This window comes from Duffyella sp. Ts4 (assembly GCF_051851875.1).
GTDB lineage: Bacteria > Pseudomonadota > Gammaproteobacteria > Enterobacterales > Enterobacteriaceae > Duffyella > Duffyella gerundensis.
The window spans coordinates 1-57,671 of sequence record NZ_JBLYPN010000012.1; the positions used below are offsets into that span (position 1 = coordinate 1).

The window sequence follows — 57,671 nt, forward strand, 5'->3', positions numbered from 1 at the left end:
TGGGGTTTGGGGTTTGGGGTTTGGGGTTTGGGGTTTGGGGTTTGGGGTTTGGGGTGACAGTTCTCTGTTGTGGTGCTCTATTTGCCAAACGAGAACTATCGAGAGCAAGGTCTTTCTTGTGAAAATGTTCATCAGCTGCTGAATTGACGATACAGGGAACGCCTCGTTTTGAGCCGTTTCGCATTGTTTTTTGACACCATTTCTTATCGGTAAGCTATTGGTTTAAAAACCAACAACCAGCATGACATTGCTGGATTGCCCTGCACAGATACATTATAATCCCGGCTCCGCTGGCCCCTTAGCTCAGTGGTTAGAGCAGGCGACTCATAATCGCTTGGTCGCTGGTTCAAGTCCAGCAGGGGCCACCAAATTTTAGCTGTTAAATCAGCAAATTAAGCCACTCCGAGAGGGTGGCTTTTTATTGCCTAAAATTTATAGCTGTGGGTTCATCGATGTATTAATTAATCCCCTGCGCCATGCGGATAAATTCTTTTACGCTATGCACTCGTGGAGCGCTGGTGATGTCTGGTTGCGGCCGTTGCGTTTGGAATAGTAGAGATTTTTGTCGGCGGTGGAGATCAGGCCGTTGATAGCGCTGATGCGATCTTTACCGGATAACCGATGCTGACAGGCGATACCAATACTTACGGTGATATTCACCGTATTACCCTGCAGCACAAACTTTTCCTGTTCTATCGCCTGCCGAATAGATTCTGCGTGATGCCAGAGCGCTTCACGATCGACATTGAAAAATACCGCCACAAACTCTTCGCCGCCAAACCGGCACAGCAGGCCGCGATCGCCCGCGACATTGCGTAATCGTTGCGCAAGCTCTTCCAACACCGCATCACCAGCATCATGGCCGAAGCTGTCATTGATCGATTTAAAATAGTCGATATCAATGATCATTACCCCAGCGCGCTGGCAGCTGGCAGTTTCCCGGCCGCGCAGCTGTTCATACAATCCGGATCGCGACAGTAGACGCGTGAGAAAGTCGTAGTCGGCACGCAGCGCCAACTGATGATTAAGCCGCCGAATGGCATCCATGCTGACAGAAACGATAAACGGTCCGATGGCCAGCGTGGCGACGCCCAGTCGGGCCGACATCAGATGACTAAGCGGCAGGCTACTGTCGCCGCCCTGAATGGTAATGATGCCATCAACCACCAGGATAATTTCTGTGATGCCGGTAATCAGCATCAGCAGCGTGGTCGCCACGATCGGCAACCTGATGGCACACCAAATCATTGCCGGTAGCGGAAAAGAAAGACTACCAGCGCCGCCAATCATCGCGCTGGCGCAAACAGAGAGGATCAAGGCGATAACCGGCAGCACCATTTTGGTCGAAATTACGGCGCGGGAGAGCGTGGTCTGTCGTTTGAGCGTCAGTAAAAAAGGCAGCAGCAGCACGCCGGTTGAAAACTGTTCGCTGAACCAGTCACTCCACGCGGTGATGAGTTTCTCATTCATGCCTTCCCCCTGCGCCAGTGCGCCCCAGCTAGCGCAGCTGATGGACGCTATCAGGCAGGCAGCAAAGATGCGCATCGCTTTGCCGACACGTAAGGCATTGCCGTCCTGAGCAGGCGGCGAAGCCAGCAGTACAGCGGCGGCTACAAAGACAAAAAGAATATTGGCGAAGTTGATGGTGAAAGCGCTGCCGGTCCAGCCGGAGAAAATAGTGTCGTTGAGCACCATCGCGGTGTAACAGACGAAATAGTTTCTGGTGCGATGCAGCCACGGGAAGCGCACGATAATGCCGGTCAAAAGCGCATTTACCGGCCAGAATAGCGAAAGTTCCTGCGGCATACGTAAGTGACTGCCAACAAAGCAGAATAGCGCGGTAGTGACAAATAATGTCATAGCCGAACTTATTTCACGTTTTTCATCCAGCCACTTTACGCACATACCCTACTCTCACCATCATTCACTTTTCGCCAGCAACTGCGGTAGCGGCCAGAAAATTTCATTATACGGTTCGCAAGGCGTGTTTTATCTACCGAATTGGTTACATGGCGCAACCAATAAGCATCAAATCCGGGCAGTTATGGGATTTATCCGAGCGAAGCGGCGGCATCATAGCACAGGCTTTTGGTGTGAGAGAGCAGGAACAATTGCTGAAAAAAAGAACAGGCGTTTATAGAGCAGTGAATGGGCATATCAGTGCGATATGCCCATTATAGGACTTATTTCACGGCAACCGGCCACTGGCTGAGACGGATGCCTCGCTGGCGCGCATTGTCGCCAAAATCTTCCAGTATGGCTTTAACGTCAGGATCGAGGTACTCGGCATTATCGTGATCGACGATAACCACGCTGTTCTCAGGAATCTCGGCTAATAATCCCTGCAGCTGTGGGTTATGCATGAAGGTCAAGTTTTGCTGGAAACGCAGCACATAGTGATCGTCATAGCGCGTCAATTGCAGCGCATTGCGATGGCTCTTATAAATGCTGCAAAGTATCTGCGTCGCCAGCCCAATACCGATACCCGCCAGCATGCCAAATACTAAAATACCGCCGATGGTCGCGAGGAACGGCACATACTGCTGTGCACCCATACGGAACTGCTCGACGAACAACCGTGGCGTCGCCAGCTTATAGCCGGTATAGAGCAGCACCGCGGCGAGACTGGCTAGCGGGATGACGTTCAGCAGATCGCTGAACCACAGGCCGCAAATCAGCAGCAACACGCCGTGCAGCAGGATAGAGACTTTACTCTGCGCGCCCACGCTGACGTTAACCGAACTCCGCACGATAACCGCCGTTACCGGCAAGCCGCCTAACAGGCCAGCGACCAGATTGCCGACACCCTGCGCGCGCATCTCTTTATTGGGTGATGGCGGCGGGTTTTGCGGACGCAGCTTTTTCAATGCTTCAGCACTGAGCAGGGTTTCCAGACTGGCAACCAACGCCAGCGTTACCGCCACGACATAGACCGCCGGATTTTGCCACGCCTGCCAGTCCGGCCGCTCCAGTTCAGCGATAAGTGCGCCCGGACTGTCAAAGGTGGGCAGCACAATGCGCGGCAGGTTGGCAGACATCTCGGCCCATATACGATCGCCAAATACCACGGCGAGGCCGCCAAACAGTACCGCAATCAACGGCCCTGGCACCCAATTCAGCCCTTTGATGTTTTTCACCAGCGGCGTGGTCCAGGCCCATAAAATCAACAGGCCAATGCCCGAGACAACAATAGCAGACGCCGAGAAGGCGAAATCGCCGCTGAACAGGCTACTCAGACTGGCATCACTGGCGGCGCCAAGCGCAACCGGAATCTGCTGCATGATCAGCAGAATACCAATTGCCGCCAGCATGCCTTTAATTACGCTACCCGGAACCAGCGTAATAAAGCGCCCTGCCCGCATGACGCCCAACAAAAATTGCAGCACGCCAGCCAAAATCAGCGCGAACAAAAAGGCGGAAAACGAACCCAGCGTTTCGATGGCACCGACCACGATGGTCACCAGACCGGCCGCCGGCCCACTCACGGCAAAGCGTGACGGGCTTAATGAGGTGACCAGCAGACCACCGATAACGCCGGTGAGCAGGCCGACAAATGGCGGCAAACCGCTGGCCTGAGCAATGCCCAGGCAGAGCGGTAACGCCACCAAAAAAACGACAAGGCCAGCAGGAATATCCTGCTTCAGAGTGCTGAGATTCATGGTAAAGGTTCCTCTGCTGACTGCTGGATTAACTCTTTCAGGTGACCTGACTGCAGATCGTACACGCAGCCAAAGACGTCTAATTCTCTGCCCTGCTGCCAGGCTTTTCTTACCGGATCTGTCGCGATGAGTTCAGCAAATTGGGCAAGGACATTGGCTTCAACCAGGCGGTTGAGTTTGTCGCTTTCGTTATCCTCTGAAGCGGTAAATTCACGTAATCCGCTGTGCAGCGCGTCACGTAGCTGACTGATACGACGCGATAAAGGTGAATCTTCATGGGCAAGAGGACTGTCGGGTAATGCCAGCGCGGCCTGTACGCCGCCGCAACCATAATGACCGCAAACCACAATGCGCTTTACCTCAAGCTGCTCAATGGCGTACTGCAGCACACTGAGCGTGTTGTCATCATTACTGACAACCATGTTGGCAATATTGCGATGGACAAAAAGCTCACCCGGATGCGATCCAGTTAATACTTCAGCCGGTACGCGACTATCAGAACACCCTATCCATAAAGAATGCGGTTTTTGTTGATGTAAAAACTTCTCAAAATATTTTGGATTACGTTGGCGGCGCTGTAAGGCCCAACTGCGATTCTTCGCTAACAAGGGTTTAAGTGTCGTCACGATAGGTCTCTCTCTGTTATCTGGCGGCGTGCTGCCCGGATGACGCAATTAATAAATGGTGCAATTTGTACAAAACTCGCTGCAGCCTGAAAAGTGTTACTCGTCACAGAAAAAGGTTATAGCCTTTAAAGCGTAATAACGCATCAATAAAATTTCCATAAATAAACGGAAAATTCATTTTGTAAATTTACATTTATTTAATGTATTGAGATTGTCAGCAGTGCAATATTAATTAGATGAAAGTCTCATTATATCTTTATTAAAAAAATGATATAAATCATGAATATAAATGATATAAATTAAAGAATAAGAAAAAATTATAATGACAAAATAATACAATTACTTTTCCGAGGGAATTAATATGATATTTTTTAATCTGAATTAAAAGTGCGAATTATCTTATTCCAAAACAGCAGGAATCGAGCGAATTAACTGTTCAGCCAGGGGTAATACCTGAAGAAATGATAACCGCCGTGATAAATCGATTCAGTAAAGTTAGCTAATAATAAGTCGTTTCGATGGAGTAATATCAACGGACTGTCCAACTGTTTGACGACAATTTATTCTCAACCTAAAGCCTAAAAGTCTCGTGGTCGTAAAGAAGAAAGAAACTTCATTCGGTTTATAGACAGTCGCCTGGAATTTCCTACAAAGAGTACAGCTTAGCGTGGCACAAAACTGACCGTAAAAGAGGATGTCCTGACCAGTGAAGCCGGAAGCGTAACGGTGGGCTAAACCGTATGTGCTGTGATCGGCCAACTACGGTAAATGCGGTTTTAATATAATCAGGGTTGCGTAATACTTGATGTATTAGCGGGCGATAACACGCTACGCCCCTTCATTTACCCTGACAAAGGAGAATCTGTGTCTGAGAAAAAACACGTTCCCATCTCGGTGCTGGATTTAGCTCCTATACCTCAAGGCTCGAACGCTCGCGATGCGTTTCATAACTCGCTGGCGCTGGCCCAGCAGGCAGAAGAACTCGGTTTTCATCGCTACTGGCTGGCTGAACATCACAATATGACCGGCATTGCCAGTGCAGCAACGTCAGTATTAATTGGCTATCTTGCTGCCAACACGCGTACGCTGCGCCTCGGCTCCGGTGGCGTGATGTTGCCAAACCACGCGCCGCTGGTGATTGCCGAGCAGTTCGGCACGCTGGAATCGCTCTATCCGGGCCGTATCGATTTGGGCCTTGGCCGTGCGCCGGGCTCCGATCAGCGCACAATGATGGCGTTGCGCCGTCACCATGCCAATCCGCACGTGGACAGCTTTCCCGATGATGTTGCCGAATTGATTAGCTGGTTCGACGCTAAAGAAGGCGAGCATCAGCCGGTGATACCGGTACCCGGTCTGGGACTGAAGATTCCGGTCTGGTTGCTGGGTTCCAGCCTGTACAGCGCTCAGCTGTCGGCGAAGATGGGGCTGCCTTTTGCCTTCGCTTCGCACTTCGCACCGGAACTGCTTTATCAGGCGTTACACCTTTACCGCGAGAACTTCCAGCCGTCGGAGCGTCTGGCGAAACCCTATGCTACCGTGTGCATCAATGTGGTCGCAGCCGACAGCGATCAGGAAGCGCGGTTGCTGTTTACCTCAATGCAGCAGCAGTTTATTAATCTGCGCCGCGGCCGACCAGGGCCACTGCCGGCACCGGTGGAGAATATGGATAATCTGTGGTCACCCGCTGAGCAGTATGGCGTTCAGCAGGCATTGAGCATGTCGGTTGTCGGTGACGTGGATAAAGTGCGTAACGGACTGGCCGCGCTGATTCGCGAAACCCAGGCGGATGAGCTGATGATCAATGGCCAGATCTTTGATACGCAGGCCCGACTGCGCTCGTTTGCTCTGGCGATGCAGGCTTCTAAATCATTGTAATGTTTTACGCCCGGGCCATCGCTTTACAGGCGGTGGCCCGTTTTCCCGCCTGAATCATCCCTGAATCTTTTCTTCCCCTGACGCCCTTTTTCACTATTTGCTTCATTATCTGCGGTGCTTATCGGTTAGGCAGACGAAAAAAAACCAGCCACGAGGGCTGGTTTTTTATTATGGACTGAAAATCAGCCCTTGCGATAGCAATCAGGCATCACGGCGACGTGTTGGTGCGCTGGTGCCTTCTTCGCGACGTGGACCACGTCCACCTTCACGATTGAACGTACCACGGTTACCTTCACGACCAGCCTGTGGACGATCGCTGCTGAAGCGACGGCCTGACTCACGAGCTGCACCGGCTTCACGTCCGCCACGCTCACCACCACGACCAGCGCCTGCAGGACGACGATCGCCACCACGTTCAGCTGAACGCTCGTGTGGTTGAGCATCACCTAACAGCTGCATATTCATCGGCTTGTTCAGAATACGCGTGCGGGTGAAGTGCTGCAGAATGTCGCCCGGCATGCCTTTTGGCAGCTCAATGGTTGAGTGCGCGGCAAACAGCTTGATGTTACCAATGTAACGGCTGCTGATATCACCTTCGTTAGCGATAGCACCAACGATGTGACGCACTTCAACGCCATCATCACGGCCCACTTCGATGCGGTAAAGCTGCATATCGCCAACTTCACGACGCTCACGACGTGGACGGTCGCCATCGCGTGCTTCACGAGCTTCGCGTGGTGCACGGTCCGGACGATCACCGCGGCGATCGTCACGACGGTCATCACGATCGCGGAACTCACGACGCTGTGGACGTGGCGCTTCTGGCACAACGATCAGCGGACGCTCGCCCTGTGCCATTTTCAGCAGTGCGGCAGCAAGTGTTTCCATATCCAGCTCATCCTGCGGAGAAAGCTTGCTCAGCAGTGCACGGTATTGATCCAGATCGCTGCTTTCCAGCTGCTGCTGAACTTTGCTGGCAAACTTAGCCAAACGGCGTTCGCCCAGCAGTTCTGCATTAGGCAATTCCACTTCTGGAATGGTCAGCTTCATGGTGCGTTCGATGTTACGCAGCAGACGACGCTCACGGTTCTCAACGAACAGTAAGGCGCGACCAGCACGGCCAGCACGACCGGTACGGCCGATGCGGTGAACATACGATTCTGCATCCATAGGGATATCGTAGTTAACAACCAGGCTGATACGCTCAACGTCCAGACCACGCGCTGCAACGTCGGTAGCGATCAGGATGTCCAGACGACCATCTTTCAGGCGCTCCAGGGTCTGCTCACGCAGTGCCTGGTTCATGTCGCCATTCAGTGCCGCGCTGTTGTAACCACTGCGCTCCAGCGCTTCGGCCACTTCCAGTGTCGCGTTTTTGGTACGTACGAAAATGATCGCCGCATCAAAATCTTCTGACTCAAGGAAACGCACCAGTGCGTCAGTTTTACGACCGTAAGCGGTCCAGTAGCTCTGGCTGATATCAGGACGCGTCGTCATGCTTGACTGAATGCGCACTTCCTGAGGATCTTTCATAAAGCGTTTGGTAATACGACGAATCGCTTCTGGCATAGTGGCAGAGAACAGAGCGGTCTGATGACCCTCAGGAATCTGCGCCATGATCGTTTCGACGTCTTCGATGAAGCCCATACGCAGCATTTCATCAGCTTCGTCCAGCACCAGGCCGCGCAGGTTAGAGAGATCTAACGTGCCGCGTTTCAGGTGGTCAAGCAGACGGCCAGGCGTACCCACAACAACCTGTGGTCCCTGACGTAAAGCGCGCAGCTGCACGTCATAACGTTGGCCGCCGTAAAGGGCAACCACGTTCAGACCGCGCATATGTTTAGAGAAATCGGTTACTGCTTCTGCTACCTGTACTGCCAACTCACGCGTTGGTGCTAACACCAGAATTTGTGGTGCCTTAACAGTAGGGTCAATGTTGTGTAGCAGTGGCAGCGAGAAAGCTGCAGTTTTACCGCTCCCGGTCTGCGCCATACCTAACACATCGCGGCCCGCCAGCAGGTGAGGAATACACTCAGCCTGGATTGGGGATGGCTTAACGTAGCCCATGCCGTTCAGTGATTCGAGAAGGTCGGCGTTCAGGCCAAGGTCAGCAAAAGTGGTTTGGATATCAGTCATGTAGTACACGTGCCTCTTAGATTGCGGCGGCCAGTCTACATAACTCGTCGTGAAAACTTTCAGTCATTTTCATCAAAAAGTGTGAACCGGCTCAAATTAGTGGTTTTGACGAACAAGAAAGCCCTCACCCCGTAAGATGATGACGTTTCGGAAATTCAGGCAATAAAAGTTCGTCAGCTATTGCTGGTCAGATTCTGATAAATCGTCTTGTGTCTGGCCGAGTAGCGCCAGTTCCAACAATGCGTATCGGTGCTCAACAAAGTTGTTTACGTTGTTAGCGACCGCCAGTTTGAACAACGCTTTCGCGTCGTCCTTCTCCCCCAGACTTAGGTAATGTTTACCTAAATAGAAGTTGGTTTCACTGAGATGTTCAGCGAGCGAGGTGTTATCCGTTGCGTCCGCCTTGAGACGTTCCATTAGCGTCTTCTCGCTAATGTCATCAAGGTAGAACTCGACAATATTCCATCCCCATTGATCTTTAGCCGCTTTGTCATAACGCTGTTGAAGCGCCACTTTGGCTTTGTCGGCATCCATCTCGCGTTCATCGAGGTAGAGCCACAAACTGCGGAAAGGATCGTTAGGATCGTCTTGATAAAACGCCAGCAGATCATCTTGCGCTAACTTGTATCGTCCGCCGTAATAGAGGGCGATACCACGATTTAAATGCGCATAGTTGTAAGTTGGATCAAGCTCAAGTACAGAATCAAACGCTTCATAGGCGGCATCAAAGCTCCCCGCCTGCGTTAAATATATGCCTAAGTAATTGAATACTTCAGGCATATCAGGTCTGATGGCCAGCGCTTGCGAAAAATCGTTACGCGCCAGTGCCCTCAAACCCAAACTATCATACAACACTCCGCGCTCATATAACAGCTGTGCGCGTTCATCATCGGTAATTGCCCGACTGGCAAGAATTTGTTCCATGCGCGCCAGGATGACTTCCTGTTGCAATGTGGGCTGTAGCGGAACAGCCAGGACTTCGTTCTTACGCCAATTTGAGTTGCTGCATCCTGCCAGCGTCAAAGCCGTCGCAACAACACACCAGCGCAAAAATGGCTTCATTTCCCACTCCTGAATACAAACATTGGGATGCGTATCCTGTCATCCGCCCGCTGTGCAAAAGGTTTCCCGCCCTCGCGATGAAACAAAACTCTCCCTGCGTGCAGGGAGAGCTCGCCAGACAAACGATTACTCGGCGTCAGGTGTTGTCACTACGTCGGCTTCCGCCTGCGGCTGCTCGACCGCTTCTTTGATGCTCAGGCGAACACGGCCCTGGCGATCAACTTCCAGAACTTTAACCGGAACTTCCTGGCCCATCTGCAGATAGTCAGCCACTTTCTCAACGCGCTTGTCAGCAATCTGAGAAATATGAACCAGACCTTCTTTACCGCCGCCGATAGCAACGAACGCACCAAAATCGACGATACGCGTTACTTTGCCGTTATAAACACGGCCAACTTCGATTTCAGCAGTGATTTCTTCGATGCGGCGAATAGCATGCTGTGCTTTATCGCCGTCGGTTGCAGCAATTTTCACTGTACCGTCATCTTCGATTTCAATCGTGGTGCCAGTTTCTTCGGTCAGAGCACGGATAACTGAACCGCCTTTACCGATGACATCTTTGATTTTGTCCGGGCTGATCTTAATAGTATGGATACGTGGAGCAAATTCAGAGATATCGCCACGCGGCGTGCTGATAGCCTGTTCCATCACGCTAAGGATGTGCAAACGCGCACCTTTGGCCTGGTTCAGAGCAACCTGCATAATTTCGCGGGTAATGCCTTCGATTTTGATATCCATCTGCAGCGCGGTGATACCTTCACGGCTACCGGCTACTTTAAAGTCCATGTCGCCGAGGTGATCTTCATCACCAAGGATGTCGGACAGCACAACATAACGATCGCCTTCTTTGACCAGGCCCATTGCGATACCGGCAACAGCAGCCTTGATCGGCACACCTGCATCCATCAGCGCCAGAGAAGCACCGCAAACAGAGGCCATTGAAGAAGAACCGTTAGATTCAGTGATTTCAGACACCACACGCACGGTGTACGGGAAATCTTCTGGCTTAGGCATCATCGCCAACACGCCGCGCTTAGCAAGACGGCCGTGGCCAATCTCACGACGCTTCGGCGAACCGACCATACCTGTCTCACCGACCGAGTACGGAGGGAAGTTGTAATGGAAGAGGAAGCTGTCAGTGCGCTCGCCCATTAGCTCATCAAGATTCTGCGCATCACGTGCAGTACCTAACGTTGCGGTAACCAGCGCCTGCGTTTCACCACGGGTGAACAGCGCAGAGCCGTGAGTACGTGGCAACACGCCAGTACGCACATCCAGACCACGGATCATGTCTTTCTCGCGGCCATCGATACGCAGTTCGCCGTTCAGAATACGCGAGCGGACAGCATCTTTTTCGATGGCGTGCAGAATATCGCTGATTTCACCTTCATCCAGTGTGGCATCTTCAGCCAGCAGCGCGGCGATAGTTTCTGACTTGATTACGCCAACCTGCGTATAACGCTCTTGCTTCTCAGTGATGCGGTAAGCATCGCTCAGACGGCTTTCAGCCAGCGCAGCGATACGGCTGTGCAGTGCATCGTTAGTCGCTTCTGGCTGCCAGTCCCAGCGTGGTTTGCCTGCTTCAGCAACCAGTGAGTTGATATTTTCGATCACAATCTGCTGCTGCTCATGGCCATAAACCACGGCACCCAGCATCTGATCTTCACTCAGCACGTCAGCTTCAGATTCAACCATCAATACAGCGCCCTGCGTACCAGCAACAACCAGGTCGAGGCTGCTCTGCTTGATCTCATCTACGGTTGGGTTCAGCACGTATTGATTGTTGATATAACCGACGCGCGCGGCACCGATCGGACCATTGAACGGCAGGCCAGACAGGCTCAGAGCGGCAGAAGCACCAATCATCGCTACGATATCCGGGTTAACCTGTGGGTTAACGGAAACGACAGTAGCGATAACCTGTACTTCATTAACAAAACCTTCCGGGAACAGTGGACGAACCGGACGGTCGATCAGGCGCGAAATCAGGGTTTCGCCTTCGCTTGGACGGCCTTCACGGCGGAAGAAGCTACCTGGAATACGGCCAGCAGCGTAGGTACGCTCCTGATAGTTAACGGTCAGCGGGAAAAAGTCCTGTCCCGGCTTAGCTTTTTTCTGTCCTACAACGGTAACGAATACCGCGGTGTCATCCATGCTTACCATTACGGCGGCCGTTGCCTGGCGCGCCATCATACCGGTTTCAAGCGTGACGGTATGCTGACCATATTGGAATTTACGTACGATCGGATTCAGCAAAATTGTATCCTTTAACTTCGACGCGGACGTTATGTAGTCCGCAATTGACCTCAATCTTTATTTGCATCCTCGCGACTAATGACAATCTTTAACTCCGCCCGGAGTAAAGTTTCTCATTAGCCGCGCGAACCTCTGCAAGCAAAGATCACTCTCAGCAACAATACATGAGTTTGGCGTGGATTGCTGCGCATTGCTTAAAAAAAGGGGCCATAAAGGCCCCCTTTTCGCGAAACTCGCACAAATCTGTTCACCAGACGTTGCTTTCTACAATTTAACGCTGTTGAACAAATTGTAGACTTAGCGACGCAGACCCAGGCTTTCGATCAGGCTGGTGTAACGTGCAACATCTTTACGCTTCAGGTAATCCAGCAGCTTACGACGCTGGGAAACCATACGCAGCAGACCGCGACGGCTGTGGTGGTCTTTTTTGTGCTCAGAGAAGTGACCCTGCAGGTGGTTAATCTGAGCAGTCAGCAGTGCAACCTGAACTTCGGTAGAACCGCTGTCGTTAGTACCACGACCGTATTTAGCAACGATCTCTGCTTTAGCTTCAACGCTTAGAGACATAATAAACTCCAATAAAAAAATGAATGTAAGGGTGCCGATCTCTAATTCAGCGACCCAATGAAAAGCGGGCTTATTCTACTCTTAGCCCATTGCGATCGCAAATGAGTCAGTCAGAATATTCAACAACCAGCCTTTTTGGCGCCACACGCCCATCTTCAGCTATTTCAGCCATACCGATGAATTTTCCCATTGCGCCTTCAGTGACCCGAACCAGACCGTTCTGCGGCGCGCCAGCTGCCTGTACCGGCATACCCTGCTTAAAGTAAGCCGCGCTGCTTTCCGGCAGGTTGACCTCGGGAAAGGCCGCGGCCGGGCTGTCCATCGGCATCAGTAACTGGTCGAGCGCATCACGATTTGCAGGATCGGATTCCAGCGCGGCTTTTTCCAGGGCCTGCAACTGTTCCAGCGTCACCATCTGGCTCACCGGATAGGTGGCCACTTCAAGGCGGCGCAGCATGGTCACATGCGCACCACATCCCAGTTTCTCACCGAGATCATCAATAATGGTGCGAATATAAGTGCCTTTGGAACAGTGGATTTCCAGCTCCAGCTCTTCGCCTTCCCAACGAATAAACAGTAGCTCGTATACTACAATTGGACGCGCTTCACGCGGCACGTCAATGCCCTGACGCGCATACTCATAAAGCGGGCGACCCTGATGCTTCAATGCTGAATACATTGAGGGCACCTGCTGGCTTTCGCCGCGAAAACTTTCCAGGGCCGTTTCAAGCTGCTCATTATTAAACGCAACCGGACGTTCCTCTACCACAATGCCATCTGCATCAGAGGTATCGGTTCGCTGACCGAGACGAGCAATAACGCGATAACGTTTGTCAGAATCGAGCAAATAGCGGGAAAACTTCGTGGCTTCGCCGAGACAGATTGGCAGCATACCGGTGGCAAGCGGATCAAGCGCGCCGGTATGGCCCGCTCGGTTGGCGTTAAAGATGCGCTTCACTTTTTGCAGCGCATCATTGGAGGAGAGTCCCTGCGGCTTATCCAGCAGCAAAACGCCGTGAATATCGCGGCCACGACGACGAGGACGACTCATCAGTCCTCCTTGTCTTTATCCGCTGCGTCTTCGTCCGTCACATCTTCGCCACGGCGTTCAGCATCATTTTTCACTACGCTGGTAACCAGGTTAGACATGCGCATGCCTTCAACCAGCGAATTGTCATAGAAAAAGGTCAGTTCAGGCACAATGCGCAGGCGCATAGCTTTGCCCAATAATGAGCGAATAAAGCCTGAAGCGTCCTGAAGCGCACGAATGCCTGATTTAACGGCATCTTCATCTTTGTCGTTTAGAAAGGTAACAAACACTTTGGCGTAGGCCAGATCGCGTGACACTTCCACGCCTGAAACCGTCACCATCATGCCAACACGCGGATCTTTAATCTCACGCTGGATAATCATCGCCAGCTCTTTTTGCAACTCTTGCGAGACGCGCTGTGGGCGACCAAATTCTTTCGCCATAATTTTATTCCTCTCAAATAATTCGGGAGGCGCACAGGCCTCCCAAATATAGCGTCACCGAAACGGGACTGTTACTCAATGGTACGTTTGATTTCGATGATTTCGAATACTTCGATCATGTCGCCTGGGCGCACATCGTTGTAGTTCTTAACACCGATACCACATTCCATACCGTTACGGACCTCGTTAACGTCATCCTTGAAGCGGCGCAGTGATTCCAGCTCGCCTTCATAGATAACCACGTTGTCACGCAGTACACGGATTGGATTGTGACGTTTGATCGTACCTTCAGTCACCATACAACCAGCAATGGCGCCAAATTTCGGTGATTTAAATACATCACGAACTTCAGCCAGGCCAATGATCTGCTGTTTGTATTCCGGTGCCAACATGCCGCTCATCGCTGCTTTAACTTCGTCGATCAGGTTATAGATCACGGAGTAGTAACGCAGGTCGAGGCTTTCGGTATCGACAACGCGACGCGCTGAGGCATCTGCACGAACGTTAAAACCAAGCAGAATCGCGTTTGAAGCAGCTGCCAGTGTGGCGTCGGTTTCGGTGATACCACCTACGCCAGAGCCAACAATCTTAACCTTCACTTCGTCAGTAGAAAGTTTCAGCAGTGAATCGGAGATCGCTTCCACAGAACCCTGAACGTCAGCTTTCAGCACGATGTTCAGTTCAGAAACTTCGCCTTCGCTCATGTTAGCAAACATGTTCTCCAGTTTAGATTTCTGCTGACGCGCCAGCTTAACTTCACGGAATTTGCCCTGACGATAAAGTGCAACTTCGCGCGCTTTCTTCTCATCACGAACAACAGTGGCTTCGTCACCCGCTGCCGGCACGCCGGACAGGCCAAGAATTTCTACCGGAATAGACGGGCCGGCTTCCATGACTTCACGACCGAGCTCATCGCGCATCGCACGCACGCGACCATACTCAAAGCCACACAGCACGATATCGCCTTTGTTCAGCGTACCTTCGCGAACCAGAACGGTTGCAACCGGACCACGACCTTTATCCAGGAAAGATTCGATTACGACGCCGCTTGCCATGCCTTCACGCACTGCTGACAGTTCAAGAACTTCAGCCTGCAGCAGAATAGCATTCAACAGATCGTCAATACCGGTACCCGCTTTTGCCGATACGTTAACGAACATGTTTTCGCCGCCCCACTCTTCCGGAATGATACCGTACTGGGTGAGTTCGTTTTTAACGCGATCCGGATCGGCATCAGGCTTATCAACTTTGTTGACGGCCACAACAACCGGTACACCGGCCGCTTTAGCATGCTGAATCGCTTCCACGGTTTGAGGCATCACGCCATCGTCCGCAGCAACAACCAGAATCACGATATCTGTTGCCTGAGCACCGCGGGCACGCATGGCGGTAAACGCGGCGTGGCCTGGGGTATCAAGGAAAGTTACCATGCCGTTGTCAGTTTCAACGTGGTAAGCACCGATATGCTGAGTAATGCCGCCCGCTTCGCCAGAGGCGATTTTGGTTGAGCGGATATAATCGAGCAGTGAGGTTTTACCATGGTCAACGTGGCCCATGATGGTCACGACTGGTGCACGAGATTCCTGAGAACCGGTGCTGTCGCGATCGCTCATTACTGCTTCTTCCAGCTCATTCTCGCGGCGCAGGATGGTTTTATGTCCCATCTCTTCAGCAACCAACTGAGCGGTTTCCTGATCGATAACCTGGTTGATGGTCGCCATTGCGCCCATCTTCATCATTGCTTTGATGACCTGTGAACCTTTTACCGCCATTTTATTGGCCAGTTCAGCAACGGTAATAGTCTCGCCGATGATGACGTCACGGTTAACGGCCTGAGCCGGCTTGTTGAAGCCTTGCTGCAGCGTGCTTGGCTTACGGTGTTTACCACCTTTGCCACCACGAATTGCGGCGCGTGCTTCTTCACGATCGGTTTTGGCTTCAGAATGCTTGTTGCCTTTTTTGGCAGGACGCGCAGCAGCCTTAGTGGTACGAGTACGGCTACGGCCTTCTTCTACTTCACGATCGTTTTCATCTTCAGCCTGACGGGCGTGCTGCGACGTGGTCACGTGATAGTCAGCGCTATCCTCGGTACCTTCGGTAGCAGCTTTAGATTCCCATTCAGCTGATTTCTCTTCAGCCATTTTGCGTGCCTCTTCTGCAGCACGCTTCGCATCTTCTTCGAGCTTACGACGTGCTTCTTCTTCGGCTTTGCGCTTCAGTTCAGCAGCTTCAGCCTCGCGGCGGGCTTTGTCTGACTGGGCAGCCCGGGTTACTTCGTCGGTTTGATTATTACTCAATTTCTCTTTTTCCGCTGCTTCGCGCTTCACTTCAGCTTCGCGCCTGGCTTTTTCATCCGCTTCACGTTTTGCTTTTTCGTCAGCTTCACGTTTCGCTTTCTCTTCGGCCTCACGACGAGCCTGTTCTTCCGCTTCACGCTGCGCCTGAGCTTCAGCTTCGATCTGAGCTTGCTGCTCAGATTCCGCATCGCCTTTCACATAGGTGCGCTTCTTGCGGACTTCGATTTGGACCGACTTACTTTTACCGCCGGTACCGGGAATATTCAAGGTACTGCGTGTTTTACGCTGCAATGTCAGTTTACCTGACGCGCTACTACCATGCTCACGGTTCAGGTGCGTCAGTAAGGTTTCTTTCTCTTGCTGGGTTACAGAGTCATTTTCAGACTTGCGGATCCCTGCATCAGCGAACTGCTGTACCAGGCGTTCCACCGAAGTTTGAATCTCTGCTGCCAGTGATTTTACGGTTACATCTGTCATGCTGTTCCTTCCTGTTGTTACGCGTCGTCACCGAACCAGCAGATATTGCGTGCGGCCATAATTAGCGCGCCGGCTTTCTCATCGTCCAGCCCTTCAATATCAGTCAGGTCATCAACACCTTGTTCGGCGAGGTCTTCCAGCGTGCACACACCTTTTGCCGCCAGTTTGAATGCCAGAGCGCGTTCCATGCCTTCCAGATTCAGCAGGTCTTCAGCAGGTTCCTGATTACCCAGGCTCTCTTCTTTCGCCAGCGCTAATGTGGTCAACGCATTTTTTGCGCGGTCGCGCAGTGCTTCGATGGTCTCTTCATCTAAACCATCAATCTCAAGCAGTTCGTTGATCGGCACATAGGCCAGCTCTTCCAGTGAGGAGAAGCCTTCTTCAACCAGCACGGTGGCGAACTCTTCGTCGACATCAAGGTATCTGGTGAAGGCATCAATGGCTGCGTGTGCTTCAGCCTGATGTTTCGCCTGCAAATCATCGACGGTCATAACGTTCAGCTCCCAGCCGCTAAGCTGCGAGGCGAGACGTACGTTTTGCCCATTACGGCCAATGGCCTGAGCAAGGTTGCCTGCTTCGACGGCGATATCCATTGTATGGTTATCTTCGTCTACCACAATTGAGGCAACGTCAGCAGGCGCCATTGCATTGATTACAAACTGCGCAGGATTATCATCCCACAGCACGATATCAATGCGTTCGCCGCCCAGCTCGCTGGATACCGCCTGAACACGCGCACCGCGCATACCCACGCAGGCGCCAACTGGATCAATACGCTTATCGTTGGTTTTCACCGCGATTTTAGCGCGTGAGCCCGGATCGCGAGCGGCTGCTTTAATCTCAATAACTTCTTCGCCAATTTCTGGCACTTCAATACGAAACAGCTCAATAAGCATTTCTGGCTTAGAGCGGCTGACAAACAGCTGCGCGCCACGCGCTTCCGGACGAACGGCATAAAGCACGCCGCGAATACGGTCGCCTGGGCGGAAGTTTTCACGCGGCAGCATATCTTCACGCAGAATAACCGCTTCGGCATTACTGCCTAAATCAAGACTGATATTGTCACGGTTAACTTTTTTAACAACGCCGGTAATAATCTCGCCTTCGTGCTCACGGAACTGATCGACCACCATGGCGCGTTCGGCTTCACGTACTTTTTGTACGATAACCTGTTTCGCGGTCTGCGTAGTGATACGGTCAAACGTTACCGATTCAATCTGATCTTCAACGTAATCGTCAAGATTCAGTGATTCATCTTCGTAACGCGCTGCTTCCAGCGTGATTTCACGGGTTGGCTGCGTCACTTCATTAACGATCACCCAACGACGGAACGTATCAAAATCGCCGCTCTTGCGGTCGATGCTGACGCGGACTTCAATTTCCTGCTCGTATTTTTTCTTGGTCGCTGTGGCCAGAGCGCTCTCGAGCGCCTCGAAGATTTTCTCACGTGGCAGGGACTTTTCGTTAGAAACGGCTTCTACGACAGCTAAGATCTCTTTGTTCATCCTGGTTAGCCTCAATCCGAACTTTTAAAAGTGGGGGACCAGGTTCGCTTTCTGAATGTTGCTCAGTGCGAACACTTCATCATTACCCTCGACGGTCACCGTGATCATTTCACCTTCGACAGATTTAATGATGCCCTGCCATTTACGGCGGTTCTGCACGGCCATGCGCAATACCAGACTGACTTCTTCGCCCAGGAAGCGCGTATAATGCTCGGCGGAAAAGAGTGGACGTTCCAGTCCAGGTGAGGAAACTTCAAGGTTGTAAGCAACGGTGATGGGATCTTCAACATCCATAATGGCGCTTACCTGATGGCTGACGTCTGCGCAGTCATCGACATTGATGCCGTTTTCGCTATCAATGTAAATACGCAATGTGGATGTGCGACCACGCACGAACTCAATACCTACCAATTCGTAGCCAAGCGCTTCAACCGGTGCTGAGATCAACGCTGTCAATTTCTGCTCTAATGTGGACAAGGCCACCCCCAAGACATAAAAAAAGGGCTTATAGCCCAGTGTTACGATTCCCTGATAACAAAAAACCCCGAAAATTCGGGGCTTTATGCGACTGGACCCTGTATGCCGCAATAGCGGCTCGGCACACCATCCATCAGAATTTTTTTCAAAATCCGCTGATATTGCGTCCGAAGATACACACAGTATATTTGAAAAAGAACTCTAAGGGAAAGTGGTTGCGGGGGCCGGATTTGAACCGACGACCTTCGGGTTATGAGCCCGACGAGCTACCAGGCTGCTCCACCCCGCGTCCGAAAACGTGGCGAATATTACGCCGAACATGCATAAAATGCAAGTAATACTGAGATTTGGTACCGAGGACGGGACTTGAACCCGTAAGCCCAATCGGGCACTACCACCTCAAGGTAGCGTGTCTACCAATTCCACCACCTCGGCACTTCTTTACAGACGACGACTCCACTTTCTGTCGCGTCGAATTGCGCTGACGACCTTACTGCTTACTGCGGGATATCACTGCTCGGCGTTGCCGGTTTGGCTGGCTGCGTCTGTTGAGACTGAGCCGGCGCCGTCAGATTTTCCCACTCACTTCCTTTAGCGCTTTTATTGGTGTTCAGGTTACCCAGAATCAAGCTAATGATGAAGAACAGTGCTGCTAAAATGCCGGTCATACGGGTCATGAAATTACCTGAGCCGTTTGAACCAAACAGTGTTGCAGATGCGCCTGCACCAAATGATGCTCCCATATCAGCGCCTTTGCCTTGTTGCAGCATGATCAGACCAACGAGGCCGAGGGCTACAATAAGGAAAACTACTAAAAGAGCTTCGTACATAATTAACCTGTTTCCTTGCGCGATAACTGCACATCAAAAGCTTCACACTAAACGATGGGAAATCTCGTCATCACCCATCTGAAGCGGGTGTGAATACTAACCAAAGGTGCTCACCTTCGCAAGTGCAATTTCAATCGCGCATGCTGATTGCAGAAAAAAACGCCATCCTGATGATTTAAGCGGCAAAACGCCGCTTTTTACCAAGAGTTAAGCAATAACTCATCCAGCCATCATGTTGGATCATCCTCACGCATACTGACCGCAGTAGCAGCGATGATTCCGTAGCGCAAACACTCTGGCAAAGCAGAGAATACCGCACGTCAAGCGGGCGGTATTTCATTGAGCTTTAGGTCGCACTTATACGGCTTTAACCGCATCGGCAATGCGATTGGCCAGCGCGGTAACCTGTTGCTCGTTTTCACCTTCAACCATCACGCGGATGAGCGGCTCAGTGCCCGATTTGCGCAGCAATACGCGCCCTCTTCCCGCCAGTTCTTTCTCAACTTCTGCGGTAACGGCTTTAACTGATGCTTCTTCCAGCGGGTCGCTTTCGCCCGAGAAACGCACGTTGACCAGAATCTGCGGCAACAATTTCATGCCGCTGCAAAGATCGTGCAGGCTCATATGATTGCGCACAATGGCAGTGAGCACTTGCAGGCCAGCCACGATGCCGTCACCGGTGGTGGTTTTGTCCAGCAAAATGACGTGCCCGGAGTTTTCCGCACCCAGACGCCAGCCTTTCTCCTGCATTTTCTCCAGCACATAGCGATCGCCAACTTTTGCACGAGCAAATGGAATGCCGAGCTGCTTTAACGCCAACTCCAGGCCCATATTGCTCATCAATGTGCCAACCACGCCGCCACGCAGTTGCCCCTGACGCAGGCCTTCACGCGCGATAATGTAGAGAATCTGGTCGCCGTCTACTTTCTCGCCAAGGTGATCAACCATCATGATGCGATCACCGTCGCCATCGTAGGCCAGGCCCAAATCGGCCTTTTCAGCGACAACGCGTTCTTGCAACATCCGTAAGTCTGTGGCACCGCACTCTTTGTTGATATTCATGCCGTCTGGCTGAGTGGCAATGGAAATCACCGTGGCGCCCAGCTCACGCAACACATTCGGAGCAATATGGTAGGTCGCACCGTTAGCACAATCCACTACGATTTTCAGACCGTTAAGGTTCAGTTCGCTGGGAAAAGTGCCTTTACAAAATTCGATATAACGGCCCGCTGCGTCCACAATACGGCTGGCGCGTCCCAACTCGGCTGATTCGACGCAGGTCAGCGGCTTTTCCATCTCCAGCTCAATCGCTTCTTCCACATCATCGGGCAGCTTGGTGCCTTCAGCAGAGAAGAACTTAATACCGTTATCATCAAACGGATTATGCGATGCCGAGATGACGATGCCCGCTTCAGCACGGAATGTACGGGTTAGATAAGCAATGGCCGGCGTTGGCATTGGGCCGGTAAACGCCGCCGAAAGACCTGCTGCTGCCAAACCGGCTTCCAGCGCGGACTCCAGCATATAGCCTGAAATACGCGTATCTTTGCCAATGATGATTTTTTTGGAGCCATGCCGTGCCAGCACTTTACCGGCCGCCCAGCCCAGCTTCAGAACGAAATCTGGCGTAATGGGCATTTCGCCTACTTTGCCGCGAATGCCATCGGTGCCGAAATATTTACGATTGCTCATGCCTGTTGTCCCTCTGCTCTCCGTGTCGCTTCGACGACTCTCATCGCCTCTACGGTTTCTTTTACATCATGAACGCGAACGATCTGCGCGCCCTGCATCGCGGCGATGACCGCACACGTCAGGCTACCTGTTAAACGCTGTGAAGGGCCGACATTCAGCAGCTGCCCGATCATCGATTTGCGCGACATGCCGACCAATAGCGGCAGTTCAAAGTGATGAAAATGGCCTAGCTGTGCCAGTAGCTGATAATTGTGGCTGAGATTTTTACCGAAACCGAAGCCGGGGTCGAGCAACAAGTTGCTCTTTTTAATGCCGGCTGTTTCGCATCTGGCGAGTTGAGCAGTAAACCAGCTATCGACTTCGGCTATCACATTTTGATATTGCGGTGCCTGCTGCATCGTTTGCGGGTCACCCTGCATATGCATTAAACAAACCGGCAAACCCGTTGCCGCTGCGGCTTCCAGCGCACCGGCTTCACTCAGTGAACGAATGTCATTGATAATGTGCGCGCCGGCCTGTGCAGCGGCGGTGATGACTTCGGGTTTTGACGTATCCACCGAAATCCATACCTCAAATCGTTGTGCGATCGCTTCGATCACCGGTATGACACGGTCAAGCTCTTCCTGCACGCTCACCGTATTAGCGCCTGGCCGCGTTGATTCGCCACCGACATCAATAATCGTTGCGCCTGCATTAACCATCTCGTTAACGTGCGTTAGCGCAGCAACCAGCGTGTTGTGTTGGCCACCATCAGAGAATGAATCAGGCGTCACATTGAGAATGCCCATCACATGGGGAAAGGATAAATCGAGATGGGAATCGCGTGCAAACAGCTTCATTTGCGTCTTCTCCTTGCGGCAACCGTTGAAAAAAGAATGAAAAAAACCCCGGACCAGCCGGGGTTTCATGATAACAAATCAGCAAGGGCTATTTGTTATATTGTTCAGACATCGTGTTGCCTGGGTTTGGCGTACGCGGGTCATCAACAGGGCGCGGCGCTTTCGGCGTGCCGTTGTTATCTGAATTACCGCTGGCACCCGGATCTTCCCAGCCTGCTGGCGGACGCACTTCGCGACGTGCCATCAGATCGTCAATTTGCGGTGCATCGATGGTTTCATACTTCATCAACGCATCTTTCATTGAGTGCAGGATATCCATATTCTCGTTGAGAATCTGGCGTGCACGCTGGTAGTTAGTTTCGATAAGGGATTTCACTTCCTGATCGATAATGCGAGCCGTTTCATCAGACATATGCTTGGCTTTTGCTACAGAACGACCGAGGAACACTTCGCCCTCTTCTTCTGCATACAGCAGCGGCCCAAGCTTCTCGGAGAAGCCCCACTGCGTCACCATGTTACGCGCCAGGTTTGTCGCCACTTTAATATCGTTGGACGCACCGGTCGATACACGTTCCACGCCGTAGATAATCTCTTCAGCCAGACGACCGCCATACAGGGTAGAAATCTGGCTTTCCAGCTTCTGACGGCTGGCGCTGATCGCGTCGCCTTCAGGCAGGAAGAAGGTCACACCCAGCGCACGGCCACGAGGAATAATCGTGACTTTATGTACCGGATCATGCTCTGGCACCAGGCGACCAATAATGGCGTGTCCTGCTTCGTGGTAAGCCGTTGACTCTTTTTGCGCTTCCGTCATCACCATTGACCGGCGCTCAGCACCCATCATGATTTTGTCTTTCGCTTTTTCGAACTCAACCATTGATACCACACGACGATTACCGCGAGCGGCAAACAGTGCAGCTTCGTTGACCAGGTTCGCAAGGTCAGCACCGGAGAAACCAGGCGTGCCACGTGCAATGATTGCTGCATCGATGTCGGTTGACAGCGGTACGCGACGCATATGCACTTTCAGAATCTGTTCGCGGCCACGGACATCTGGCAAGCCAACAACAACCTGACGGTCAAAACGGCCTGGACGCAGCAGCGCAGGATCCAGTACATCAGGACGGTTAGTGGCTGCAATAACGATAATGCCTTCATTGCCTTCGAAGCCATCCATCTCAACCAGCATCTGGTTCAGCGTCTGCTCACGCTCATCGTGACCACCGCCTAAACCGGCACCACGTTGACGACCGACCGCGTCGATCTCATCAATAAAGATGATACAAGGCGCGGCTTTCTTAGCCTGTTCAAACATGTCACGCACACGTGATGCGCCAACACCGACAAACATTTCAACGAAGTCAGAACCAGAAATGGTGAAGAATGGCACTTTCGCTTCGCCAGCAATCGCTTTAGCCAGCAAGGTCTTACCGGTTCCCGGTGGGCCAACCATCAGCACGCCTTTAGGAATCTTACCGCCCAGCTTCTGGAAACGGCTCGGCTCGCGCAGATATTCTACCAGTTCGCTAACTTCTTCCTTGGCCTCATCACAACCGGCAACATCGGAAAACGTGGTTTTAATCTGATCTTCCGTCAGCATGCGGGCTTTGCTTTTACCAAAGGACATTGCGCCTTTGCCGCCGCCGCCCTGCATTTGCCGCATGAAGAAGATCCAGACGCCGATTAACAGCAGCATCGGGAACCACGAAATAAAGATAGAAGCCAGCAAACTTGGCTCTTCCGGTGGCTCGCCAACAACCTTGACGTTTTTAGTCAGCAGGTTATCAAGCAGCTTTGGATCGTTTACCGGAATGTAAGTCGTATATTTGTTACTGTCTTTTTTGGTTACGTTAATCTCACGCCCGTTAATACGTGCCTCGCGGACCTGATCCTGGTTCACTTCCGACAGGAAGGTTGAGTAGTCAACCCTACGGCCATTCGACTCGCTGGGCCCAAAGCTCTGGAAGACAGACATCAGCACGACTGCGATGACTAACCAGAGAATCAGGTTTTTCGCCATGTCACTCAAGGGATTAACCTCTTATTACAACTGTGTTAACAGACAGCGTAGGGCACGCTATATCCTTTGTCGCTAAAATCGCCTGAAAAAGGCAATGATTTCAGCTTATGGCTATGGTTTGCGCCCTGTCGCTACAATATACACTTCACGCGATCTGGAGCGCGAAGCGTCCGGCTTACGAATTTTCACTTTCGTAAACAGGGAGCGAATTTCCCGCAGGTATTCATCGAAGCCATCTCCCTGAAACACTTTCACTACAAAACTCCCACCCGGCGCCAGTACATCTCGACACATCTCGAGCGCCAGTTCAACCAAATACATCGATCGTGGAATATCTACGGCAGGTGTGCCGCTCATATTAGGTGCCATATCTGACATGACAACCTGAACTTTTGACTCCCCTACTCGCTCCAGTAAAGCAGCAAGTACGGCTTCGTCGCGGAAATCACCCTGAAGGAAATCAACACCAACGATAGGATCCATAGGCAGAAGATCGAGGGCAATGATGCGCCCTTTGTTGCCGATTTGGGTCACCACATACTGTGACCAGCCACCCGGCGCCGCGCCTAAATCGACGACGGTCATGTTGGGCTTGAAAATCTTGTCGCCCTGCTGGATTTCATCAAGTTTAAACCAGGCGCGTGACCGCAACCCTTTTTTCTGTGCCTGTAGCACATATTTATCGCTAAAGTGTTCCTGCAGCCAGCGGCTTGAGCTGGCCGAACGCTTTTTACCCGTCATACTTTTTCCAACTATTCTTCATCGATGCGATAAATAACCGCACAAATCGGCACGCCGATTTGGTGATATACCAGAGATGGCGGTAGAATGAACCGTTTTCAATCCCAAAGTAAGTAAAAAATACGATGAATCTGAGTACCAAACAAAAACAGCACCTGAAAGGTCTTGCCCATCCACTGAAACCTGTCGTGATGCTGGGTAACAATGGCCTGACCGAAGGTGTGCTGGCCGAAATCGAACAGGCGCTTGAACACCACGAGCTGATCAAAGTGAAAATTGCCACTGAAGATCGCGAAACCAAAAATCTGGTTGTCGAGGCTATCGTGCGCGAAACACGCGCCAGTAACGTTCAGGTCATTGGCAAAACGCTGGTGCTGTTCCGCCCTTCTAAAGAGAGCAAAATTTCTCTACCGCGTTAAGCGCGAGAGAAAGTGACACGCTCCAGCCAGGGATAAAAGGCCGCACCGCGGCCTTTTTCCTTTCTTTACAATGCATCGCGCTTATCAGCGTAACAGAAGTGCTTAGAGATACTCTACCTTCAGAATCTCATACTCGACGTCGCCACCCGGTGTTTTGACCACGGTCACATCATCCACTTCTTTACCAATCAGTCCGCGCGCCATCGGTGAGTTCACCGAAATCAGATTTTGCTTAAAGTCTGCTTCATCGTCGCCGACGATGCGATAGGTCGATTCTTCATCGGTATCGACATTCAGCACGCTAACGGTTGACCCAAAAATGACTCGCCCGTTGGCACTCATTTTCGTAACATCAATAACCTGCGCATTAGAGAGTTTTGCTTCAATCTCCTGAATGCGGCCTTCACAGAATCCCTGCTCTTCACGCGCAGCATGGTATTCCGCATTCTCTTTCAAATCGCCATGCTCACGCGCATCCGCAATTGAGGCAATAATTCGGGGGCGCTTAACGGTTTTCAGCTCTTCAAGCTCTTCACGCAGCTTTTCTGCGCCCCTTAACGTCATCGGAATTTGGTTCATCTTGATACCCTCGTTGTCGTTCCTGTTTATACCAGGTGTCCATCCTGACAGCTGAACGCAAAAGTCACCTTCTGCAGCGCCTACACAGGTTTTGCAAACAAAAGTATCCTGACCCGGAAAAGTTTCCAGGCCAGGAAATGGTTTTGCATTTTGATACGTATTTTAACCCAGAGTTCAGCCTGGGTCATCGTTTACTTTCCACCTCAATGCACCGTAGTATGGTCGCCTTCTTCCGTCAGTTACCGCGAGATTATGCGATTTTCACGACTTGTTACCGGATTAACCTGCGCATTTATGCTGCAAGCCCAGGCAGCTCCCATTGAGGATTACATGCAGTATTTGCCTGATGGCGCGAACCTCGCACTGATGGTACAAAAAGTAGGCGCATCGGCACCGATTATCGATTACCACAGCAAACAGATGGCCCTGCCCGCCAGCACCATGAAAGTGGTGACCGCGCTGGCCGCACTGCTTGAGCTGGGTCCCGATTTTCGTTTTCAGACGACGCTGGAAACGCATGGCTCACTTTCTGACGGCACCTTAAACGGCGATCTAATCGCGCGCTTTGGCGGTGACCCAACGCTCGGCCGTCAGGACACCCGCAATATGGTGGCGCAGCTTAAAAAGCAGGGCATCACGCATATCAAAGGTAACCTGGTGATCGATACCTCGGTCTTTGCCAGCCACGATGAAGCCCCCGGCTGGCCATGGAACGATTTGACCCAATGTTTTAGCGCGCCCCCCGCCGCGGCAATTATAGACAAAAACTGCTTTTCCGTGTCGCTCTACAGTTCGCCCACCGCTGGCGAAAATGCCTTTATCCGCGTTGCCGATTACTATCCGGTAACCATGTTCAGCCAGGTGAAAACGCTGGGTAAGAACTCTGGTGAAGCGCAGTACTGTGAACTTGATGTGGTGCCGGGCGAACTGAACCGCTACACGCTCACTGGCTGTATGCGCCAGCGTGCTGAACCGCTGCCGCTGGCCTTCGCTATTCAGGATGGTGCAGCCTGGTCAGGCGCGATTCTTAAAGCCCAATTGCGCGCTGCCGATATCGACATCAGCGGTCACGTGGTGCGTCAGGCGCGTGAAACCCCTGCCGGTACCGTGCTGGCACAAAAACAGTCAGCGCCGTTGCATGATCTGTTAAAAACCATGTTGAAAAAGTCAGACAACATGATCGCCGACACCGTTTTCCGCACCATTGGCCATCACTATTTTAACGTGCCCGGTACCTGGCGTGCGGGATCGGATGCGGTGCGCCGGATTTTGCAGGCCAAAGCGGGCGTTGATATGGGCAACAGCATTCAGGTTGATGGCTCAGGGCTGTCACGTCACGATTTGATCGCGCCTGATACCATGATGCAGGTGTTGCAGTACATTGCGAAAAATGATCAGACGCTCAACTATATTTCGATGCTGCCGTTAGCGGGCTACGATGGCACGTTGCGTTATCGCGGTGGTCTGCACGAAGCGGGAGTGGATGGCAAAGTGTCGGCGAAAACCGGCTCGTTGCAGGGCGTTTATAACCTGGCGGGTTTTATCACCACCGCCAGCGGTCAGCGCGTGGCCTTTGTGCAGTTCCTGTCAGGTTATGCCGTGCCGCCAGAAGATCAGCGTATTCGCAGAGTGCCGCTGGTGCGATTTGAAAGCCGTCTCTACAAAGATATCTACAGTAATAACTGAGGCTGAGTGCATTAGCCACAGGATAAACAGGGCGGCGCAATGCCGCCCTGTTCGATCAGAAGTGCGTATTGACGCTAACGTAGTAAGTGCGGCCTGATTCGTTGTAGGTGTTGGCACCCGCGCCATACATCCAGGCGTTGGTCGCCGAGTTGCCGGTGGTCTGCGCGTTGCCTTCACGATAATGCCGCTTATCAAACAGATTATCGACGCCCAGCGTCACGCTGGCATACTTATTAACATCATACGTGCCGCTCAGGCCGACGATAGAGTACGGGCTCACCTCATCTTTCTCACTGCCGGTAACCGCATCACCTTTGTAGTTATACTTCTTCGGCGTTTGCGTGCCGTACCAGGTAAGGGTTGATTGCAGGGAAAGATCCGGCATAGCCTGCCAGCTTAGCGTTGAGTTGAGGGTATATTCCGGAATAATCGACAGGCGATCGCCGGTCTCTTTGTTTTTACTCTGCAGCATATAAGTGATGTTGTTGTTCCAGCTGATGCTGTCGCTGACCGGCAAATTCAGCGTACCTTCCAGGCCTTCAACCACCGCTTTAGGGACATTTTCCCATTTATAAACATCAGCTGCGCCGCCTGAGGAAACGCCATCCGGCGTGTAGCCCGCCTCAATTTTGTCGCGATAGTCGTTGCGGAACCAGGTGACGCCCGCCTGATAACCGTCGCGTTTCCATTCCAGCCCGACTTCTTTATTGATGCTGGTTTCAGCTTTCAGATCGTCGTTACCCATCAGATAACAGGCACCCGCGCTGTCGGCGCAGCCCTGGCCGCGACTGTAAAGCAGATAGTTGGGGTTGGTTTGATAGAGGCCTGGCGCTTTATAAGCCCGCGCAATGCCCAGTTTCAGCGTGACATCATCGCCCAGCCCCTGCGACAGGTTCAGCGACGGGCTCCAGTTATTGCCAACAATCGAGTGGTGATCGAAGCGCAGTCCCGGCACCAGCATGGTGCTGTCGGTGAGCTCAATATTGTCTTCCGCGAACAGCGAGAAAATTTCCGCCTGTGAATAAGGGCTGCGATCAGTGCCGGAAATCCCGTCCACCGCGCCGCTCATAAAGGTTTGCGTGTTGGATGACGCATCCTTCATCTTCTGCTGATTCCACTCGGTGCCGAAGGTGGCGGTTTGATTCACGCCCAGCTCGAAAGGTACGCTGATTTCACTGTGCAACAGCACATCGTTTAGCTCAATGGTGGAGAAGTCGCTGTTGGCGAAGATCCCTTCTGTTCCACCAGCCAGCCCTTCATTCATACGCGAGTTACGTGTGTTCTCATACTGAGCGTAACTGCGGGTGCTGATGCCATTATCCCAGGCGCCGGTCCAGGTCAGCGCAAAGTTCTGGCGATAGAGCCGATTGGTTTCATCGCCGTACTTGCTCTGCACCAGCGCGCTGGTATTGGTGTTTTGCGTATCGCCAGCATAGAGGTTACCCTGGCGGCTGTAGCCCGCCTCGAACTCCAGCGCCTGCATCGGAGCAAAAGCCCAGCGCAGCAGCGCATTAATGTCTTTATTAACTACGCCTTCGCGCCCGGCGGGTACCGTGCTGGCGTAGCTGCCGGTCCGCAACGACTGATGACCTTCATTGATAAACTGCGCATCGGCCTGGGTTTTTGCCAGGCCGCCATATAGCCGGAAGCTGACATCATCGCCGAGCGGGCCTGAAAGGCTGAAGTTAGTGCGTTTGGTGGCACCCTCTTCATCATGTTGCGGCGCGTTGTAATAGGTGTTCCAGGATCCATGCCAGTCGTTGGTGTCTTTTTTGGTGATGATATTGACCACGCCGCCCGCGGCACCGTTACCATAGCGCGCGGCGGCCGGTCCACGAATCACCTCAATGTGGTCAATCATCTCCGGCGGCACCCAGCTGCTGTCACCGCGGGTATCACGCTCGCCGCGCCAGCCAAGTCGCACCGAGTTTCGGCTGCTTACCGGCAGGCCGTCCACCATGATCAGTGTGTTTTCCGGGCCCATGCCGCGAATATCGATCTGCCGGTTATTACCCCGCTGGCCGCTGGTGGAGTTGCCGGTCAGGTTAACGCCCGGCATGGTACGGATAATCTCGGAGACGTCGCGCGCCGGGGGCCGCTTCCTGATCTCCTCAGCGGTGATAGTCGAAACGCCAGGCGCCTGCATATTCTGCTGGGCCGCGGTGACCACCAGCGTGCCATTTTCAGCATCCGTTTGATCGGTAGTCGTACTGCCTTCGGCCGCATGCGCGCCACCGATAAGCCCCAGTTCAAGCAAAACAGCAAAAGAGAGTCGGGAGAGTTTTTTCATTATGTTATTCCTGAGCAACCTGCATCGGAGAAGGGACGCGGTAACACGATGATGTCGTTTGATAATCCTGCCCGGGAGTGCTTTTCCGCGGTCGTCAGCCAACGCTGAAAACACCGACACGCCACTGCGGATAATGCGGAAAAAAGCCGCGCCTGAACGGGCGGAAACACCCTATTGCAAATGCAAATAATTATCAATAGTATTATTCATTACATTATCGCGGGCCGCTTACGCGGAAGAAATGACACACGCTGTATGACGTTATTAAGCAATGAGACCGGCAGTGAAAGCTGGTGGCAGGCGCAAAAACAGGCGGGTATTCCGCGAATTGAACCGGCAGACGATCGCCATTTTCGCGTCACGTTCTTCTGGCGCGACGCCGACGGTAGTGAAGCAACCTCTCCTCTGCGCCGCGTCTGGCTGAATATTACCGGCGTCACCGATCATCATCAGCGTGCTGTTCCACGCTCACTGCAGCGCGTAACCGGCACCGACGTCTGGCTGGGAAGCTATCTCCTCCCAGCAACCTGGCGTGGCAGTTACAGCCTGATTCCCGATCGCCAGGCGCGCGATTTTAACGGCGAGCCGGACATGATGACGCTGCGTGCCTGGTGGCGTGACTTGCTTCCTGCCGCCCAGGTCGATTCGTTAAATCCGCTACGCAGCTGGTGCGGCGGACGCGGCAATGGCGTGTCACCGTTGCATATGCCGCTCGCGCCCGATCAGCAACTCTGGGAGGCGGTAGATCGGGGCGAGGAAATGCACATCGCGCCGCCGCATGACTGGCAGAGTGCGCGTTTGGACAATCGTCGCCGTATCTGGATCATCGAGACCGGCGCACCGCACGCCGATCGCCCCCTGGCTATCCTGCTGGATGGGCAGTTCTGGGCAACAAAGATGCCCATCGCCGGCCCCTTGCATACGCTGACGCAACGCGGCGACCTGCCGCCCGCGGTTTACATTCTGATTGACGTCATTGATACCGCTCACCGCAGCGCCGAGCTGCCCTGCAATGCCGATTTCTGGCTGGCGGTTCAACAGGAACTGCTGCCGCAGGTGCAGACCACGATTCCCTTTACCGTCGATCCACACCAAACGCTGGTGGCGGGCCAGAGCTTTGGCGGCCTGTCGGCGGTGTATGCGGCGCTGCACTGGCCACAGCGTTTCGGCGCGGCAATCAGCCAGTCGGGATCGTTCTGGTGGCCCGATCGGGCGCTTAATGCGGCGGATCAACAGCCTGGCTGGCTCAACGGTCAGATCGCCGCCGGTTTGGGGCAAGGTCAGGCACAACGTTTCTTTATTGAGGCAGGTAGCCGGGAACCTCTGGTGCTCACCGCCAACCACGATCTTCATCATCGGCTGACCGATGCCGGACATCAGGTCAACTATCGCCTGGTTGAAGGCGGCCACGATGCGCTGTGCTGGCGCGGTGGCTTACTCGATGGGCTAACGTCGCTGTGGCAACGGTGCTAACCGTCACACCAACGGGTTTTATTGCAGGAGAATGACATGGAACATCTCAACCCTTTTGACGATGCGCAGCTGGAATGCCAGGTGCTGAGTAACGCACGACGGCAATATAGCCTGTGGCCCGCTGGCTATCCGCTGCCTGCGGGCTGGCAGCCGGTATTTGGACCACAACCGCGCGCCGCCTGCGACAGCTGGCTGGCTCAACACTGGCAGGAGCCTACGCAAATCGGGGGGCATCATCATGTCTGAAACATTAACGCCACAACACAGCGTGCAGCTGGCACCGATGCCGCTGGTTGCTGCCCAGCCCGGTATCTGGATGGCCGATCAGCTCTCTGCGCAACATAACGCCTTTGCTGTCGCTCATTACGTCGAACTGAATGGTCCTCTCGATCTGTCGTACCTGTCACAAGCGATCGTGCTCGGCATGCAGGAAGCAGATACGCTGAACATGGCATTTGGCGAGCAGGATGGCGTGCCCGTGCAGTGGCCGCAGCCGCAATCGTTCAGCGCCCCGGCGATGCACGATTTGCGTCAGCACGCCGATCCGGTTGCCGCCGCGCGCCAGCTGATGCAGCAGGATATGGCTGGCGATTTGCGTGTGCTGAGCGGTGCGCCGCTCTGGCATCATCAGATTCTGCGCGTTGGCGAGCAGCGCTGGTTCTGGTATCAACGCTTTCATCATCTGGTGGTTGACGGCTTTAGCTTTACCGCCCTGACCCGCCGCATTGCGGCGATCTACAGCGCGTTATGCCAGCAACGGCCGCCCGAGCCGACGCCGTTTATTCCTTTCCGTGAGGTAGTGGAAGAGTATCAGCGCTATCAGGCATCCGCCGCATGGCAGCGTGACCAGGCGTTCTGGCAGCAGCAGGGCGCGCTTCTGCCGCCGCCTGCGTCCATTTCCCTGAAGCCGCTAAGCGGCGAAACCGCCAGCACCGCTATCCTGCGCGAAACGATCGCGCTTCCGCGTGATGCCTTCAGCGCACTGGTGGCAGAAGGTCAGCAACAGCACCTCAGCGCCGCAGATATGGCGATTGGTCTGGTGGCGTTGTGGCTGGCGCGTCTCAGTGGACAAAACGATTTTTCAGCGGGCTTCATCTTTATGCGCCGCATCGGATCGGCGGCGCTCTGCGCGACCGGACCGGTGATTAACGTCTTGCCGCTGGCCGTGCAGCTTGATGACAGCCAGCCGTTGAGCGCTTTTGCCGCCTCGCTGGCAAGCCGTCTGAAAAAGCTGCGTCGTCATCAGCGCTATGACGCCGAACAGGTGCAGCGCGATCTCGGTCGTATTGGCGACGGTGAGCCGCTTTATGGCCCGGTGATCAACCTGAAGATGTTTGATTATCGCCTTGATTTTGCAGGTATTGAGGGCATCACCCATCAGCTGGCTTCCGGGCCGGTGCGCGATCTGGAAATTGCGATCTATCTCAGCGAACAGGGTGATATCTCGCTGGAGCTGTTGGCCAACGCCGCGCGTTATGACCGCGCCACGCTGCAGCAGCACGCGCGCCGGCTGCCGCTGATGCTGCATCAACTGGCAGCCCAGCCCACGCTGAGCTGCGCGGCAGTCGATCTGTTGATGCCGGAAGAACAGCAGCGTATTGACGACATCAACCACACCGCGCAGCCGCTGCCCGCTGAAACGCTGGCCAGCCTGCTGGCACAACAGGCCGCGCGCACGCCACAGGCGCCTGCGCTGGCGGATGCGCGGCACCGGCTAACCTATCAACAAAATCATCAGCAGGTGATCGCTCTGGCGCAACAGCTGCTGGCAGCGGGCGTGACACGCGGTGACATTGTTGCCGTTGCCCTGCCCCGATCGGTGTTCCTGTCGCTGGCCCTGCAGGCGATCGTCAGCGTGGGTGCCGTCTGGCTACCGCTTGATACCGGTTATCCCGACGATCGCCTGGCGTTGATGCTTGAGGATGCTGCGCCGCGCCTGTTGCTTACCGACAGCGCGCTGGCCCAGCGTTTTGCTGTGCTGGCTGCGGTGGATCAACTGCATTATCAGGCGCTGCTGCCGGTGGTCGAGGCGAGTCCGTTGCCGATGCCAACGCCGCAAGATGCCGCCTATGTGATCTATACCTCTGGCTCAACCGGCCGCCCTAAAGGCGTGGTGGTAGGCCATGAAGCGATCGTCAATCGTCTGCTCTGGATGCAGGATCGTTATCCGCTGAACGCCACCGATGTGGTGCTGCAAAAAACACCTGGCAGTTTCGACGTGTCGGTGTGGGAATTTTTCTGGCCGCTGCTGGTGGGCGCGCAGTTGGTGATGGCACCGCCGGAAGCGCATCGCGATCCTGAGGCGTTGCAACAGCTGTTCAGCCAGCATCGGGTCACCACCACACACTTTGTGCCGTCGATGCTGGCCGCATTTATGGCGTCGCTGACCGATGATGAAGCGGTGGCGCGCTGCGCCAGCCTGCGCCAGGTTTTCTGCAGCGGTGAAGCCTTGCCCACCGCGCTGTGCCGACAATGGGAACAGCTTACCGCCGTGCCGCTGCATAATCTGTATGGACCAACGGAAGCCGCGGTGGATGTTAGCTGGTATCCGGCATTTGGCCCTGAGCTGGCGGCGGTGACCGGTGCCAGCGTACCGATCGGTTTTCCGGTGTGGAATACTGGATTGCGCATTCTTAATTCACGCTTGCAGCCGGTACCGCCGGGCATCGCGGGCGATCTCTATCTCACCGGCATCCAGCTGGCGCAGGGTTATCTGGCGCGTCCCGATCTCACCGCCAGCCGCTTTGTGGCCGATCCTTTCCAGCCGGGCGAGCGCATGTATCGCACCGGCGACGTGGCCCGCTGGCTGCCTGATGGCGCGGTGGAATACCTTGGACGCAGCGATGATCAGCTCAAAATTCGTGGTCAGCGCATTGAGCTCAATGAGATCGATCATGCGCTGTGCTCCCTGCCTGGCATTGAACAGGCGGTTACGCACGCCTGCATACTGGGCCAGCAGGATGCCGCTCAGGGCGATGCCCGCCAGTTAGTGAGCTATGTGATTGCCCGCGATCCTGTCGACGGCGATGCACTGCGCCAGCAGCTAGCCACACTGCTACCGGCGCATATGGTGCCAGTCGCCATCGTTCAGCTGGCGGAATTTCCGCTGAGCGTTAACGGCAAGCTGAACCGCACCGCGCTGCCGCTGCCTACTCAACAGGCTGCCCATGCCAGCCGTGCGCCACTGCCTGGCATCGAACAGCAGATCGCTGCGGCATTCTGCCAGCTACTGGGCTGCGAGAGCGTTAGCGCCGACGACGATTTCTTTGCCCTCGGCGGCCATTCACTGCTGGCGATGCGGCTGGCCGCGGGCCTGCGTAAAATCCTGAACCGTCCGGTCAGCGTTGGCCAGATCATGATCGCATCAACGGTGGCCAAACTGGCCCGGCAGCTAACAGAAAATGCAGAAGAGGCGGTAGCGGCTGGCTTCGACGCGGTGCTGCCGCTCCGTGAAAGCACCGGCCCACGGCTGTTCTGCTTCCATCCGGCATCCGGCTTTGCCTGGCAGTTCAGCGTGCTGCAGCGCTATATCGATCCACGCTGGTCGCTGACCGGCATTCAGTCGCCGCATCCGCATGGGCCTTTGCAACACAGCGCACACCTTGATGCGGTATGCGATGCGCATCTGGCGACCGTGCGCCGCGTGCAGCCGCAGGGGCCTTACTACTTCATCGGCTATTCGCTCGGCGGTACGCTGGCGCAGGGCATCGCGGCGCGTTTACAGGCGCTCGGCGAAGAGGTGGCGTTCCTCGGCCTGCTCGATACCTGGCCGCCGGAAACGCAGAACTGGGATGAGCGACGCGGTGAGAACGTACTGGATCAGGCGGTACTGGATGAGGTTAATCGTGAGCGTGAGCAGTTTCTTGCTGCACAGCGTAATGCCGCAGGCGAGGAGATGGCAGATCTGTTCAGCGCCATAGAGGCCAACTATGCTGATTCGGTGCGTCTGCTGACCACCGCACGCAGCGCCTGTTTTTCCGGTAAGGCGACGTTATTTCTTGCGGAGGAGACGCAGCAGCCGGGTCAGGATCCGCAACGCGCCTGGGCGCCCTTTGTCGGCAGCCTTGAGATCTGGCCGCAGCCCTGTGCGCATGTCGATATCATTTCGCCACCGATATTTACCCGCCTTGGGCCGCAGTTGAACCAGCTGCTTAGCCGGTTCTGACTTTTACGCCGCCGCGAGGCGGCGTTATTTCTTCCGGCCCAGCGGCACAATCAGCGGCGTGTGAGAAACCGGATCGTCGATAATGGTACAGCGCAGCCCAAATACCGCTTCTATCAACGCTTCATTGACGATCGCTTTTGGCGCCCCCTCTGCCAGAATCTGCCCGTCGCGCATGGCGATTAAATGTGTGGCGTAACGGCAGGCGTGGTTCAGATCGTGCAGCACCACCACCAGCGTGCGGCGATGGCGCTGGTTAAGATCCTGCATTAGCTCCAGCAGTTCAATTTGATGAGCAATATCAAGCCAGGTGGTCGGCTCATCGAGCAGCAATAACGGTGTTTGCTGCGCCAGCACCATGGCGATCCATACGCGCTGTCGCTGGCCGCCAGAGAGCGTATCCACCGTTTGTTGCGCCAGGTTTGCCACGCCGGTGGCCTGCATCGCTTCCTGAACCGCCTGTTCATCGGCCGCCTGCCAGCGGCTGAACAGCGACTGATGCGGGTAACGTCCGCGCGCCACCAGTTCGCTGACGGTGATGCCGTCTGGCGCGGTCGAGGTTTGTGGCAGCAGGCCTACCCGACGCGCCACCTCTTTAGTGGGATAACGCGCTATCGCTTCGCCATCAAGAAACACCTCGCCCGCCTGCGGTTTCATCAGGCGGCTCAGGGTGCGCAACAGCGTCGACTTACCGCAGGCGTTTGGCCCGATAATCACCGTAAGCTCACCATCGGGAATGGTCACCGACAGATCGCGGGCAATAAGGCGTTTTTCATAGCCGAGCGTGAGCCGTTCGGCTCGCAGACGTGAATTCATTTGCGTCGGGACTCCCGCACCAGTAAAGCCAGTAAATAGAGACCACCAAGGCTAACGGTGATCACGCCGACCGGCAGCTGATAAGGCTGAAACAGCCGCTGGGCTGCGAAATCCGCGCCCAGCAGCAGCAGCGCACCGCACAGCGCTGACATCGACAACAGCAGCCGCAAACTGCCGCCCAGGCGGCGGGCGATCTGCGGTGCCACCAGCGCCACAAAGGAGACAGGGCCAACCAGCGCAGTCGCCGCCGCGGTAAGCATCACACCCACCAGCATCAGCAGCATGCGCGTTCGTTCAACCGGTACGCCCAGCGCGCAGGCGCTTTCATCGCCCATCTCCAGCAGCCGCATGCGACGTGCCAACAGACCTGCGCCCAGCAGCGCCAGCACAATCAGAGTGCCGGTCAGCGGCAATTTCGCCCAGGTTAAGCCATTCAGGGAACCGGCGCTCCATAACCCGGCACTCAGCGCGGCATCCAGTGAGGCGCTAATCACCAGCCAGCTGTTGAACGCCATTAACAGCGCCCGTATGCCGATGCCAACGATAATCAGGCGAAAGGTATCGGCGCCGTTACGCCAGGCGAGCAGCCATACCAGCAGCGCGGTGGCGATACCGCCCACCATAGCGGCTGCGGTCATGCCGCCCATGCTCTGGTCAAACAGCACCAGCGCGACCAGCACACCGGTATAGGCGCCGGTGTTAAAACCGAGAATATCCGGGCTGCCGAGCGGATTACGTAACAGCGACTGAAAAATAGCACCGCTGACGCCGAGCGCCGCGCCAATCAGCAGCGCCGTCAACACGCGAGGCAGCCGCCAGTCGATCACGATCAACGCCACATTGCGCGGCGCGCTACCGGTCAGTGCCTGCCAGACCTGAGCAGAGGTGAACGCCAGATTACCGCTTTGTAGAGCCAGCATACCCAGCGCGAAACACGCCGCCAGCAGCAGCCATGGCCAGAGAGCACGCATCGTTATCGTCTCCCCATCTGCTGGCGCACCAGCACAATCAGCACCGGCGCACCGATAAAAGCGGTCACGATGGAAACGCGCAGTTCACCGGGCACCAACAGGCGACCGATAATGTCGGCAGCCAACAGCAGGCAAGGCGTTAACAACAGGGTAATGGGCAGCAACCAGCGATGGTCGTCGCCCGCCAGACGCCGCGCAATATGCGGGGCCATCAGGCCAAGAAAGGCGATCGGGCCGACGGCTGCGGTGGCTGCGCCGCACAGCAACGTAATGGCAAGCAGGCCAGCCAGCTGGGTGCCAACCACGCGCGTGCCCAGCGCGGTAGCCAGTTCGCCGCCCATGCTCAAACTGTTCAGTGGTTGCGCCAGTGTCAGTGCCAATAGTGTGCCGATGGCAATCGCTGGCGCCACGATGGCCAGCATCGACATGCTGCGAATATCCAGCGAACCGGTGTGCCAGAAGCGCAGATGATCGTAAATCTGCGGATTGAGCAAAGAGATACCGGAGGTCAGTCCCTCCAGCACGGCACCCAGCGCCACGCCCGCCAGGGTCAGCCGCACCGGATTGGCACGTCCGCCGCCGATAGCACCGGTGAGCGCCACCAGCAGCGAGGCGAGCAGTGCACCACCGAAGGAGAACCACAGCCAGGCCGCTGGCGTATCGGCGCCAAACAGCGCGATGCCGATCACCACGGCAAAGCCGGCACCGGCATTGATGCCTAAAATACCGGGATCGGCGAGCGGATTGCGCGTTAGGGTTTGCATCAGCACCCCAGCAAGGCCCAGTGCGGCACCGGCCAGCCAGCCAGCCAGCGTGCGCGGTATGCGTGCTTCACGCACGATCAAGCAATCCGCGCGATGACACTGGCTGGTCAGCGCGTCGGCAACCGTTTGAAGCGGGATAGATTTGGCGCCCAGCATTACGCTCAACGCCGAAAGGATGATCAACAGCAGTAACAGACCTGTGATTCCGCCAGCCTGGCGCATTACGCTCTCCGCTTTCGGCGGCCCGTTGGCCGCGGTGCAAATATGATAATGATTGTTATTATCGTTATTACTCGTATTACCTATGTTACCATGACTCAATACCGATCTGACGCGTAAATTGCTGCAAGGCATTGTAATGAAGAAATCTTCCCATCTGATTGACCTCAGCTTATTAAAAACCCATCCCGACTTTCGCGCCGTGTTCGTTGCGCGTTTTCTCTCGATTCTGGCGCTTGGCATGCTGGTGGTGGCGGTGCCGGTGCAAATTCAGCAGCTCACCCACTCCAGCTGGCAGGTTGGCCTGTCGGTGACCCTGGCGGGCGGCGGCATGTTCATCGGCCTGCTGCTCGGCGGCGTGCTGGCTGACCGCTATCCACGTAAACGGCTGATTCTGTTTGCCCGTTCAACCTGTGGCATCGGTTTTGTCGGCCTCGCCTGCAACGCCCTGCTCCCTGCACCCTCGCTCACCGCGATCTATTTGCTGGCGCTGTGGGATGGCTTTTTCGGTGCCATTGGCGTTACCGCGTTGCTGGCTGCCACACCCGCGCTGGTAGGACGCGAAAATCTGATGCAGGCGGGTGCCATCACCATGTTGACAGTGCGGTTTGGCTCAATCCTTTCACCGGCGGTAGGTGGCCTGGTGATCGCCAGCGGTGGCGTGGTCTGGAACTATGCGCTGGCGGCGCTGGGCACGCTGTTGACGCTGCTGCCTTTGCTGCGGCTGCCCGCATTGCCGCCTCCGCCACAGCCGCGCGAACATCCCCTGCGTGCGCTGGCGGGTGGTTTCTCTTTTCTGCTGGCCAGCCCGCTGGTGGGATCGGCTGCGCTGATCGGCGCGCTGATTACCCTGGCAAGTGCGGTTCGCGTGTTGTATCCGGCGCTGGCACCGCACTGGCTGGTGGCACCGGCCCAAATTGGCCTGATGTATGCCGCCGTGCCTGCCGGTGCAGCAATCGGGGCCTTAACCAGCGGCCAGCTCAAAACGGCAGCCCGCCCCGGTCAACTGATGCTGATTACCGCTCTGCTGGCTTTTATCGCGCTGGCACTTTTTAGCCTGATGCCACAATTTTGGCTGGCGCTGCTCTGCCTGGTGGCGTTTGGCTGGCTCAGCGCGATCAACAGCCTGTTGCAGTACGCCATGATTCAGTCGCTCACACCGGATGCGTTGTTAGGAAGGGTAAACGGGTTGTGGACGGCGCAGAATGTCACCGGCGATGCGCTTGGTGCCGCGCTGTTAGGCGGCATGGGATCGCTGTTGCTGCCACAGCAGGCAGCGACGGTATTTGGTGCCGCCGCCGCGCTGGTGGCGGTTGTTATGCTGCTGACGCTGCGCGGTTTACGCCGTTACCGTCAGCCTGCCGCCTCGCTCTCATGAGGATGTGAACAGGGTTTCCAGCCGCGTCAGCAGGTTGCTGGCGCTAAAGTAGTCCAGACGGAAGGTATCGGTGCCCAGCGCATACACCCGTTTTGCTTTTACCGCCGCGGTATCGGCAAGAAACGGATTTTGCATCAGGGCGCTGGCGTCCGCCTCCTTGGCGGCAAACAGCAGATAGCTCTGGCCATTGAGATCGGTGGCCAGATTCTCACCACCAGACTGAATGATATCTTTTCGCTTACCCATGCTGTGGCTGGTTTGACTCACAGGCGGCCTGGCCAGCGTGAAACCGAGCTGCTGCAGCAGCTTTCCCTGCGCAGAATCAGCGGTCCAGATATTGGTGGAGCGGCCACCGGCGTTATACACCATTGCCGTGACGGGCTGTGGTGGCAGTGCGATCTTCTTCTTCAGCGCCGCTTCGCGACGATCAAAATCCTCCACAATTTGCGCTGCCTTCGCCTCATGCCCGGTGGCCTCTCCCAGCGTCGCAACCACCTGCTGCCAGCTCTTATCATCGTAATTAACCACCAGCACCGGTGCAATTGCCGACAGCTGATCCACCAGCTTGATGGCGGAATCGTTGCCGGTGGCGCTGACCACAATCAGATCCGGTGCCTGTTCCGCAATCGCCTCGGCATTGGCTTCACCAATATAGAGACGCTTCACGCCGCGCTGCGCGGCGACGTCGCCCCACTGCTGGAAAAAGCCCTGCTTATCCGCCAGACGGCCGCCCGGTGCGGTGGCGCCACTGGCGACAACCGGCGCGTCAATGGCCAGCAGCGATCCGGTCAGGGTAACGCTGGTAGAAACAATCCGCTGTGGTGCCTGCGCCAGGGTAAGGGTGCCCTGCGCACTTTTAATCTCGCGCGGCCAGCTTCCGGCAGCATGCGCCATCATGCTAAACAGCGAGCACAGCAGCGTGGCGGTAACAACAAACGGTCTGGCTTTCACGTAATTCACTCCTTTAAAGCGGCGGTCAAACAGGCGCAAAAATCGCCGTCTGACGGCTCGACGCGAAGAAAATGCGCCCTGTTTATTGACTCTGAACGGCAATCGACGTAGGTTACAGAGCCACAATACAAATGATAATAATTATCACTACTCTTATCATTTAGAGGTTGGATTATGGTGGAAACTTCCGTGTTTGAAAATGCCTTTGTAGAGGATTTTGACGCCGTCAGTCGCGGCTTCTTCTATCTGTCTCCCTGGCGCAGCCTGTGGACTCAAGGGTGCTTTAGTCGACTGACCACGCCGGTGGCAGGCGCTGAACAGCCCGATGGCGCGTTTCAATGCCAGCTTCGCCAACAGTTCAGCGAGGCGAAGCAACAGGGCATTCAAAATCCCATCGTGGTCGGCGCGATTCCTTTTGATGCGAGTCAGCCTTCGGCGCTGTTCATTCCCGAAGCGAGCCACTTTTTTGATCGTCAGCAGCTCGCTGGCGGTTTTACCGATACGCCTTTACCCAAGGTAACAAGCCGCACTGCGCTGCCGGATCATGCCGCCTTTACCGACATGGTGGCACAAGCGGTAAACGCCACCTCGCAGGGTGAACTGGATAAAGTCGTGCTGTCGCGGCTGATGGATATCACCACCGAGCGGCCGGTCGATACCACCATGCTGATGCGCCGTATCATTAACCAGAATCCCACCAGCTATAACTTCCATGTGCCGCTGCCTGACGGCGGCTCGTTGCTCGGCGCCAGCCCGGAGTTGCTGTTACGTAAGCAAAACGGCGAGTTCAGCTCCTGCCCGTTAGCCGGTTCCGCGCGGCGTCAGCAGGATCGGCAACAGGATAATGCTGTCGGCCAGCGCCTGATGCACTCCTCTAAAGATCGTTACGAGCACAAGCTGGTTACCGATGCGATGCGCGATGTGCTGCAAAGCCGCAGTTCGCTGCTTTCGGTGCCGGAAACGCCGCAGCTGGTGACCACGCCAACACTGTGGCATCTGGCCACCTGGATCAACGGCGAAGCGCGCGATCCACGCGATAACGCATTATCTCTCGCCAGCCTGCTGCATCCGACGCCTGCGCTCAGCGGTTTTCCGCACGCCAGGGCACAAAAGCTGATTGCTCAGCTGGAACCTTTTGATCGCCAGCTGTTTGGCGGCATCGTCGGCTGGTGTAACGAAGCGGGCGACGGGGAATGGGTCGTGACGATTCGCTGCGGCACCGTTCATAACACCCGCGTGCGACTGTTTGCCGGCGCAGGCATCGTGCCCGATTCCTCGCCGGAATCTGAATGGAACGAAACCGGCGTTAAGCTCGACACCATGCTGCGCGCTTTTGGATTGCAATAAGAGAAGCCACTATGACTATTTCCTGTACGCGCTGGCCTGACGATCTCGCCGCGCGCTATCGCCAAAAAGGCTACTGGATCGACCTGCCGCTCACTGACATCCTTAACCGTCAGGCGGAAAACGATGCCGTGGCGGTGATCTGTGGTGAACAGCAGCTCACCTATCGCCAGCTGGCGCAGCAGTCAGACCGCCTTGCCGCCGCGCTCCAGCGGCGTGGCCTGAAACAGGGTGATACCGCACTGGTGCAGCTCGGCAACGTTGCTGAGTTTTACATTGTGTTGTTTGCCCTGTTTAAAATCGGCGTGGCGCCGGTGAACGCGTTGTTCAGCCATCAGCGCACCGAAATGAGCGCCTATGCCAAACTGATCTCACCTGCTCTGCTGATTGCCGATCGTCAGCATGGCCTGTTTGCCGACGATCTCTGGCTGGATGCGCTTCGTCACCAGCAGCCCGAGCTGCGCACGCTGGCTTTCATTAATGGCACCGATGACACGCAATCGCTGACGACGCTCATCAACGAAGCGGCAGAGGATTTTGTGGCCTCGCCATCGCCCGCCGATGAAGTGGCTTTTTTTCAGCTCTCCGGCGGCAGCACCGGCACGCCAAAACTGATTCCGCGCACCCATAACGATTACTACTACAGCATTCGCGGCAGCGTGGAGATTTGCCAGTTTACCGCCGATACGCGCTATCTCTGCGCCCTGCCCGCGGCGCACAACTACCCGCTGAGTTCTCCTGGCGCGCTGGGCGTGTTCTACGCCGGTGGCCGGGTTATTCTGGCCAGCGATCCCAGCGCCAACCTTTGCTTTCCGCTAATTGCGCGCCATCAGATCAACGTCACGGCGCTGGTGCCGCCTGCGGTAAGCCTGTGGCTGCAAGCAATCAACGAATGGGGCGGCAACCAGCAGCTCGCCTCGCTGCAATTGTTGCAGGTCGGCGGCGCCCGCCTGAGCGACGTGCTCGCTGCGCGCATTCCGGCTGAAATCGGTTGTCAGCTACAGCAGGTGTTTGGCATGGCGGAAGGGCTGGTCAACTACACGCGCCTTGATGACAGCGACGCGCGCATTTTTACTACCCAAGGCTGCCCTATCTCGCCCGATGATGAAGTGTGGGTTGCCGATGAGCAGGGTAATCCACTGCCAACGGGCAGCACGGGTCGCCTGATGACGCGCGGCCCGTATACTTTTCGCGGCTACTATCAGAGCCCCGATCACAACGCCGCCAGCTTTGATGACAACGGTTTCTACTGCTCGGGCGATCTGATCGCCATTGACGCCGAGGGTTATATTCGCGTGCAGGGCCGGGAGAAAGATCAGATCAACCGCGGCGGTGAGAAGATCGCGGCTGAAGAGATCGAAAACCTGCTGCTGAAGCATAGCGATGTGATCCATGCCGCGCTGGTCTCGATGGAAGACAGCCTGATGGGCGAGAAGAGCTGTGCGTTTATCGTGGTGCGGCAGCCAATCAAACCGGTGATGCTGCGTCGTCATCTGCGCGAGCTCGGGGTGGCGGAGTTCAAACTGCCCGATCGCATCACCTGCGTTGATGCTCTGCCATTAACACCGGTTGGCAAGGTAGATAAAAAACGTCTGCGCCAACAGCTTGCTGAGCAGCAAGCCTGAACTGAATCTGGAGAACCACAATGACCATTCCCGAACTGGCCGACTACGCGCTGCCTGACGCGGCAGACCTGCCGCAGAACAAAGTACAGTGGGCTTTTGAGCCGCCGCGCGCCGCGCTGCTGATTCACGACATGCAGGACTATTTTCTCAATTTTTGGGGCGAGAACAGTCCGATGATTCAGCAGGTAGTAGAGAACATTGCCCGCTTGCGCCGCTACTGCAAAGCGCAAGGTGTGCCGGTGTTTTATACCGCGCAACCGAATGAACAGAGCGATGCCGATCGCGCCCTGCTGAATGACATGTGGGGACCGGGACTGAACAAGCATCCTGAACAGCAGAAAGTGGCGGCGGCGCTGGCACCGGACGCTGACGATCATGTGCTGGTGAAATGGCGCTACAGCGCATTTCATCGCTCGCCGCTGGAAGAGACGCTGCATGAAATGGGCCGCGATCAGCTGATTATTTGCGGCGTGTATGCCCATATTGGCTGCCTGACCACTGCCACCGACGCCTTCATGCGTAACATCAAACCCTTTATGGTGGCCGATGCGCTGGCCGATTTTACCCGTGAAGAGCATATGATGGCGCTGACTTACACCGCAGGCCGCAGCGGCCGTGTGGTGATGACCCGCGATCTGATGCCGCTGCCGCTCGACAAGGCGGAGCTGCGCGCTATGGTTCTGCCGCTGCTGGAAGATGATGATCAGCCGGAAGATGACGATAACCTGATCGATTATGGCCTCGATTCCGTGCGGGTAATGACGCTGGCCGCCCGCTGGCGTCAGGTGCACGCTGACATCGACTTTGTTAGCCTGGCAAAAGATCCCAGCATCAACGGCTGGTGGGCATTGCTGTCACGCGAGCCGCAGCCATGAATATCGATTTCACCGCAAAGCAAGTCTGGGTAACCGGCGCCGGACAAGGCATTGGCTATCATATCGCGCTCGCCTTTCAGCAGGCCGGTGCGCAGGTGGTAGGATTTGATCGGCAGTTCAGGCAGACGGATTATCCGTTTCGCTGCGTGACACTGGATGTGGCCGATGCCGATCAGGTTGCCCGCGTTTGCCAGCCGCTGCTGGCAGAGCAAAAACAGCTGGATGTGCTGGTCAACGGTGCCGGTATTCTGCGTATCGGCGATACCGATACGCTGCCGGTTGCCGATTTTCAGGCGCTGATGGCGGTCAACGTCGGCGGCGCATTTAACCTGTTCCAGCAAACGCTGCCGCGCTTTCGTGAGCAGCGCAGTGGCGCTATCGTCACGCTTGCCTCTAACTCGGCGCACGCGCCGCGCATTGGCATGTCCGCCTATGGCGCTTCCAAAGCGGCCTTGCGCAGCCTGTGCCTGTCGGTAGCGCTGGAAATGGCGCCGCACGGCGTGCGCTGTAACCTGGTGTCGCCCGGCTCAACCGATACTGATATGCAGCGCAGCCTGTGGCACACGCCGGATGCGGAACAGCGCACCATCGCCGGTTTCCCGGATCAATATAAGATCGGCATTCCTTTGCAGAAGATCGCGCAGCCGCAGGAGATCGCCAACGCGGTGCTTTTCCTCGCCTCGGATCTCGCCAGCCACATCGTGATGCAGGATATCGTGATCGATGGCGGCGCGACATTGGGCGCCTGATCATGAGCGCTATCTGGAAACGTCAGGTCGATCTTGCCGAGCTGAATCGCATGGGAGAAAACTGCCTGGTTGCGCATCTGGGCATCGTTTTTACCCGCATCGATGCTGAGAGCCTGGAAGCGGAAATGCCGGTGGATGCGCGCACGCGCCAGCCTTTTGGTTTGCTGCACGGCGGCGCGTCGGTGGTGCTGGCGGAATCCATGGGTTCGATAGCGGGCTATCTCTGTGTTGACGCGGGCCAGAGCGCGGTGGGCATTGAGGTCAATGCCAGCCATCATCGGGCAGCCAGCAGTGGCAAAGTGCGCGGCGTATGTCGCCCGCTGCATCTCGGGCGTACGCATCAATCCTGGCAAATTGAGATTTTTAACGCGCGCGATCAGCTCTGCTGCAGCGCCCGGTTGTCGGTCGCAGTACTCGGCTGAAAGGCATAAAAAAAGGGCCGGTTTCCCGGCCCTTTATCACGTTAAGTTCGCTTAACGCTGATAGATGAATTCAACACCTTCTTCGTCGTCTTCATCCCAGTCATCATCAAGATCGTCTTCTTCTTCAGGCTCAACATTTTCCAGCGCTTCGCGATGGTAGTCGTCCCACATGAATTCCACTTTCTCGGTCTGCATCTCTTCCAGCTCAGCCGCTTTCGGGTTAGCCACGATAAAGGCCATTACGTCCCAGCAGAGTGCGTTAACACCTACCCGGTTGGCTGCAGAGATCAGATAATATTTCTCATCCCAGCCCAGCGCTTCCACAATCGCTTTAGCACGAGCCTGTGCTTCTTCTTCGTCCAGCAGGTCAACTTTATTGAACACCAGCCAGCGCGGTTTCTGGAACAGCTTCTCGCTGTATTTTTCCAGCTCGCCGAGAATGATGCGGGCGTTCTCAACCGGATCGGATTCATCAATCGGCGCCAGATCGATGAGGTGCAGCAGCACACGACAACGCTCAAGGTGCTTCAGGAAGCGAATGCCAAGGCCTGCGCCATCGGCGGCGCCTTCGATCAGCCCAGGAATGTCGGCGATAACAAAGCTCTTCTCGGCATCCATACGCACGACGCCAAGGCTTGGCACCAGCGTAGTAAACGGATAATCCGCGACTTTTGGCTTGGCGGCAGAAACCGCACGAATAAAGGTCGACTTGCCCGCGTTAGGCAAGCCGAGCATGCCAACGTCTGCCAGCAGCATCAATTCCAGCTGCAGATCGCGTTTCTCACCTGGCGTGCCCATGGTTTTCTGGCGCGGCGTACGGTTCACCGACGATTTAAAACGGGTATTGCCCAAGCCATGCCAGCCGCCTTTGGCGACCATCTGCTTCTGCTCATGGCGCGTCATGTCGCCCAGTGTTTCACCGGTGCCCTGATCGATAATGCGCGTCCCCACCGGTACTTTGATGGTGATATCTTTACCGCGCTTGCCGGTACAGTCACGGCTCTGGCCATTCTGACCACGTTCAGCACGGAACGCTTTTTCAAAGCGATAATCAATCAGCGTGTTGAGGTTTTCATCAGCAACCAGATACACATCGCCACCGTCGCCGCCATCGCCGCCGTCAGGGCCGCCTTTGGGAATATATTTCTCGCGACGGAAGCTCACGCAACCATTGCCACCATCACCTGCAACCACCAGAATGGTTGCTTCATCAACAAACTTCATCTTTTCTCTCCGTCACTTTTTCGCCTGACCAGACAAATGCGGCCAGACGGGTCCGCCAGGGTCTTCTGTGCTGACCGGCGGCGGAACATCTACTCTGTTTCACTAAAATTCGCACATAAAGTGTACAGCAATCGAATTGCTCTGGCCGGGTTTTTATCGCCCTGCCAGCAGCAGAATGTAAAAAGCCCCGCAAGAGCTGCGGGGCTTCAATTCGTCATTGCAGGCCGTTGCCAGCCCGAAGCGCGAAAACCTTACTCAGCAACGATGCTGATATATTTACGGTTGTTCGGGCCTTTGATCTCGAATTTAACTTTGCCGTCTGCGGTTGCAAACAGAGTGTGGTCACGACCACAGCCTACATTGCTACCTGCATGGAACTTGGTGCCACGCTGACGAACGATGATGCTACCAGCCAGAACTGATTCGCCACCGAAACGTTTAACACCCAGACGTTTTGCATTGGAGTCACGACCGTTACGAGTCGAGCCACCAGCCTTTTTATGTGCCATTTGTCAGATCTCCTGTTAAGCGCTGATGCCGGTAATTTTCACATCAGTGAACCACTGACGGTGGCCCTGCTGCTTACGATAATGCTTACGACGACGGAACTTAACGATTTTGATTTTCTCGCCACGACCGTGTGCAACGATCTCAGCTTTGATCACGCCGCCTGAAACCAGTGGCGCACCGATAGTTACTTCTTCGCCGTTAGCAATCATCAGAACCTGGTCAAACTCGATAGTTTCACCGGTTGCGATGTCCAGCTTTTCCAGGCGAACGGTCTGACCTTCGCTTACTCGGTGTTGTTTACCACCACTTTGGAAAACCGCGTACATATAGAACTCCGCTTCTGCGCTTGCCTTTCGTTGAATTCAGGCGGCGCGATAAATATTCATAATAGGGCGCGAATTCTACGCAATACTCGTTCAGAAGACAAGAGCACTTTGCAAAGGATCGCAGAAAAAAAGCGCAGCACAATCGCTCACGTTTCTCATCCCGATTTTTCGAGTACAATCCAGTAACAGATTCCCTGACATTCTGCCGGTAAAAACCTTTACCATGGCAATAAACTGAGCCAAAGCTGAACAGACTGATGAACTTAGAACAGATTAATGAACTCACCGCGCAAGATATGGCGGCGGTCAACGAGACCATACTCGAACAGCTGAATTCAGATGTGACGCTCATCAATCAGTTGGGATATTACATTATCAGCGGCGGCGGTAAACGCATTCGGCCGATGATTGCCGTGCTGGCAGCTCGCGCCATGGGATACGAAGGTAAACTGCACGTCGTTAACGCCGCGCTGATTGAGTTCATTCATACCGCCACGCTGTTGCACGATGACGTGGTGGATGAGTCCGACATGCGTCGTGGCAAAGCCACGGCCAATGCGGCTTTTGGCAACGCTGCCAGCGTGTTGGTCGGCGATTTTATCTATACGCGCGCCTTCCAGATGATGACCAGCATGGGATCGCTGAAGATCCTCGCGCTGATGTCAGAAGCGGTAAACGTGATCGCGGAAGGCGAAGTGCTGCAGCTAATGAACTGTAACGATCCGGATATCACCGAAGAGAGTTACATGCATGTGATCTACAGCAAAACGGCGCGGCTGTTTGAAGCGGCGGCGCAGGCTTCGGCGATTTTAGCTGACGCATCGCCAGCACAGGAAAAGGCATTGCAGGATTACGGTCGTTTTCTCGGCACTGCCTTTCAGCTGATCGACGATCTGCTCGATTACAGTGCCGACGGCCAGACGCTGGGCAAAAACGTTGGTGACGACCTGAGCGAAGGCAAGCCTACGTTACCGCTGCTGCATGCTATGCGCCACGGCAGCAGTGAGCAGACGGCGATGATTCGTCAGGCTATCGAACAGGGCAACGGCCGCCATCTGCTCGATCCGGTGCTGGAAACTATGCAGCAATGCGGTTCACTGGAATGGACGCGGCAACGCGCCGAGCAGGAAGCGGACAAAGCCATCGCGGCGCTGAAAGTGCTGCCGGAAACCCCGTGGCGCAGCGCGCTGGAAGCACTGGCGCATATGTCTGTTCAACGCGATTTTTAAGCCAATCAGGAAGCCGTCCGGCTTCCGATTCTCCCCTCTTGCAGGCTATTACATTCCTTTTGCGAAACCCCACGCAAAATTGTTTCGTGGCGGAAATATTTCTGGAAACTTATTGGAAACTTCTGCTATAAATTCTTAAACAACGCCTTTATTTGTTTGAATTTATGACGTAGTTATCGGATATGCGTGGAGTTTTTAAGCGCTTTTATTTCCAATAAATTGCCTTCGCAAAAGGAGCAGATCGTATGTACGCATCTCACAAGGACTGGCATCCGGCGGATATCATCGCCGCCCTGCGTAAAAAAGGCACCTCACTGGCAGCGGTTTCGCGTCAGGCAGGATTGAGCTCATCTACGCTGGCGAATGCGCTCACGCGTCCCTGGCCTAAAGGAGAATGGCTTATCGCTGGTGCAATCAATGTGCATCCTGCTGAAATCTGGCCAAGCCGCTATTACGATCCGATCACCCACAAGCTGCTGGATCGTAAACGCCTGATCCGATCCTCGTCAAAAGAGGATCCGTTGCGTACATCGCTGTGATCCACCAGCATAAATCCAGGTGAAAAAAACGAAAAAAAACGGCCGGGATAAACCCGACCGTTTTATTGTTGCCGCGATTTACTCGCCGCTGATGCGTTCGATGTTCGCGCCCATGGCCTGAAGTTTGTCTTCAATGTGCTCATAGCCACGATCGATGTGATAAATACGATCGACCAGCGTAGTCCCTTCAGCGATACAACCCGCCAGCACCAGGCTCGCAGACGCACGCAGATCGGTAGCCATAACTTGCGCACCCGACAGCGTTTCAACGCCATGACAAATCGCCGTATTGCTCTCGATCTCAGCGTGCGCACCCATGCGAATCAGCTCAGGAATGTGCATAAAGCGATTTTCAAAGATGGTTTCAGTGATCACGCCGGTGCCTTCCGCAACCAGGTTAAGCAGCGTGAACTGCGCCTGCATGTCGGTAGGAAAACCCGGATGCGGGGCGGTGCGCACGTTAACCGCTTTTGGCCGCTTGCCGTGCATGTCCAGGCTGATCCAGTCAGCACCGGTTTCGATATCCGCACCGGCATCACGCAGTTTGGCCAGCACCGCATCAAGCGTATCGGGCTGCGTATTTTTACACAGCACCTTGCCGCCAGAGATGGCTGCCGCGACCAAAAAAGTCCCGGTTTCGATACGATCGGGCAGAACACGGTAAACACCGCCGCCAAGACGTTCAACGCCTTCGATGGTGATTTTATCTGTACCTGCGCCGCTGATTTTCGCGCCCAGCGTGTTGAGGAAATTCGCAGTATCAACGATTTCCGGCTCGCGGGCAGCGTTCTCAATGATCGTGGTGCCGGTGGCCAGCGTGGCTGCGCTCATGATGGTCACGGTAGCGCCAACGCTCACCTTGTCCATCACAATGTGCGCGCCTTTCAGACGACCATCGACCGACGCTTTAACATAGCCTTCTTCCAGCTTAATCTCAGCGCCAAGCTGTTCCAGGCCGGTAATATGCAGGTCTACCGGACGCGCGCCAATCGCACAACCGCCCGGCAGAGAAACCTGACCCTGCCCAAAACGTGCCACTAACGGCCCTAATGCCCAGATTGAGGCGCGCATGGTTTTCACCAGCTCGTAAGGGGCGCAGTAAATTGACACGTCGCTGGCATCAAGATGCACTGAACCGTTGCGTTCAGCTTTCACGCCAAGCTGGCTCAGCAGCTTCATGGTGGTATCAATGTCTTTTAACTTCGGGACATTCTGAATTTCCACCGGCTCTTCTGCCAGCAACGCAGCAAACAGGATTGGCAATGCGGCATTCTTGGCACCAGAAATCGTTACCTCACCACTCAGCCGGGTTGGACCCTGCACACGAAATTTATCCATTACACCTGCTCTCTGTTGATATATCTACAAGGCTGCCGGCACTGCATCGATGATGCCGCATCGGCAACTTAAAAACCGTTCAGCTTACGGTCACGCGCCCACTCTTCCGGCGTGTAGGTCTTAATCGATACCGCATGCATGCGGTTGTCCGCGATGTAAGCCATCAGCGGCGCATAGACCGCCTGTTGTTTCTTTACCCGGCTCAGTGCAGCGAACATCTCGCCAACGGCCACAACCTGAAAATGGCTACCGTCGCCGGTAACGTGCACTTCCTGCAGGGGTAACGCGCTCATTAGCACGGCTTGAATTTCACTTGTTTCCATGGTTTTCACAGTCAGTTGATCATAAACAGCCACACATAGTAGTGGAAAGCGACTTTATCCGAAACAAGCAAGAAGCCCCTGACTGAGCAGGGGCTTTTGAAGGTGAGAAAAATCAGTTAGCTGTAATGATCTGTTGCAGGTTATAGAGTGTGATCAGCGACTGCAGCTTGTCGGTGATTCCCTGGAAGCGCGGCGTGGTACCCTGCTCCTGAGCAATCTGGCGCAGATGCACCAGCAGCGCCAGCCCGGCAGAATCCACACGATCCAGCGCTGATACATCGATAACGTCGATTTGCTTCATCACCGACGTCCGTTGCTGCCACAGGTCAAGCAGCGTTTCCCGATCCAGCTCGCCGCTAAGACGAATTGCGCTGCCATCCAGATGCCAACGAAGTGTCGTCATTATTTTTGCTGATCCAGCGTAATCGGCTGGGTAGCCGCTGATTTAAGCCGCGCGGTCAGGCCATCAATACCCTGTTGACGCAGCAGATCGCCCCACTCGTTTTGCTTGGTGGTAATCATGCTGACGCCTTCAGCGATCATGTCATACGCCTGCCAGTCGCCGGTACGGCTGTTTTTGCGCCACTGGAAATCAAGACGAACCGGTGGACGGCCATTGGGATCGATAATTGACACGCGAATCGCCAGCATTGACGCATCGCCCAGCGGTTTCTCTGGCTGAATCTGATAAGTCTGACCGTTGTACAGCGCCAGCGCCTGGCCATAAGCCTGGGCAAGGTAATCCGCAAAGGCTTTGAAATAGGCTTCGCGCTGCGCAGGCGTCGCTTCTTTGTAATAGCGTCCTAATACCAGCGCACCAGCATATTTAATCTGTACGTAAGGCAGCAATTCCTGACGCACAATTTCACGCAGGTAGTTTGGGTTTTGCTTGATCTTCGGCTGCTCATTCTTCAGGCGCGTAAAGGTTTTATCTGCTGCTTCATTCATCAGCTTGTAAGGATTGCTTTGATCCACCGCCTGCGCCGCCAGCGGAGCGATGACCAGCATCGCGATCATTAATACACGTTTAAACATAGTTAAAGCCTCTTAAGGTTGAGCCGCAGCAGGCTGATCGTCCTGCTGTTTACTATTATTATCGCCGCTTTTGTAAAGGAACTGACCAATTAAGTCTTCCAGCACCAGCGCGGACTTGGTGTCGTGCAGCGTATCGCCATCTTTCAACGTGGCAGTACCCATATCAGGATCGTCAAAGCCAACATTCATCGCCAGATATTGCTCGCCGAGCAGGCCCTGGGTACGAATGGCCAGCGAGCTGGTATCCGGCAGACGATCGAACTTTTTCTCGATATCCATCGCCACGCGAGGTGAATAGTTTTTATCGAGGGCGATGCTGCTGACCCGGCCAATAATGACACCGCCGATTTTCACCGGTGAGCTGACCTTCAGCCCGCCAATGTTGTCGAAGGTGGCATAAAGACGCCAGGTCGGTTCGTTGCCCAGCGATTTCACATCGGCAACGCGTAGACAAAGAAAGACGACGGCCACCAGCGCCAGCAGCAAAAAGGCACCTACGGTAATTTCACTTTTCCTGGTATTCATTGCATCAATTCCCAAACATCAGTGCGGTAAGGACAAAATCCAAGCCGAGCACCGCCAGTGACGAATGCACGACGGTGCGCGTGGTGGCACGACTGATCCCTTCCGAAGTTGGAATCGCGTCGTAACCGTTAAACAAGGCGATCCAGGTCACCGTGACGGCGAAAACCGCGCTTTTGATAACACAGTTAAGCAGATCGGTGCGCAGATCGACGGCGTTCTGCATCGCTGACCAGAAAAAGCCAGGATCGATGCCTTTCCAGTTCACGCCCACCAGCGAACCGCCCCAAATGCCAATAGCGGTAAAAATCAGCGTTAATAACGGCATGCTAATAAATCCAGCCCAGAAGCGTGGCGCAACCACCCGACGCAGCGGATCGACTGCCATCATCTCCATGCTGGAGAGCTGTTCGGTGGCCTTCATCAGACCGATTTCTGCCGTTAACGCCGATCCGGCGCGGCCAGCAAACAGCAGCGCGGTAACCACCGGACCCAGTTCACGCAGCAATGACAGCGCCACCAGCATGCCAAGGCTGGTTTCAGCGCTGTAGGTGGTCAGCACCAGGTAGCCCTGCAGCCCGAGCACCATGCCGATAAACAGCCCGGATACCACGATAATCAGCAACGACAGCACACCCACACTATAGAGCTGTTTAATCAACAGCGGCGCGTGTTTGCGAAATTCGGGCTTACCGACCAGCGCGTGAAAAAGCATTAAACCGGCGCGACCAAACGACGCACAGGTTTCTATGCCTTTTCGCCCCAGCGCAGCGATCGCATCAATAAACATCAATGGGTTATCTCCCTGAATCGGTTAAGTCAGCCAGGTAATCGCCTGCCGGAAAGCGAAATGGCACCGGGCCATCGGCAATGCCGTCGATAAACTGGCGAACACGCGCATCCTCATTATCCTGCAGCTGCTGCGTTGAGCCCTGCGCAATAATCTTTTGACCGGCAACAATATAGGCGTAATCGGCGATGCTCAATACCTCTGGCACATCGTGTGAAACTACGATGCAGGTCACACCCAACGCGTGATTGAGTTCATCGATTAATTTCACCAGCACGCCCATGGTAATCGGATCCTGGCCAACAAAAGGCTCATCAAACATGATCAGGTCCGGTTCCAGCGCGATGGCCCGCGCCAGCGCCGCGCGCCGCGCCATGCCGCCAGAGAGTTCTGAAGGTTTAAGCTGCGCCGCACCACGCAGCCCCACGGCTTCAAGCTTCATCATCACCGTGCTGTGCAGCAGCGGCTCCGGCAGGCGCGTATGTTCACGCAGCGGCCAGGCGACATTGTCATACACGTTGAGATCGGTGAAGAGCGCGCCGGACTGGAACAGCATGCTCATTTTTTTGCGCACGTCGTAGAGACGTGAACGCGAGAGTTGCGGAATATTCTCGCCGTTGAACCAGATTTCGCCAGCGGTTGGCTGTAACTGACCGCCAATCAGCCGCAGCAATGTGGTTTTGCCGATGCCGGATGGGCCCATAATCGCTGTCACTTTTCCCTTAGGTACGGTCAGCGAGATATTATCGAAAATCTGTCGATTACCCCGTGCAAAGCTCACGCCCCGCACATCGACCAAATTAGTCGGCGCCTGACTGCTACTCATGACTTCTCCCACTACAAAATGCTTTTTCAAAGGTGACATAACGCAGGTTGCCCTCGTCCAGCGATGAGGTTAACAACTAAACGGCGTTACTTTCACAGAAAACTATCGCAACCGTGTGACGAAAACCGGCATCCGTTTTACTTTTTGCTCACAGACGGTCAAAATCAGCGGCTAACCACCATTTCGCCCGGAAAAGTCGGATGCGGCAAGCCGACGATTATAGCCGACAAAGGACGCTTCATGTTTTTAGCCATAGCACTGTTGGTCATCGGTTTGATGTTGCTTGTGTATGGAGCCGATCGTCTGGTGTTCAGTGCGTCGATTCTGTGCCGTTCATTCGGCATACCGCCGCTGATCATTGGCATGACCGTGGTGGGCATCGGCACGTCGCTGCCAGAAATGATCGTCTCTTTTTCGGCGGCGGCGCATGGGCAAATGAATATTGCCGTGGGTACCGCCATCGGTTCCAACATTACCAATATTCTGCTGATACTGGGCGGCGCGGCGTTGCTGCATCCTCTTTCCCTGCATTCGAATCTGATTCGTCGCGAATTACCGCTGATGTTGCTGGTGACGCTGCTGTGTGGATTGACGCTGTTCGATAATGAGCTTAGTCGGCTTGACGGGTTAGCGCTGATCGCCATTGCCGCGATCTATCTGCTCTTTATCATTCGCATCGCCCGTAAAGCGGAACGCGCCAACAACGATACCCTGACGCGGGAACAGCTGGCGGAACTGCCGCGTGATGACGCCAGCAATACCGTGGCGTTTCTCTGGCTGGCCGTAGCGCTGATTATTATGCCGATGTCGACCCGAATGGTCATTGATAACGCCTCGGTGATTGCTGACTACTTCAACGTCTCGGAGCTGGTGGTCGGCCTGACGTTAATCTCGGTGGGCACCAGCCTGCCAGAGCTGGCGACGGTGATTGCGGGCGCGCTGAAAGGCGAAGACGATATCGCTATCGGCAACCTCATCGGCTCTAATATCTATAATATCGCCATTGTACTGGGCATACCGGCGCTGATTCATCCCGGCCTGCTCGATACCGATATTTTTGCTCGCGATTACTGGATCATGCTTGGGGTAAGCGCACTGTTTGCCCTGCTCTGTTTGCAGCGCCGCCGCTGTATTGGCCGCCTCGCCGGTGCCCTGCTGCTTTGCGGCTTTATGGTTTGGGTCGCGGTACTCTGGCTGCAGCCAATGCAAACGCATTAATAAGGATAAAAGCGATGTCTCATCACTCTATCGAATCCGGCTTCGACTTTCAGCAGGCTGGCAGGGACGTTCTCGCCATTGAACGTCAGGGGCTGGAGCAGCTCGATCAATACATCAATGAAGACTTTTCCCGTGCCTGCGAAATGATGTTTTATTGCCAGGGTAAAGTTGTGGTGATGGGCATGGGGAAATCGGGGCATATCGGTAAAAAAATGGCGGCAACCTTTGCCAGCACCGGTACGCCAGCATTTTTCGTGCATCCGGCAGAGGCCAGTCATGGCGATCTGGGCATGGTCAGCGCCAACGACGTGGTGATTGCTATCTCCAACTCCGGCGAATCCAATGAGATTTTGGCGCTGATTCCTGTACTGAAGCGTCTGCACGTTTCGCTGATTTGCGTCACCAGTCGTCCGGAAAGCACCATGGGACGCAGCGCCGATATTCATCTCTGTGTAAAAGTCCCGCACGAAGCTTGCCCGCTGGGGCTGGCGCCGACCACCAGCACTACCGCCACGCTGGTCATGGGCGATGCGCTGGCCGTTGCGCTACTGAAAGCTCGCGGCTTCACCGCAGAAGATTTTGCCCTTTCGCACCCTGGCGGCGCGCTGGGCCGTAAGCTGCTGCTGCGCGTCAGCGATATCATGCATACCGGCGCTGAAATGCCGCACGTGACGCGTGATGCCTCGCTGCGCGATGCGCTGCTGGAGATCACGCGTAAAAATCTCGGCATGACGGTCATTGTTAATGACCTGCTGAAAATCGAAGGCGTGTTTACCGATGGCGACCTGCGTCGGGTGTTTGATATGGGCATCGATTTTCAGCAGGCGAGCATTGCGCAGGTGATGACGCCAGGCGGCATTCGCGTTCGCCCTGCTATGCTGGCGGTAGACGCACTTAATTTAATGCAGAGCAAAAATATTACCGCGATTATGGTCGCCGATGGCGATCAGCTACTCGGGGTTGTTCATATGCATGACATGCTGCGCGCTGGCGTAGTGTAAACGGGAAGCAAAAATGAGTAAGGAAAACGCAGTGGTTACCACCTGCTACGGCGACGTTTCTCAGGACGTGATGTCACGCGCACGCGAGATTAAGCTGTTGATTTGTGACGTTGATGGCGTGATGTCCGATGGGCAAATTTACATGGGAAACAGCGGCGAAGAGCTGAAAGCCTTTAACGTTCGCGATGGCTACGGCATTCGCTGTCTGCTGACCTCCGGCACGGAAGTCGCTATTATAACCGGCCGCAACGCAAAACTGATGGAAGATCGCTGTCAGACGCTCGGCATTACCCATCTTTATCAGGGACAATCCGATAAGCTTTTGGCCTTCGCTGAGCTTCTCGATAAACTGTCGCTACAGCCTGAGCAGGTTGCCTATATTGGCGATGACCTCATCGACTGGCCGGTGATGGCCCGCGTCGGATTGAGCGTCGCCGTGGCGGACGCGCATCCGGTGCTGTTACCACGTGCCCATTACACCACGCGCATTGCCGGCGGACGCGGCGCAGTGCGCGAAATTTGCGATCTGATACTGATCGCGCAGGACAAATTCGATGACGCCAAAGGGCAATCGGTATGAGTAAAAGCAGGCGTTGGATCACACTGTTACTGGCCCTGATTGCGCTGGTGTTGATTGGCTGGAGCCTCACAAATAATGAGGATGTGCAGAGCAATCCCTCCGCCAACGGCGAAGAGCCGACTTACACCAGTGCCAATTCAAAATCACTGGTCTACAACCCGGCAGGTTCGCTCAGCTATCAGCTGGTTTCCGATAAGGTCACCTATTTTTCATCCGATGGCGTCAGCTGGTTCGATAAACCCGTGATGACGACGTACGATGAGAACAAGGTGCCGACCTGGTCAGTTAAAGCGGATAAAGCCAAACTGACGCAGGATCGCATGCTTTATCTTTATGGTCATGTGGAAGTGAACACGCTGACGCAGGACTCTCAGCTGCAACGTATCAAAACCGACAATGCGCAGGTCAATTTGGTCACACAGGATGTTACGTCCGACGATCAGGTTACGCTGTGGGGCACCAGTTTTAACTCTACCGGCATGAAAATGCGCGGTAATTTACGGACGAAAAACGCCGAGTTAATTGAAAAGGTTAAAACCTCATATGAAATCCAAAAACAGCGTTAAATTATTGGTGGTTAGCGCGTTGCTGACCGCGAGCCTGCCGGCGTTTGCGCTGACCGGCGACTCGGAAAAGCCCGTAAACATCGATTCGCAGAACCAGCAGCTCGATATGCTGGGCAACGTCGCCACCTTTACCGGCAACGTTATCGTGACGCAGGGTTCGATCAAAATTACCGCGGATAAAGTGGTGGTTACTCGTCCTGGCGGCGATAGCAAAAAAACCGTGGTCGACGCTTATGGCGCGCCCGCGACGTTTTACCAGCTACAGGACAACGGCAAACCGGTCAAAGGCAACGCTTCAAAGATGCATTACGAACTGGCTAACGACTTTGTTGAGCTGACTGGCAACGCCTATTTAGAGCAGCTGGACAGCAACATCAAAGGCGATCGCA

At 54.8% G+C, this 57,671-nt stretch carries 53 protein-coding genes and 3 tRNA genes (1 of these 56 running past the window's edge); 20 read left to right on the forward strand and 36 right to left on the reverse strand.

Annotated features, from left to right (window positions below):
- The first annotated feature begins 292 nt into the window (after positions 1-292).
- Positions 293-368: transfer RNA gene (locus ACJY2L_RS15520), tRNA-Ile, on the forward strand.
- A gap of 124 nt (positions 369-492) precedes the next feature.
- Here ACJY2L_RS15520 and ACJY2L_RS15525 read toward each other — a convergent pair.
- From ACJY2L_RS15525 to ACJY2L_RS15535, 3 genes are all read right to left on the reverse strand, one after another.
- Positions 493-1,905: a diguanylate cyclase gene (locus tag ACJY2L_RS15525; protein ID WP_439214434.1), complete on the reverse strand. Its 1,413-nt coding sequence runs from the start codon at positions 1,903-1,905 to the stop codon at positions 493-495.
- A gap of 278 nt (positions 1,906-2,183) precedes the next feature.
- Complete coding sequence (locus ACJY2L_RS15530; RefSeq protein WP_439214435.1) at positions 2,184-3,659, reverse strand: SulP family inorganic anion transporter; 1,476 nt, start codon at positions 3,657-3,659, stop codon at positions 2,184-2,186.
- Positions 3,656-4,285, reverse strand: a complete 630-nt coding sequence (locus tag ACJY2L_RS15535; RefSeq protein WP_067427583.1) for a carbonic anhydrase — start codon at positions 4,283-4,285, stop codon at positions 3,656-3,658. Before ACJY2L_RS15535 ends, ACJY2L_RS15530 begins: the two co-directional genes overlap by 4 nt.
- Before the next feature lie 864 nt (positions 4,286-5,149).
- Between ACJY2L_RS15535 and ACJY2L_RS15540 the strand changes: the two genes are divergently transcribed.
- On the forward strand, positions 5,150-6,160 hold the full coding sequence (locus tag ACJY2L_RS15540) for a luciferase-like monooxygenase (protein WP_067427581.1): 1,011 nt from the start codon (positions 5,150-5,152) through the stop codon (positions 6,158-6,160).
- Between the two features lie 201 nt (positions 6,161-6,361).
- On the opposite strand, the gene ACJY2L_RS15545 is transcribed toward ACJY2L_RS15540, so the two are convergent.
- The 17 genes from ACJY2L_RS15545 to rlmE all read right to left on the reverse strand — a co-directional run bounded on the left by ACJY2L_RS15545 (position 6,362) and on the right by rlmE (position 24,532).
- A complete protein-coding gene (locus ACJY2L_RS15545) occupies positions 6,362-8,296 on the reverse strand; it encodes a DEAD/DEAH family ATP-dependent RNA helicase (protein WP_439214436.1) in 1,935 nt (644 codons plus the stop codon).
- A 16-nt stretch (positions 8,297-8,312) separates the two neighbouring features.
- Entirely contained in the window at positions 8,313-8,369 is a 57-nt protein-coding gene (yrbN, locus tag ACJY2L_RS15550; RefSeq protein ID WP_098053093.1) for a protein YrbN, read from the reverse strand.
- A gap of 104 nt (positions 8,370-8,473) precedes the next feature.
- Entirely contained in the window at positions 8,474-9,358 is an 885-nt protein-coding gene (gene nlpI, locus ACJY2L_RS15555; protein WP_067427577.1) for a lipoprotein NlpI, read from the reverse strand.
- Positions 9,359-9,484: 126 nt separating this feature from the next.
- A complete protein-coding gene (pnp, locus tag ACJY2L_RS15560; RefSeq protein WP_187487546.1) occupies positions 9,485-11,614 on the reverse strand; it encodes a polyribonucleotide nucleotidyltransferase in 2,130 nt (709 codons plus the stop codon).
- Positions 11,615-11,911: 297 nt separating this feature from the next.
- Positions 11,912-12,181: a 30S ribosomal protein S15 gene (gene rpsO, locus ACJY2L_RS15565; RefSeq protein WP_025903869.1), complete on the reverse strand. Its 270-nt coding sequence runs from the start codon at positions 12,179-12,181 to the stop codon at positions 11,912-11,914.
- Positions 12,182-12,287: 106 nt separating this feature from the next.
- A complete protein-coding gene (gene truB / locus ACJY2L_RS15570) occupies positions 12,288-13,232 on the reverse strand; it encodes a tRNA pseudouridine(55) synthase TruB (RefSeq protein ID WP_439214437.1) in 945 nt (314 codons plus the stop codon).
- A complete protein-coding gene (gene rbfA / locus ACJY2L_RS15575) occupies positions 13,232-13,654 on the reverse strand; it encodes a 30S ribosome-binding factor RbfA (protein WP_067427572.1) in 423 nt (140 codons plus the stop codon). The genes truB and rbfA overlap by 1 nt, the downstream gene beginning before the upstream one ends.
- A gap of 71 nt (positions 13,655-13,725) precedes the next feature.
- A complete protein-coding gene (infB, locus tag ACJY2L_RS15580; RefSeq protein WP_439214438.1) occupies positions 13,726-16,428 on the reverse strand; it encodes a translation initiation factor IF-2 in 2,703 nt (900 codons plus the stop codon).
- A gap of 17 nt (positions 16,429-16,445) precedes the next feature.
- A complete protein-coding gene (nusA, locus tag ACJY2L_RS15585) occupies positions 16,446-17,933 on the reverse strand; it encodes a transcription termination factor NusA (RefSeq protein ID WP_439214439.1) in 1,488 nt (495 codons plus the stop codon).
- A 24-nt stretch (positions 17,934-17,957) separates the two neighbouring features.
- Positions 17,958-18,410: a ribosome maturation factor RimP gene (gene rimP, locus ACJY2L_RS15590; protein WP_067427566.1), complete on the reverse strand. Its 453-nt coding sequence runs from the start codon at positions 18,408-18,410 to the stop codon at positions 17,958-17,960.
- Between the two features lie 212 nt (positions 18,411-18,622).
- Positions 18,623-18,699: transfer RNA gene (locus ACJY2L_RS15595), tRNA-Met, on the reverse strand.
- A gap of 59 nt (positions 18,700-18,758) precedes the next feature.
- A tRNA-Leu gene (locus tag ACJY2L_RS15600) sits at positions 18,759-18,845 on the reverse strand.
- Positions 18,846-18,907: 62 nt separating this feature from the next.
- The gene (gene secG / locus ACJY2L_RS15605; RefSeq protein ID WP_067427564.1) at positions 18,908-19,240 is read right to left on the reverse strand and encodes a preprotein translocase subunit SecG; all 333 of its coding nucleotides are present in this window, start codon (positions 19,238-19,240) and stop codon (positions 18,908-18,910) included.
- A gap of 357 nt (positions 19,241-19,597) precedes the next feature.
- Complete coding sequence (gene glmM, locus ACJY2L_RS15610; protein ID WP_187487545.1) at positions 19,598-20,932, reverse strand: phosphoglucosamine mutase; 1,335 nt, start codon at positions 20,930-20,932, stop codon at positions 19,598-19,600.
- Positions 20,929-21,771: a dihydropteroate synthase gene (gene folP / locus ACJY2L_RS15615; protein ID WP_439214440.1), complete on the reverse strand. Its 843-nt coding sequence runs from the start codon at positions 21,769-21,771 to the stop codon at positions 20,929-20,931. The genes glmM and folP overlap by 4 nt, the downstream gene beginning before the upstream one ends.
- Before the next feature lie 88 nt (positions 21,772-21,859).
- Complete coding sequence (gene ftsH / locus ACJY2L_RS15620; RefSeq protein ID WP_067427559.1) at positions 21,860-23,791, reverse strand: ATP-dependent zinc metalloprotease FtsH; 1,932 nt, start codon at positions 23,789-23,791, stop codon at positions 21,860-21,862.
- A 111-nt stretch (positions 23,792-23,902) separates the two neighbouring features.
- Positions 23,903-24,532, reverse strand: coding sequence for a 23S rRNA (uridine(2552)-2'-O)-methyltransferase RlmE (gene rlmE, locus ACJY2L_RS15625; RefSeq protein WP_067427557.1), 630 nt, complete (start codon positions 24,530-24,532; stop codon positions 23,903-23,905).
- Between the two features lie 125 nt (positions 24,533-24,657).
- Here rlmE and yhbY point away from each other — a divergent pair, with 125 nt between their 5' ends.
- Entirely contained in the window at positions 24,658-24,951 is a 294-nt protein-coding gene (gene yhbY, locus ACJY2L_RS15630) for a ribosome assembly RNA-binding protein YhbY (RefSeq protein ID WP_067427555.1), read from the forward strand.
- Between the two features lie 102 nt (positions 24,952-25,053).
- Here the strand turns inward: yhbY and greA are convergent, their stop codons facing one another.
- Positions 25,054-25,530 (reverse strand): transcription elongation factor GreA, encoded by a 477-nt coding sequence (greA, locus tag ACJY2L_RS15635; RefSeq protein WP_439214441.1) that lies wholly within the window; start codon positions 25,528-25,530, stop codon positions 25,054-25,056.
- 252 nt (positions 25,531-25,782) lie between these two features.
- Here greA and dacB point away from each other — a divergent pair, with 252 nt between their 5' ends.
- Positions 25,783-27,216, forward strand: coding sequence for a serine-type D-Ala-D-Ala carboxypeptidase (gene dacB / locus ACJY2L_RS15640; RefSeq protein ID WP_439214442.1), 1,434 nt, complete (start codon positions 25,783-25,785; stop codon positions 27,214-27,216).
- Between the two features lie 55 nt (positions 27,217-27,271).
- Here dacB and ACJY2L_RS15645 read toward each other — a convergent pair whose 3' ends face one another.
- On the reverse strand, positions 27,272-29,506 hold the full coding sequence (locus tag ACJY2L_RS15645) for a TonB-dependent siderophore receptor (protein ID WP_439214443.1): 2,235 nt from the start codon (positions 29,504-29,506) through the stop codon (positions 27,272-27,274).
- A 255-nt stretch (positions 29,507-29,761) separates the two neighbouring features.
- Between ACJY2L_RS15645 and fes the strand changes: the two genes are divergently transcribed.
- The 3 genes from fes to ACJY2L_RS15660 are packed head-to-tail and all read left to right on the forward strand — an operon-like array spanning position 29,762 to position 35,144.
- The gene (gene fes / locus ACJY2L_RS15650; protein WP_439214444.1) at positions 29,762-30,979 is read left to right on the forward strand and encodes an enterochelin esterase; all 1,218 of its coding nucleotides are present in this window, start codon (positions 29,762-29,764) and stop codon (positions 30,977-30,979) included.
- A gap of 36 nt (positions 30,980-31,015) precedes the next feature.
- Complete coding sequence (locus ACJY2L_RS15655) at positions 31,016-31,225, forward strand: MbtH family protein (protein WP_067427545.1); 210 nt, start codon at positions 31,016-31,018, stop codon at positions 31,223-31,225.
- The gene (locus ACJY2L_RS15660) at positions 31,218-35,144 is read left to right on the forward strand and encodes an enterobactin synthase subunit F (protein WP_439214445.1); all 3,927 of its coding nucleotides are present in this window, start codon (positions 31,218-31,220) and stop codon (positions 35,142-35,144) included. The genes ACJY2L_RS15655 and ACJY2L_RS15660 overlap by 8 nt, the downstream gene beginning before the upstream one ends.
- A gap of 24 nt (positions 35,145-35,168) precedes the next feature.
- On the opposite strand, the gene ACJY2L_RS15665 is transcribed toward ACJY2L_RS15660, so the two are convergent.
- The 3 genes from ACJY2L_RS15665 to fepD are packed head-to-tail and all read right to left on the reverse strand — an operon-like array spanning position 35,169 to position 37,914.
- On the reverse strand, positions 35,169-35,957 hold the full coding sequence (locus tag ACJY2L_RS15665; RefSeq protein WP_439214446.1) for an ATP-binding cassette domain-containing protein: 789 nt from the start codon (positions 35,955-35,957) through the stop codon (positions 35,169-35,171).
- Positions 35,954-36,928 (reverse strand): iron-enterobactin ABC transporter permease, encoded by a 975-nt coding sequence (fepG, locus tag ACJY2L_RS15670; RefSeq protein ID WP_439214447.1) that lies wholly within the window; start codon positions 36,926-36,928, stop codon positions 35,954-35,956. The genes ACJY2L_RS15665 and fepG overlap by 4 nt, the downstream gene beginning before the upstream one ends.
- 2 nt (positions 36,929-36,930) lie before the next feature.
- A complete protein-coding gene (gene fepD / locus ACJY2L_RS15675; RefSeq protein WP_439214448.1) occupies positions 36,931-37,914 on the reverse strand; it encodes a Fe(3+)-siderophore ABC transporter permease in 984 nt (327 codons plus the stop codon).
- A 136-nt stretch (positions 37,915-38,050) separates the two neighbouring features.
- Between fepD and entS the strand changes: the two genes are divergently transcribed.
- Positions 38,051-39,289: an enterobactin transporter EntS gene (entS, locus tag ACJY2L_RS15680; RefSeq protein ID WP_187487538.1), complete on the forward strand. Its 1,239-nt coding sequence runs from the start codon at positions 38,051-38,053 to the stop codon at positions 39,287-39,289.
- Here entS and fepB read toward each other — a convergent pair.
- The gene (gene fepB / locus ACJY2L_RS15685; protein ID WP_439214472.1) at positions 39,284-40,186 is read right to left on the reverse strand and encodes a Fe2+-enterobactin ABC transporter substrate-binding protein; all 903 of its coding nucleotides are present in this window, start codon (positions 40,184-40,186) and stop codon (positions 39,284-39,286) included. The genes entS and fepB overlap by 6 nt on opposite strands.
- A gap of 228 nt (positions 40,187-40,414) precedes the next feature.
- Between fepB and ACJY2L_RS15690 the strand changes: the two genes are divergently transcribed.
- The 5 genes from ACJY2L_RS15690 to ACJY2L_RS15710 are packed head-to-tail and all read left to right on the forward strand — an operon-like array spanning position 40,415 to position 45,255.
- Positions 40,415-41,587 (forward strand): isochorismate synthase, encoded by a 1,173-nt coding sequence (locus tag ACJY2L_RS15690; protein WP_439214449.1) that lies wholly within the window; start codon positions 40,415-40,417, stop codon positions 41,585-41,587.
- An 11-nt stretch (positions 41,588-41,598) separates the two neighbouring features.
- Positions 41,599-43,209, forward strand: a complete 1,611-nt coding sequence (locus ACJY2L_RS15695) for a (2,3-dihydroxybenzoyl)adenylate synthase (RefSeq protein ID WP_439214450.1) — start codon at positions 41,599-41,601, stop codon at positions 43,207-43,209.
- A gap of 20 nt (positions 43,210-43,229) precedes the next feature.
- Positions 43,230-44,084 carry an isochorismatase family protein gene (locus ACJY2L_RS15700; RefSeq protein WP_439214451.1) on the forward strand — a complete coding sequence of 285 codons (855 nt, stop codon included), beginning with the start codon at positions 43,230-43,232 and terminating at the stop codon, positions 44,082-44,084.
- A gap of 2 nt (positions 44,085-44,086) precedes the next feature.
- On the forward strand, positions 44,087-44,833 hold the full coding sequence (gene dhbA / locus ACJY2L_RS15705) for a 2,3-dihydro-2,3-dihydroxybenzoate dehydrogenase (RefSeq protein WP_272875005.1): 747 nt from the start codon (positions 44,087-44,089) through the stop codon (positions 44,831-44,833).
- A 2-nt stretch (positions 44,834-44,835) separates the two neighbouring features.
- The gene (locus ACJY2L_RS15710) at positions 44,836-45,255 is read left to right on the forward strand and encodes a hotdog fold thioesterase (RefSeq protein WP_439214452.1); all 420 of its coding nucleotides are present in this window, start codon (positions 44,836-44,838) and stop codon (positions 45,253-45,255) included.
- A gap of 51 nt (positions 45,256-45,306) precedes the next feature.
- Here the strand turns inward: ACJY2L_RS15710 and cgtA are convergent, their stop codons facing one another.
- The 3 genes from cgtA to rplU form a co-directional block, all read right to left on the reverse strand.
- Positions 45,307-46,479, reverse strand: coding sequence for an Obg family GTPase CgtA (gene cgtA / locus ACJY2L_RS15715; RefSeq protein ID WP_067427526.1), 1,173 nt, complete (start codon positions 46,477-46,479; stop codon positions 45,307-45,309).
- Positions 46,480-46,730: 251 nt separating this feature from the next.
- Complete coding sequence (gene rpmA, locus ACJY2L_RS15720; protein WP_007886647.1) at positions 46,731-46,988, reverse strand: 50S ribosomal protein L27; 258 nt, start codon at positions 46,986-46,988, stop codon at positions 46,731-46,733.
- 15 nt (positions 46,989-47,003) lie between these two features.
- Positions 47,004-47,315 carry a 50S ribosomal protein L21 gene (gene rplU / locus ACJY2L_RS15725; RefSeq protein ID WP_067427523.1) on the reverse strand — a complete coding sequence of 104 codons (312 nt, stop codon included), beginning with the start codon at positions 47,313-47,315 and terminating at the stop codon, positions 47,004-47,006.
- A 257-nt stretch (positions 47,316-47,572) separates the two neighbouring features.
- Here rplU and ispB point away from each other — a divergent pair, with 257 nt between their 5' ends.
- Both ispB and ACJY2L_RS15735 read left to right on the forward strand, forming a co-directional pair.
- Positions 47,573-48,544: an octaprenyl diphosphate synthase gene (gene ispB, locus ACJY2L_RS15730; RefSeq protein ID WP_067427521.1), complete on the forward strand. Its 972-nt coding sequence runs from the start codon at positions 47,573-47,575 to the stop codon at positions 48,542-48,544.
- Positions 48,545-48,789: 245 nt separating this feature from the next.
- Positions 48,790-49,083 (forward strand): helix-turn-helix domain-containing protein, encoded by a 294-nt coding sequence (locus ACJY2L_RS15735; protein ID WP_067427519.1) that lies wholly within the window; start codon positions 48,790-48,792, stop codon positions 49,081-49,083.
- 78 nt (positions 49,084-49,161) lie between these two features.
- Here ACJY2L_RS15735 and murA read toward each other — a convergent pair whose 3' ends face one another.
- From murA to mlaF, 7 genes are all read right to left on the reverse strand, one after another.
- A complete protein-coding gene (murA, locus tag ACJY2L_RS15740) occupies positions 49,162-50,421 on the reverse strand; it encodes a UDP-N-acetylglucosamine 1-carboxyvinyltransferase (RefSeq protein ID WP_067427517.1) in 1,260 nt (419 codons plus the stop codon).
- Between the two features lie 68 nt (positions 50,422-50,489).
- Positions 50,490-50,744, reverse strand: a complete 255-nt coding sequence (ibaG, locus tag ACJY2L_RS15745; protein ID WP_067427515.1) for a BolA family iron metabolism protein IbaG — start codon at positions 50,742-50,744, stop codon at positions 50,490-50,492.
- A 112-nt stretch (positions 50,745-50,856) separates the two neighbouring features.
- Positions 50,857-51,150 carry a lipid asymmetry maintenance protein MlaB gene (mlaB, locus tag ACJY2L_RS15750; protein WP_173645388.1) on the reverse strand — a complete coding sequence of 98 codons (294 nt, stop codon included), beginning with the start codon at positions 51,148-51,150 and terminating at the stop codon, positions 50,857-50,859.
- Positions 51,147-51,779 carry a phospholipid-binding protein MlaC gene (mlaC, locus tag ACJY2L_RS15755; RefSeq protein ID WP_067427511.1) on the reverse strand — a complete coding sequence of 211 codons (633 nt, stop codon included), beginning with the start codon at positions 51,777-51,779 and terminating at the stop codon, positions 51,147-51,149. Before mlaC ends, mlaB begins: the two co-directional genes overlap by 4 nt.
- 12 nt (positions 51,780-51,791) lie before the next feature.
- Complete coding sequence (mlaD, locus tag ACJY2L_RS15760) at positions 51,792-52,304, reverse strand: outer membrane lipid asymmetry maintenance protein MlaD (protein WP_067427509.1); 513 nt, start codon at positions 52,302-52,304, stop codon at positions 51,792-51,794.
- A 4-nt stretch (positions 52,305-52,308) separates the two neighbouring features.
- Positions 52,309-53,091 carry a lipid asymmetry maintenance ABC transporter permease subunit MlaE gene (gene mlaE, locus ACJY2L_RS15765; RefSeq protein WP_067427507.1) on the reverse strand — a complete coding sequence of 261 codons (783 nt, stop codon included), beginning with the start codon at positions 53,089-53,091 and terminating at the stop codon, positions 52,309-52,311.
- Between the two features lie 7 nt (positions 53,092-53,098).
- On the reverse strand, positions 53,099-53,917 hold the full coding sequence (mlaF, locus tag ACJY2L_RS15770) for a phospholipid ABC transporter ATP-binding protein MlaF (RefSeq protein ID WP_067427505.1): 819 nt from the start codon (positions 53,915-53,917) through the stop codon (positions 53,099-53,101).
- 240 nt (positions 53,918-54,157) lie between these two features.
- Here mlaF and ACJY2L_RS15775 point away from each other — a divergent pair, with 240 nt between their 5' ends.
- The 5 genes in view from ACJY2L_RS15775 to lptA are tightly spaced (at most 14 nt apart) and all read left to right on the forward strand, a layout consistent with a single transcriptional unit that may run on beyond the window.
- Positions 54,158-55,135, forward strand: a complete 978-nt coding sequence (locus ACJY2L_RS15775) for a calcium/sodium antiporter (RefSeq protein ID WP_067427504.1) — start codon at positions 54,158-54,160, stop codon at positions 55,133-55,135.
- A gap of 14 nt (positions 55,136-55,149) precedes the next feature.
- Positions 55,150-56,136, forward strand: a complete 987-nt coding sequence (gene kdsD / locus ACJY2L_RS15780) for an arabinose-5-phosphate isomerase KdsD (RefSeq protein ID WP_439214453.1) — start codon at positions 55,150-55,152, stop codon at positions 56,134-56,136.
- 13 nt (positions 56,137-56,149) lie between these two features.
- Positions 56,150-56,716 carry a 3-deoxy-manno-octulosonate-8-phosphatase KdsC gene (gene kdsC, locus ACJY2L_RS15785; RefSeq protein WP_439214454.1) on the forward strand — a complete coding sequence of 189 codons (567 nt, stop codon included), beginning with the start codon at positions 56,150-56,152 and terminating at the stop codon, positions 56,714-56,716.
- Entirely contained in the window at positions 56,713-57,282 is a 570-nt protein-coding gene (gene lptC / locus ACJY2L_RS15790) for an LPS export ABC transporter periplasmic protein LptC (RefSeq protein ID WP_439214455.1), read from the forward strand. Before kdsC ends, lptC begins: the two co-directional genes overlap by 4 nt.
- On the forward strand, positions 57,260-57,671 hold the 5' portion of the coding sequence (gene lptA, locus ACJY2L_RS15795; protein WP_439214456.1) for a lipopolysaccharide ABC transporter substrate-binding protein LptA. The gene runs 134 nt beyond the window's last position; the window shows 412 of its 546 coding nt (coding positions 1-412); the start codon lies at positions 57,260-57,262; the stop codon falls past the right edge of the window. The genes lptC and lptA overlap by 23 nt, the downstream gene beginning before the upstream one ends.

Bases quoted from the DNA above. Each gene is read 5' to 3' on its own strand.
- ACJY2L_RS15525 (WP_439214434.1), bottom strand. From the start codon at position 1,905: ATGTGCGTAAAGTGGCTGGATGAAAAACGTGAAATAAGTTCGGCTATG.
- ACJY2L_RS15530 (WP_439214435.1), bottom strand. From the start codon at position 3,659: ATGAATCTCAGCACTCTGAAGCAGGATATTCCTGCTGGCCTTGTCGTT.
- ACJY2L_RS15545 (WP_439214436.1), bottom strand. From the start codon at position 8,296: ATGACTGATATCCAAACCACTTTTGCTGACCTTGGCCTGAACGCCGAC.
- nlpI (WP_067427577.1), bottom strand. From the start codon at position 9,358: ATGAAGCCATTTTTGCGCTGGTGTGTTGTTGCGACGGCTTTGACGCTG.
- rpsO (WP_025903869.1), bottom strand. From the start codon at position 12,181: ATGTCTCTAAGCGTTGAAGCTAAAGCAGAGATCGTTGCTAAATACGGT.
- truB (WP_439214437.1), bottom strand. From the start codon at position 13,232: ATGAGTCGTCCTCGTCGTCGTGGCCGCGATATTCACGGCGTTTTGCTG.
- rbfA (WP_067427572.1), bottom strand. From the start codon at position 13,654: ATGGCGAAAGAATTTGGTCGCCCACAGCGCGTCTCGCAAGAGTTGCAA.
- infB (WP_439214438.1), bottom strand. From the start codon at position 16,428: ATGACAGATGTAACCGTAAAATCACTGGCAGCAGAGATTCAAACTTCG.
- nusA (WP_439214439.1), bottom strand. From the start codon at position 17,933: ATGAACAAAGAGATCTTAGCTGTCGTAGAAGCCGTTTCTAACGAAAAG.
- secG (WP_067427564.1), bottom strand. From the start codon at position 19,240: ATGTACGAAGCTCTTTTAGTAGTTTTCCTTATTGTAGCCCTCGGCCTC.
- glmM (WP_187487545.1), bottom strand. From the start codon at position 20,932: ATGAGCAATCGTAAATATTTCGGCACCGATGGCATTCGCGGCAAAGTA.
- folP (WP_439214440.1), bottom strand. From the start codon at position 21,771: ATGAAGCTGTTTGCACGCGATTCCCATCTCGATTTATCCTTTCCCCAT.
- ftsH (WP_067427559.1), bottom strand. From the start codon at position 23,791: ATGGCGAAAAACCTGATTCTCTGGTTAGTCATCGCAGTCGTGCTGATG.
- rlmE (WP_067427557.1), bottom strand. From the start codon at position 24,532: ATGACGGGTAAAAAGCGTTCGGCCAGCTCAAGCCGCTGGCTGCAGGAA.
- yhbY (WP_067427555.1), top strand. From the start codon at position 24,658: ATGAATCTGAGTACCAAACAAAAACAGCACCTGAAAGGTCTTGCCCAT.
- greA (WP_439214441.1), bottom strand. From the start codon at position 25,530: ATGAACCAAATTCCGATGACGTTAAGGGGCGCAGAAAAGCTGCGTGAA.
- dacB (WP_439214442.1), top strand. From the start codon at position 25,783: ATGCGATTTTCACGACTTGTTACCGGATTAACCTGCGCATTTATGCTG.
- ACJY2L_RS15645 (WP_439214443.1), bottom strand. From the start codon at position 29,506: ATGAAAAAACTCTCCCGACTCTCTTTTGCTGTTTTGCTTGAACTGGGG.
- fes (WP_439214444.1), top strand. From the start codon at position 29,762: ATGACGTTATTAAGCAATGAGACCGGCAGTGAAAGCTGGTGGCAGGCG.
- ACJY2L_RS15655 (WP_067427545.1), top strand. From the start codon at position 31,016: ATGGAACATCTCAACCCTTTTGACGATGCGCAGCTGGAATGCCAGGTG.
- ACJY2L_RS15660 (WP_439214445.1), top strand. From the start codon at position 31,218: ATGTCTGAAACATTAACGCCACAACACAGCGTGCAGCTGGCACCGATG.
- ACJY2L_RS15665 (WP_439214446.1), bottom strand. From the start codon at position 35,957: ATGAATTCACGTCTGCGAGCCGAACGGCTCACGCTCGGCTATGAAAAA.
- fepG (WP_439214447.1), bottom strand. From the start codon at position 36,928: ATGCGTGCTCTCTGGCCATGGCTGCTGCTGGCGGCGTGTTTCGCGCTG.
- fepD (WP_439214448.1), bottom strand. From the start codon at position 37,914: ATGCGCCAGGCTGGCGGAATCACAGGTCTGTTACTGCTGTTGATCATC.
- entS (WP_187487538.1), top strand. From the start codon at position 38,051: ATGAAGAAATCTTCCCATCTGATTGACCTCAGCTTATTAAAAACCCAT.
- fepB (WP_439214472.1), bottom strand. From the start codon at position 40,186: ATGATGGCGCATGCTGCCGGAAGCTGGCCGCGCGAGATTAAAAGTGCG.
- ACJY2L_RS15690 (WP_439214449.1), top strand. From the start codon at position 40,415: ATGGTGGAAACTTCCGTGTTTGAAAATGCCTTTGTAGAGGATTTTGAC.
- ACJY2L_RS15695 (WP_439214450.1), top strand. From the start codon at position 41,599: ATGACTATTTCCTGTACGCGCTGGCCTGACGATCTCGCCGCGCGCTAT.
- ACJY2L_RS15700 (WP_439214451.1), top strand. From the start codon at position 43,230: ATGACCATTCCCGAACTGGCCGACTACGCGCTGCCTGACGCGGCAGAC.
- ACJY2L_RS15710 (WP_439214452.1), top strand. From the start codon at position 44,836: ATGAGCGCTATCTGGAAACGTCAGGTCGATCTTGCCGAGCTGAATCGC.
- cgtA (WP_067427526.1), bottom strand. From the start codon at position 46,479: ATGAAGTTTGTTGATGAAGCAACCATTCTGGTGGTTGCAGGTGATGGT.
- rpmA (WP_007886647.1), bottom strand. From the start codon at position 46,988: ATGGCACATAAAAAGGCTGGTGGCTCGACTCGTAACGGTCGTGACTCC.
- rplU (WP_067427523.1), bottom strand. From the start codon at position 47,315: ATGTACGCGGTTTTCCAAAGTGGTGGTAAACAACACCGAGTAAGCGAA.
- ispB (WP_067427521.1), top strand. From the start codon at position 47,573: ATGAACTTAGAACAGATTAATGAACTCACCGCGCAAGATATGGCGGCG.
- ACJY2L_RS15735 (WP_067427519.1), top strand. From the start codon at position 48,790: ATGTACGCATCTCACAAGGACTGGCATCCGGCGGATATCATCGCCGCC.
- murA (WP_067427517.1), bottom strand. From the start codon at position 50,421: ATGGATAAATTTCGTGTGCAGGGTCCAACCCGGCTGAGTGGTGAGGTA.
- ibaG (WP_067427515.1), bottom strand. From the start codon at position 50,744: ATGGAAACAAGTGAAATTCAAGCCGTGCTAATGAGCGCGTTACCCCTG.
- mlaC (WP_067427511.1), bottom strand. From the start codon at position 51,779: ATGTTTAAACGTGTATTAATGATCGCGATGCTGGTCATCGCTCCGCTG.
- mlaD (WP_067427509.1), bottom strand. From the start codon at position 52,304: ATGAATACCAGGAAAAGTGAAATTACCGTAGGTGCCTTTTTGCTGCTG.
- mlaE (WP_067427507.1), bottom strand. From the start codon at position 53,091: ATGTTTATTGATGCGATCGCTGCGCTGGGGCGAAAAGGCATAGAAACC.
- mlaF (WP_067427505.1), bottom strand. From the start codon at position 53,917: ATGAGTAGCAGTCAGGCGCCGACTAATTTGGTCGATGTGCGGGGCGTG.
- ACJY2L_RS15775 (WP_067427504.1), top strand. From the start codon at position 54,158: ATGTTTTTAGCCATAGCACTGTTGGTCATCGGTTTGATGTTGCTTGTG.
- kdsD (WP_439214453.1), top strand. From the start codon at position 55,150: ATGTCTCATCACTCTATCGAATCCGGCTTCGACTTTCAGCAGGCTGGC.
- kdsC (WP_439214454.1), top strand. From the start codon at position 56,150: ATGAGTAAGGAAAACGCAGTGGTTACCACCTGCTACGGCGACGTTTCT.
- lptC (WP_439214455.1), top strand. From the start codon at position 56,713: ATGAGTAAAAGCAGGCGTTGGATCACACTGTTACTGGCCCTGATTGCG.